Annotated in this window: 50 protein-coding genes and 2 riboswitches (1 of these 52 only partly in view); of the genes, 32 read left to right on the top strand and 18 right to left on the bottom strand. The window is 72.3% G+C overall.

Annotated elements, in window-relative coordinates:
• The 5 genes from NE235_RS25620 to NE235_RS25600 all read right to left on the bottom strand — a co-directional run.
• On the bottom strand, nt 1–662 hold the 5' portion of the coding sequence (locus NE235_RS25620; RefSeq protein WP_252807334.1) for an ABC transporter permease. Its footprint begins 229 nt before the window's first position; only the first 662 of its 891 coding nucleotides appear in the window; it begins with the start codon at nt 660–662; its stop codon lies beyond the left edge, outside the window.
• On the bottom strand, nt 662–1,867 hold the full coding sequence (locus tag NE235_RS25615; RefSeq protein WP_252807331.1) for an ABC transporter substrate-binding protein: 1,206 nt from the start codon (nt 1,865–1,867) through the stop codon (nt 662–664). The genes NE235_RS25620 and NE235_RS25615 overlap by 1 nt, the downstream gene beginning before the upstream one ends.
• Before the next feature lie 89 nt (nt 1,868–1,956).
• Nucleotides 1,957–3,012: an ABC transporter ATP-binding protein gene (locus NE235_RS25610; protein WP_252807329.1), complete on the bottom strand. Its 1,056-nt coding sequence runs from the start codon at nt 3,010–3,012 to the stop codon at nt 1,957–1,959.
• A gap of 9 nt (nt 3,013–3,021) precedes the next feature.
• The gene (locus tag NE235_RS25605; protein ID WP_252807327.1) at nt 3,022–4,257 is read right to left on the bottom strand and encodes an ABC transporter substrate-binding protein; all 1,236 of its coding nucleotides are present in this window, start codon (nt 4,255–4,257) and stop codon (nt 3,022–3,024) included.
• A complete protein-coding gene (locus NE235_RS25600; protein WP_252807325.1) occupies nt 4,254–5,066 on the bottom strand; it encodes a sirohydrochlorin chelatase in 813 nt (270 codons plus the stop codon). The genes NE235_RS25605 and NE235_RS25600 overlap by 4 nt, the downstream gene beginning before the upstream one ends.
• Nucleotides 5,067–5,461: 395 nt before the next feature.
• On the opposite strand from NE235_RS25600, the gene NE235_RS25595 reads away from it, so the two are divergent.
• The 14 genes from NE235_RS25595 to NE235_RS25530 all read left to right on the top strand — a co-directional run bounded on the left by NE235_RS25595 (nt 5,462) and on the right by NE235_RS25530 (nt 22,539).
• Entirely contained in the window at nt 5,462–8,308 is a 2,847-nt protein-coding gene (locus tag NE235_RS25595) for a nitrate- and nitrite sensing domain-containing protein (protein ID WP_252807324.1), read from the top strand.
• A complete protein-coding gene (locus NE235_RS25590; protein ID WP_252807322.1) occupies nt 8,308–8,712 on the top strand; it encodes a roadblock/LC7 domain-containing protein in 405 nt (134 codons plus the stop codon). Before NE235_RS25595 ends, NE235_RS25590 begins: the two co-directional genes overlap by 1 nt.
• 84 nt (nt 8,713–8,796) lie before the next feature.
• Nucleotides 8,797–9,159 (top strand): DUF742 domain-containing protein, encoded by a 363-nt coding sequence (locus NE235_RS25585; RefSeq protein ID WP_252778214.1) that lies wholly within the window; start codon nt 8,797–8,799, stop codon nt 9,157–9,159.
• Nucleotides 9,140–9,739, top strand: a complete 600-nt coding sequence (locus NE235_RS25580) for a GTP-binding protein (RefSeq protein WP_406567637.1) — start codon at nt 9,140–9,142, stop codon at nt 9,737–9,739. Before NE235_RS25585 ends, NE235_RS25580 begins: the two co-directional genes overlap by 20 nt.
• 272 nt (nt 9,740–10,011) lie before the next feature.
• Nucleotides 10,012–10,737 (top strand): nucleotide exchange factor GrpE, encoded by a 726-nt coding sequence (locus NE235_RS25575; RefSeq protein WP_252807316.1) that lies wholly within the window; start codon nt 10,012–10,014, stop codon nt 10,735–10,737.
• Nucleotide 10,738: 1 nt separating this feature from the next.
• Nucleotides 10,739–12,358, top strand: a complete 1,620-nt coding sequence (locus NE235_RS25570) for an Hsp70 family protein (RefSeq protein WP_252807315.1) — start codon at nt 10,739–10,741, stop codon at nt 12,356–12,358.
• Nucleotides 12,358–14,892 (top strand): hypothetical protein, encoded by a 2,535-nt coding sequence (locus tag NE235_RS25565; protein ID WP_252807312.1) that lies wholly within the window; start codon nt 12,358–12,360, stop codon nt 14,890–14,892. Before NE235_RS25570 ends, NE235_RS25565 begins: the two co-directional genes overlap by 1 nt.
• Nucleotides 14,892–16,049, top strand: coding sequence for a TRAFAC clade GTPase domain-containing protein (locus NE235_RS25560; protein WP_252807311.1), 1,158 nt, complete (start codon nt 14,892–14,894; stop codon nt 16,047–16,049). Before NE235_RS25565 ends, NE235_RS25560 begins: the two co-directional genes overlap by 1 nt.
• The gene (locus tag NE235_RS37675) at nt 16,046–17,311 is read left to right on the top strand and encodes a GAP1-N2 domain-containing protein (RefSeq protein WP_289849205.1); all 1,266 of its coding nucleotides are present in this window, start codon (nt 16,046–16,048) and stop codon (nt 17,309–17,311) included. The genes NE235_RS25560 and NE235_RS37675 overlap by 4 nt, the downstream gene beginning before the upstream one ends.
• 38 nt (nt 17,312–17,349) lie before the next feature.
• Complete coding sequence (locus NE235_RS25550) at nt 17,350–18,525, top strand: hypothetical protein (RefSeq protein ID WP_252807548.1); 1,176 nt, start codon at nt 17,350–17,352, stop codon at nt 18,523–18,525.
• Nucleotides 18,526–18,529: 4 nt separating this feature from the next.
• Nucleotides 18,530–20,251, top strand: coding sequence for a TRAFAC clade GTPase domain-containing protein (locus NE235_RS25545; protein ID WP_252807309.1), 1,722 nt, complete (start codon nt 18,530–18,532; stop codon nt 20,249–20,251).
• Between the two features lie 190 nt (nt 20,252–20,441).
• Nucleotides 20,442–20,792 (top strand): hypothetical protein, encoded by a 351-nt coding sequence (locus NE235_RS25540; RefSeq protein ID WP_252807307.1) that lies wholly within the window; start codon nt 20,442–20,444, stop codon nt 20,790–20,792.
• Between the two features lie 39 nt (nt 20,793–20,831).
• The gene (locus NE235_RS25535; RefSeq protein WP_252807305.1) at nt 20,832–21,758 is read left to right on the top strand and encodes an NADP-dependent oxidoreductase; all 927 of its coding nucleotides are present in this window, start codon (nt 20,832–20,834) and stop codon (nt 21,756–21,758) included.
• Nucleotides 21,759–21,879: 121 nt separating this feature from the next.
• Nucleotides 21,880–22,539 carry an SDR family oxidoreductase gene (locus tag NE235_RS25530; RefSeq protein WP_252807303.1) on the top strand — a complete coding sequence of 220 codons (660 nt, stop codon included), beginning with the start codon at nt 21,880–21,882 and terminating at the stop codon, nt 22,537–22,539.
• A 178-nt stretch (nt 22,540–22,717) separates the two neighbouring features.
• Here NE235_RS25530 and NE235_RS25525 read toward each other — a convergent pair whose 3' ends face one another.
• On the bottom strand, nt 22,718–23,905 hold the full coding sequence (locus NE235_RS25525) for a glycoside hydrolase family 64 protein (RefSeq protein ID WP_252807533.1): 1,188 nt from the start codon (nt 23,903–23,905) through the stop codon (nt 22,718–22,720).
• Between the two features lie 280 nt (nt 23,906–24,185).
• Between NE235_RS25525 and NE235_RS25520 the strand changes: the two genes are divergently transcribed.
• From NE235_RS25520 to NE235_RS25510, 3 genes are all read left to right on the top strand, one after another.
• Nucleotides 24,186–25,577 (top strand): LVIVD repeat-containing protein, encoded by a 1,392-nt coding sequence (locus NE235_RS25520; protein ID WP_252807301.1) that lies wholly within the window; start codon nt 24,186–24,188, stop codon nt 25,575–25,577.
• 303 nt (nt 25,578–25,880) lie between these two features.
• A riboswitch (cyclic di-AMP (ydaO/yuaA leader) is annotated at nt 25,881–26,028 on the top strand.
• Complete coding sequence (locus NE235_RS25515) at nt 26,029–27,039, top strand: CHAP domain-containing protein (protein ID WP_252807299.1); 1,011 nt, start codon at nt 26,029–26,031, stop codon at nt 27,037–27,039.
• Between the two features lie 267 nt (nt 27,040–27,306).
• Nucleotides 27,307–27,487: riboswitch (cyclic di-AMP (ydaO/yuaA leader) on the top strand.
• 8 nt (nt 27,488–27,495) lie between these two features.
• On the top strand, nt 27,496–28,512 hold the full coding sequence (locus NE235_RS25510) for an NlpC/P60 family protein (RefSeq protein WP_252807298.1): 1,017 nt from the start codon (nt 27,496–27,498) through the stop codon (nt 28,510–28,512).
• A 39-nt stretch (nt 28,513–28,551) separates the two neighbouring features.
• Here the strand turns inward: NE235_RS25510 and NE235_RS25505 are convergent, their stop codons facing one another.
• Entirely contained in the window at nt 28,552–29,883 is a 1,332-nt protein-coding gene (locus NE235_RS25505; RefSeq protein ID WP_425542426.1) for a class II 3-deoxy-7-phosphoheptulonate synthase, read from the bottom strand.
• Between the two features lie 187 nt (nt 29,884–30,070).
• Between NE235_RS25505 and NE235_RS25500 the strand changes: the two genes are divergently transcribed.
• Nucleotides 30,071–31,399 carry a tetratricopeptide repeat protein gene (locus NE235_RS25500; RefSeq protein ID WP_252807293.1) on the top strand — a complete coding sequence of 443 codons (1,329 nt, stop codon included), beginning with the start codon at nt 30,071–30,073 and terminating at the stop codon, nt 31,397–31,399.
• A 289-nt stretch (nt 31,400–31,688) separates the two neighbouring features.
• On the top strand, nt 31,689–33,383 hold the full coding sequence (locus NE235_RS25495; RefSeq protein WP_252807291.1) for a substrate-binding domain-containing protein: 1,695 nt from the start codon (nt 31,689–31,691) through the stop codon (nt 33,381–33,383).
• 23 nt (nt 33,384–33,406) lie between these two features.
• On the opposite strand, the gene NE235_RS25490 is transcribed toward NE235_RS25495, so the two are convergent.
• Nucleotides 33,407–34,531 carry a DegT/DnrJ/EryC1/StrS family aminotransferase gene (locus NE235_RS25490; RefSeq protein WP_252807288.1) on the bottom strand — a complete coding sequence of 375 codons (1,125 nt, stop codon included), beginning with the start codon at nt 34,529–34,531 and terminating at the stop codon, nt 33,407–33,409.
• Nucleotides 34,532–34,640: 109 nt separating this feature from the next.
• Between NE235_RS25490 and NE235_RS25485 the strand changes: the two genes are divergently transcribed.
• Complete coding sequence (locus tag NE235_RS25485) at nt 34,641–35,396, top strand: M50 family metallopeptidase (RefSeq protein WP_406567636.1); 756 nt, start codon at nt 34,641–34,643, stop codon at nt 35,394–35,396.
• Between the two features lie 8 nt (nt 35,397–35,404).
• Here the strand turns inward: NE235_RS25485 and NE235_RS25480 are convergent, their stop codons facing one another.
• Entirely contained in the window at nt 35,405–36,097 is a 693-nt protein-coding gene (locus NE235_RS25480; RefSeq protein WP_252807284.1) for a COG4315 family predicted lipoprotein, read from the bottom strand.
• A gap of 333 nt (nt 36,098–36,430) precedes the next feature.
• The gene (locus tag NE235_RS25475; RefSeq protein WP_252807282.1) at nt 36,431–37,360 is read right to left on the bottom strand and encodes a hypothetical protein; all 930 of its coding nucleotides are present in this window, start codon (nt 37,358–37,360) and stop codon (nt 36,431–36,433) included.
• A gap of 214 nt (nt 37,361–37,574) precedes the next feature.
• Between NE235_RS25475 and NE235_RS25470 the strand changes: the two genes are divergently transcribed.
• Genes NE235_RS25470 through NE235_RS25455 form a run of 4 tightly spaced genes read left to right on the top strand, consistent with a single transcriptional unit; the run spans nt 37,575 to nt 42,843 of the window.
• Nucleotides 37,575–39,278, top strand: coding sequence for an ABC transporter substrate-binding protein (locus NE235_RS25470; protein WP_252807280.1), 1,704 nt, complete (start codon nt 37,575–37,577; stop codon nt 39,276–39,278).
• A 9-nt stretch (nt 39,279–39,287) separates the two neighbouring features.
• Entirely contained in the window at nt 39,288–40,247 is a 960-nt protein-coding gene (locus tag NE235_RS25465; protein ID WP_252807279.1) for an ABC transporter permease, read from the top strand.
• On the top strand, nt 40,244–41,233 hold the full coding sequence (locus tag NE235_RS25460; RefSeq protein ID WP_252807277.1) for an ABC transporter permease: 990 nt from the start codon (nt 40,244–40,246) through the stop codon (nt 41,231–41,233). Before NE235_RS25465 ends, NE235_RS25460 begins: the two co-directional genes overlap by 4 nt.
• Entirely contained in the window at nt 41,230–42,843 is a 1,614-nt protein-coding gene (locus NE235_RS25455; protein ID WP_252807275.1) for a dipeptide ABC transporter ATP-binding protein, read from the top strand. The genes NE235_RS25460 and NE235_RS25455 overlap by 4 nt, the downstream gene beginning before the upstream one ends.
• Before the next feature lie 144 nt (nt 42,844–42,987).
• Here NE235_RS25455 and NE235_RS25450 read toward each other — a convergent pair whose 3' ends face one another.
• Both NE235_RS25450 and NE235_RS25445 read right to left on the bottom strand, forming a co-directional pair.
• Nucleotides 42,988–43,347: a hypothetical protein gene (locus NE235_RS25450; RefSeq protein WP_252807273.1), complete on the bottom strand. Its 360-nt coding sequence runs from the start codon at nt 43,345–43,347 to the stop codon at nt 42,988–42,990.
• Nucleotides 43,348–43,629: 282 nt separating this feature from the next.
• A complete protein-coding gene (locus NE235_RS25445; protein ID WP_252807271.1) occupies nt 43,630–44,811 on the bottom strand; it encodes a homogentisate 1,2-dioxygenase in 1,182 nt (393 codons plus the stop codon).
• A gap of 173 nt (nt 44,812–44,984) precedes the next feature.
• Between NE235_RS25445 and NE235_RS25440 the strand changes: the two genes are divergently transcribed.
• The 4 genes from NE235_RS25440 (at nt 44,985) to NE235_RS25425 (ending at nt 47,666) form a co-directional block, all read left to right on the top strand.
• Nucleotides 44,985–45,398, top strand: coding sequence for a hypothetical protein (locus tag NE235_RS25440; RefSeq protein ID WP_252807269.1), 414 nt, complete (start codon nt 44,985–44,987; stop codon nt 45,396–45,398).
• A 67-nt stretch (nt 45,399–45,465) separates the two neighbouring features.
• On the top strand, nt 45,466–46,161 hold the full coding sequence (locus tag NE235_RS25435) for a maleylpyruvate isomerase family mycothiol-dependent enzyme (protein WP_252807267.1): 696 nt from the start codon (nt 45,466–45,468) through the stop codon (nt 46,159–46,161).
• 126 nt (nt 46,162–46,287) lie between these two features.
• Nucleotides 46,288–46,722, top strand: a complete 435-nt coding sequence (locus NE235_RS25430; protein ID WP_252807265.1) for a hypothetical protein — start codon at nt 46,288–46,290, stop codon at nt 46,720–46,722.
• A 209-nt stretch (nt 46,723–46,931) separates the two neighbouring features.
• The gene (locus NE235_RS25425) at nt 46,932–47,666 is read left to right on the top strand and encodes an SDR family NAD(P)-dependent oxidoreductase (RefSeq protein WP_252807263.1); all 735 of its coding nucleotides are present in this window, start codon (nt 46,932–46,934) and stop codon (nt 47,664–47,666) included.
• A gap of 80 nt (nt 47,667–47,746) precedes the next feature.
• Here NE235_RS25425 and NE235_RS25420 read toward each other — a convergent pair whose 3' ends face one another.
• From NE235_RS25420 to pdhA, 3 genes are all read right to left on the bottom strand, one after another.
• Complete coding sequence (locus tag NE235_RS25420) at nt 47,747–48,067, bottom strand: GroES family chaperonin (RefSeq protein ID WP_252807261.1); 321 nt, start codon at nt 48,065–48,067, stop codon at nt 47,747–47,749.
• A gap of 246 nt (nt 48,068–48,313) precedes the next feature.
• The gene (locus NE235_RS25415) at nt 48,314–48,547 is read right to left on the bottom strand and encodes a hypothetical protein (protein ID WP_252807259.1); all 234 of its coding nucleotides are present in this window, start codon (nt 48,545–48,547) and stop codon (nt 48,314–48,316) included.
• A 178-nt stretch (nt 48,548–48,725) separates the two neighbouring features.
• Nucleotides 48,726–49,805 carry a pyruvate dehydrogenase (acetyl-transferring) E1 component subunit alpha gene (gene pdhA, locus NE235_RS25410; RefSeq protein WP_406567635.1) on the bottom strand — a complete coding sequence of 360 codons (1,080 nt, stop codon included), beginning with the start codon at nt 49,803–49,805 and terminating at the stop codon, nt 48,726–48,728.
• Between the two features lie 211 nt (nt 49,806–50,016).
• On the opposite strand from pdhA, the gene NE235_RS25405 reads away from it, so the two are divergent.
• Together NE235_RS25405 and NE235_RS25400 are read left to right on the top strand one after the other, a co-directional pair.
• Nucleotides 50,017–51,414 carry a selenium-binding family protein gene (locus NE235_RS25405; protein ID WP_252807255.1) on the top strand — a complete coding sequence of 466 codons (1,398 nt, stop codon included), beginning with the start codon at nt 50,017–50,019 and terminating at the stop codon, nt 51,412–51,414.
• Nucleotides 51,414–52,052: a hypothetical protein gene (locus tag NE235_RS25400; protein ID WP_252807254.1), complete on the top strand. Its 639-nt coding sequence runs from the start codon at nt 51,414–51,416 to the stop codon at nt 52,050–52,052. The genes NE235_RS25405 and NE235_RS25400 overlap by 1 nt, the downstream gene beginning before the upstream one ends.
• 3 nt (nt 52,053–52,055) lie before the next feature.
• Here the strand turns inward: NE235_RS25400 and mgrA are convergent, their stop codons facing one another.
• Both mgrA and NE235_RS25390 read right to left on the bottom strand, forming a co-directional pair.
• Nucleotides 52,056–53,081, bottom strand: a complete 1,026-nt coding sequence (gene mgrA / locus NE235_RS25395; RefSeq protein ID WP_252807252.1) for an L-glyceraldehyde 3-phosphate reductase — start codon at nt 53,079–53,081, stop codon at nt 52,056–52,058.
• A gap of 100 nt (nt 53,082–53,181) precedes the next feature.
• Complete coding sequence (locus NE235_RS25390; RefSeq protein WP_252807250.1) at nt 53,182–53,967, bottom strand: DUF1963 domain-containing protein; 786 nt, start codon at nt 53,965–53,967, stop codon at nt 53,182–53,184.
• A gap of 122 nt (nt 53,968–54,089) precedes the next feature.
• Here NE235_RS25390 and NE235_RS25385 point away from each other — a divergent pair, with 122 nt between their 5' ends.
• Nucleotides 54,090–54,695: a Uma2 family endonuclease gene (locus tag NE235_RS25385; RefSeq protein WP_252807249.1), complete on the top strand. Its 606-nt coding sequence runs from the start codon at nt 54,090–54,092 to the stop codon at nt 54,693–54,695.
• Here NE235_RS25385 and NE235_RS25380 read toward each other — a convergent pair.
• Nucleotides 54,692–55,663: a LacI family DNA-binding transcriptional regulator gene (locus NE235_RS25380; RefSeq protein WP_252807248.1), complete on the bottom strand. Its 972-nt coding sequence runs from the start codon at nt 55,661–55,663 to the stop codon at nt 54,692–54,694. The two genes, NE235_RS25385 and NE235_RS25380, sit on opposite strands and share 4 nt — an antisense overlap.
• Before the next feature lie 77 nt (nt 55,664–55,740).
• On the opposite strand from NE235_RS25380, the gene NE235_RS25375 reads away from it, so the two are divergent.
• Complete coding sequence (locus NE235_RS25375; protein WP_252807247.1) at nt 55,741–56,955, top strand: MFS transporter; 1,215 nt, start codon at nt 55,741–55,743, stop codon at nt 56,953–56,955.
• Nucleotides 56,956–56,985: the final 30 nt, after the last annotated feature.

The following is a 56,985-nucleotide window of genomic DNA, read 5'->3' as shown; positions in this document are numbered from 1 at the left end:
ACGGCCACGGGCCAGATGACGGTACGGAACGTCCGGAAGGTCCGGGCGCCGAGGTCACCCGCGGCGTCCAGCAGGGAGTTCGGCAGCCGCTCCAGGCCCGCGTAGATCGGCAGGATCATGTACGGCAGCCAGAGGTAGGCCAGAGTCGTGATCGTGGCCGGCAGGCCGTACCCCGGGCCGTGGATCCCGAACGGGTCGAGGATCCAGCTCAGCACCCCGGACCCGGAGAACATGATCCGCCAGGCGTACGCCTTGACCAGGTAACTGGCCCACAGCGGCGTCAGCACCGCGATCACCAGCCAGCGCTGGGCGCGCGGTGAGGCGATCTTAGCCATGTAGAAGGCCATGGGGAAGGCGACCGCGGCGTCGATGACGGTGACCGCCGCGGCCACGCCGACGCTCCGCACGGTGATGGTCCGGTAGACGGTCTGGCTCCACAGCTCCTGGAAGTTGTCCAGGTTGAACTGCTTGACCACCTCTCCGGTGAAGTCGTCCGTCGTCCAGAAGGCCGCGGCGAACAGCGCGGCGAGGGACCCGAGGTAGGCCACCACGAGCCACAGCAGCGGCGCGGACAGCAGCGTGGCCAGGCGGAGGTACGGCCGGCGGTGAAGCAGCCCGGCGAGCCGGCGAACCGGCCCGCCGGGCGTGGCGGTGATGCTCATCAGCCCTTGATCTGCGTCCAGGCCTGCGTCCACTTGGAGTAGTCCACGCACTTCACGTTCTTACGCCCGTCGAGGCACTGCGTGATCGGCGTGTTCCAGTAGTGGACCTTCGTCCAGTACGGCGCGTCGGCGGCGTGGTAGCTGGTGCAGAAGTTCTTGTCCTCCGTCAGCGTGCAGGCCTTGCTGTTGGCCGGCGCCTCACCCCAGCTCTCGGCGATCTGCGCGTTCACCTTCGGGGAGACCACCCAGTCGAGCCACTTGTAGGCGCAGTTCGGGTGCTGCGCCTTGGCCGCGACCATCCAGGTGTCGGACCACCCGGTGGCGCCCTCCTTCGGCAGCACCGTCTGGACCGGGGTCTTCTCGCCCGTCAGCCCGTTGGCGATGACCTGCCAGGTCGTACCGAGGACGGTGTCACCGGCCTTGAACGACTGCTGGATCTTGGTGGCGTCCGACCAGTACTCGCCGACGATCTGCTTCTGCTCCTTGAGCAGGTTCACCGCGGCGTCGAACTGCTTCTGGTCCAGCGCGTACGGGTCCTTGATGCCCAGGGCGGGCTGGGTCGACATCAGGTAGAGCGCGGCGTCGGCGATGTAGATCGGCGAGTCGTACGCGGTGATGTGACCCTTGTACGGGGAGTTCGGGTCGAACACCACGCTCCAGGAGTCGGGCGCGGTGGTGACCTTGTCCGTGCGCCACATCAGCATGTTCGCGCCACGGCCGTGCGGGATGCCGTACATCTTGCCGTTCACAGAGTTCCACGGCTTGTTCTTCAGGTCCGGGAAGATGTCGGCGTAGTTCGGGACCAGGCTCGTGTTGACCGGAGCGACGGTGCCGCCGGCGATCAGCCGCAGCGACGCGTCGCCCGAGGCGGAGACCGCGTCGTACTGGCCGGTCTTCATCAGGCTGACCATCTCGTCCGACGTGCCGGCCACCTTGTTGTTCACCTTGCAGCCGGTCTGCTGCTCGAACGGGTGGACCCAGTCGAGGTCCTTGTTGTTCGAGCCGTCCTCCACATAGCCGGCCCAGGAGACCAGGTTGACCTGGCCCTCGCCCTGGCCGAGCGACGTCAGCGCGGGGATGTTCGGGGGCGTGAACCCTCCGGCACCGGTCCCGCCGTGATGGGACCCGCCGCTTTTGCCGCCGCAGCCCGCGGCGAGAAGGGACACGGCGGCCATCGCGACGAGCGCGAGGCGCGTGGCGCGCATGGGAACTCCGATCAGATGAGGGGTTATCTCGGGGAAGACCGCGGCTCACGCCGCGGCGAGACGACCGGTCGGGCGGCGACCGGCCGGCATCACGTCGGACCGGCGATGGCGAACTCGTGCTCACGACGCCACGCGAGCCTGACCCGGGCTTCGCGCAGCTTGAGCACGTCCATCGAGGAGGACTGCAGGTTCTGCTGCAGTGCCACCAACCGGCCCCCGGCGTCGAGATCGACGACGAACCGGGTGGCCGCCCCCGCGTAGACGACCTCCGCCACCGTGCCGGTGGCGGAGTGCTCGTCTTCGGGCAGCTCCGCGTCGAGGTCCGTGTCGACGCGGAGCTTCTCCGGCCGGACGCTGTACACGCCCGGCCGGCCGAGTATCGACTGGGCCGCCTCACCCTCGATGAGGTTCGAGGTGCCGACGAACCCTGCGACGAACGCCGTCGCCGGCTGCTCGTACACGTCGGCGGGCGTCCCGACCTGCTCAATCCGGCCCGCGTTGAACACCGCGACCCGGTCGGCCATGGTCAGCGCCTCCTCCTGGTCGTGCGTCACGAACAGGAAGGTGATGCCGACCTCCCGCTGGATGGCCTTCAGCTCGACCTGCATCTCCTCGCGCAGCTTCAGGTCGAGGGCGCCGAGCGGCTCGTCGAGCAGGAGGACCTTGGGGCGGTTGACGAGCGCGCGTGCCAGCGCCACGCGCTGCCGCTGCCCGCCGGACAGCTGGCCCGGCCTGCGCGTCTCGAACCCCTCGAGACGGACGGACGCCAGCGCCTCCAGCGCGCGCTCGCGGCGCTCGGCCTTCGGGACCTTCTTCACCTTGAGGCCGTACTCGACGTTCGCCAGGACGTTCATGTGGGGGAACAGCGCGTAGTCCTGGAACACGGTGTTGACGTCGCGCTCGAACGGCGGCAGCTTCGTCACCTCGCGCCCGCCGAGGCGGATCGACCCGGAGGTCGGCGTCTCAAAACCGGCGATCATGCGCAGCACCGTCGTCTTGCCCGACCCGGAGGGGCCCAGCATGGCGAAGAACTCCCCGTCGCCGATCTCCAGGTCGACACCGTCGACGGCGCTGACCTCGCCGAAGGTCTTGCGCACCGCGCGGAGTTCGACCGCCGCGGAGACGCCGGGCTCTTCGGTGTTCATCTGAGTCATCTATCCCTTGATCTGCGTCCAGAGTTCCGTCCACTTCGCGTAGTCGACGCAACTCGTTCCGCGAGAATCACCACAGTCTGCGACCGGAGTCTTCCAGAACGCAAGACGCTTGTAGAAGTCGACGTCGCCCACGCGGAACTGCGTGCAGAAGCCCTTCGCCGCGTATTTGCAGGCCTTCGGGTTGGCCGGGGCCTCACCGAACCATTGCGCGACCGCCGCCTGCACCTTGGGGGACTCGATCCAGTTCATCCACTTGTACATGCAGTTCGGGTGCTCGGCGTGTGCCGCCACCATCCAGGTGTCCGACCACCCGGTGGCGCCCTCCGTCGGGATGGTGGTCCCGATCGGCGCCTTCTCCGACTTGGCGATGTTCGCCGTCACCTGCCAGGCCGTGCCCGCGTAGTTGTCACCGGCCTTGAACGCCTCGACCTCGTCCAGGTAGTTCGACCAGTACTGGTTGACGTTCGGGCGCTGCTGCTTCAGCAGCTCGACGGCGGCGTCGAACTGCTTCTGGTTCAGCTCGTACACGTCGGTGATCTTCAGGTCCGGACGGTGCGCCTTCAGGTAGAGCGCGGCGTCGGCGATGTAGATCGGCGAGTCGTACGCGACGACGTGGTCGGCGGCGGCGCTGCCCTTGTCCCAGACGATGCTCCAGGACGGCGGCGTGCCCGGGATCTTGTCCGTGCGGTACGTGAGGTAGTTCGCGCCGTAGCCGTGCGGCGCGCCGTACATCTGGCCCTTGACCGAGTTGTACGGCTGGTTCTTCAGGTACGACGGGATGTCGCGGTAGTTCTTCAGCAGGTTGGTGTTGACCGGCGCGACCAGGCCGCCGTAGATGAGCCGCAGCGACGAGTCGCCGGAGGCCGAGACGCCGTCGTACTGCCCGGTCTTCATCAGGGCGTACATCGAGTCGGACGTGTCGGCGACCTTCGCGTTGACCTTGCAGCCGGTCCTCTTCTGGAAGGCGTGCACCCAGTCGACGTGCCTGTCGGTGGAGCCGTCCTCGGCGTACCCGGCCCAGATGACCAGGTTGAGCCGGCCCTCGGAGGCCCCGATCTCCTGCTGCACGGGCAGGCGCGGCACCGCCTGGGCCTTGCCCCCGTTGGAGTCGCCGCCGCACCCGGCCGCGGCCAGGACGAGCGCCGCGGCGCAGGCGAACCTGGTGAGGGACTTCGGCTTGAGAACGGACCTCATGGACCCGCGGGCCGTACGGCCCCGCGTTCCGGCGAACATCATGACAGCTCCTCGTCCAGCGCGACCTCATAGCGCAGGTTGACCAGGCGCACCACAGAAGAATGGGCGCCGAGCGGCTCGGCGCAGCCGAGGCCCGCGTCGCTGGCGAGCTTGGCGAGGCGCTCGAAGTCGATCTCCGGTCCGATGACGAACGGGGCGATGGCGATACGCTGCCCGCCGGACTCGCGCAGCCGCCCGACCGCGTCGGACACCGTCGGACGGCCGTCGATGGACGCGGCGACGACGGGGACGGCGAGCCGCGCGGCGAGGAGGACGGCGGTCATGTCGGCCTCCCGGACGGCCGGGTCGCCACCGACCGTGGCGACGACGACGCCGTCGACGGACGCGCCGATGCTGAACTGCCGGATCCGGTCGGCGCGCGCCAGGCCGCTGTCCGCGAGCCGCACGTGCAGTGCCTCGGCCAGCAGCGGGTGGGGGCCGAGCGGATCGGTGACGGTCGCCCGCGCGCCGGTCTCCGCGACCACCGTGTTGATGGCCTGGTACGTCTGCGAGTGCGGGCCGGTGACCAGCGGGACCACGACCGCCGCACGGCCCTCGGGCAGGCCGCGCAGGACCTCCCCCAGCACGGGCCCGGCGATGGGCGCGACCCGGATGTCGATGTCGGTACGGGACGTGCGGATGAACCCCGCGATCTCGTCGCCGACGTCCGGGACCGTTCCGGGTACCGCCAGGACGAGGACCGGTGCGTCGGGGGGAAGATCGCCGCTGCCCGGTCGGCGGTGACGCCCGCCGGGTAGCGGCGAGCGTCCACGTACGGGGAGCGTCTCCGGGGGCTGGTCGTCATGGATCACGATCGCGGATTCTAGGGGTGTCCGGCGGAGGATGCGGAGCCCTTGTCACCGAACGTCCGAAATCCAGTTCTCGGCCCGACCTGAGAAACTTGGTCCGATAAACGCGCCCCTACCTGCAGTTATTCGTCCCGAATGACACCGGGTTCACCTCCGACTACGGGAGTGTTTGATGCCCGATATTTACAGAGGCGGCCAGTTCCCGCCGTGATGTCTAGTAGAGTGCCGCGCGTTCACACGGTGTTTCCCCCGCCTCACTGAAAGTCGAGCCTGTCGCGGTGCAATCTAAGGACCGACGAGTGGGATCAGATGTCAGTCGGCGGTCGTCCCGGTCCCGGGTCGGCCGCGTGTTCGGGTCAGTCCGCTTCAAGATAGTTCTGCTGCTCATCGTCCCGTTGGTGTCACTCAGCACCTTGTGGGTGTTCGCAGCGAGCATCACCTTGGGCGACGGCCTGAACCTGCGACATGTCAACACGATCCAGGATCATCTGAACTACCCCTCCGGGGGTCTGGGCAGCGCGCTGGAGCAGGAGCGCCGGTTGTCCGTGGTCTTCCTGGCCAGCAAGTCGGCCGGCGACCGGGCGTCGATGGAGTCCGGCCGTCTCGTCACCGACCGGCAGGCCGACCTGTTCCGCCGGCTGGCCACCGACGCGGGCGCGCAGAAGGACGCCACCGCCGAGGCACGGCAGTGGACACACGAGGTCATCGTGCACCTCGACAACCTGCAGAACAAGCGCAAGTCGATCGACAGCGGCAAGGAAAGCCGCATGCAGGCGTTCAACGACTACACCGACACGATCTCCGACGTCATCGCCCTGCAGTCGTCGCTGTCGACCCTGAGCGACCCGGACGTCACCAAGGACGCCAAGAACGAGGTCGCCCTGGCCCGGGCGCGCGAGGTCCTCTCCCAGGAGGACGCGCTGCTGGCCGGCGCGCTGGCCACCGGCCGCCTGACGTTCTCCGAGCACGTGCAGTTCACCAAGCTCGTCGGCACCCAGCGCAGCCTCTACGACCAGATCGTCCCGGACCTCCGGCCCGCCGACCGCGCCTACTACCAGCGGATCATCTCGACGCCCGAGTTCACCGGTCTGCAGGCGCTGGAGGACCAGTTCACCGACAACATGCCGGAGCAGCCCCGCGCGGGCATGGCCGGCAAGGCCGCCCCGAAGCCGCTGGCCGGCATGGACGTCAAGTGGAAGATCAAGGTCAGCTCCATCCTGACGCGACTGCGCGGCCTGGAGCTGTCGTCGACGGCGAGCGCCGCCCAGCGTGCCAAGCCCGTCTCCGACGGCATCATCCGGAACGTCGCGCTGGCCGGCGCGCTCGGTCTGATCGCGGTCATCGCCTCGCTCGCCCTGTCGCTGTGGGTGGGCCGCTCGGTCGTCCGCGACCTGACCGGCCTGCGCCGCGCCGCCCTCGACCTGGCGAACGAGCGGCTGCCGAGCGTCATCCGGCGGCTGCGCCGCGGTGAGGACGTCGACGTCGCCGCCGAGGCCCCGCCGCTGTCCTTCGGCACCCAGGAGATCGACCAGGTCGGCCAGGCGTTCAACGCCGCACGGCGCACCGCGATCCAGGGCGCGGTCGAGGAGGCCGGACTGCGGCGCAGCATCAGCGAGGTCTTCCTCAACCTGGCGCGCCGCAACCAGGCGCTGCTGCACCGCCAGCTCAGCCTGCTGGACTCCATGGAACGCCGGGTCACCGAGCCGGACGAGCTGGACGACCTGTTCCGCCTCGACCACCTCGCGACCCGCATGCGCCGCCACGCGGAAGGCCTCATCATCCTGTCCGGGCAGACGCCCGGCCGTGGCTGGCGCAACCCGGTCCCGGTCGTCGACGTCGCCCGCGCCGCCGCCGCCGAGGTGGAGGACTACGCGCGGGTCACCGTGTCCGCCATGCCTCGCGTGGCCGTCGCCGGCCCCGCGGTCGCCGACCTCATCCACCTGCTCGCCGAGCTCATCGAGAACGCGACGCTGTTCTCCCCGCCCGACACCACCGTCCAGGTCACCGGCCAGCTCGTGGCGCACGGCTTCGCGTTCGAGGTGGAGGACCGCGGCCTGAGCATGGACCAGGCGACCATCGAGCGCGCCAACGAGCGGCTGACGAACCCGCCGGACTTCGACCTGTCCAACAGCGCCCAGCTCGGCCTGTTCGTCGTCGGCCGGCTGGCCCAGCGGCACCGCGTACAGGTCACGCTCCGCACCTCGCCGTACGGCGGTACGACCGCGATCGTCCTGCTGCCCGACGCGATCGTCTCCCGCGGAGACGAACGGCCCGAGCTGGAGGCCGGCCCGCCCGCGACGACACGGCGCGGCGAGGAGGCGCTGGTCCCGATCGGCGCCATCGGCGCGCCGACCGGCCCGAACCCCACGGACACCGGCCCGATCGGGGGTCCGATCACCGGGCCCATCCAGGCGATCCGGGGCGACCGGCCGCCGCTTCCCCAGCGTCGCGGTGACACCGGTGCGCAGGCCGCCTACACCACCGGCCCGTACGACGCGAAGCCGTACGGCACCGCCCCCCGCGGCTCCGACGCCCGGTCGCAGGACTCCGGCGGCGCGGACACGGGAGCCGGCACGGGATCGTTCCCGGTCCCGGGCTCCGACACCGGATCGTTCCCGGCCACCGGCTACGGGACGGGCGCGTACTCCGCGGGCCTCGGCGGTTACGACGCCGTCCCCACCGCGTACGGCGAGGGGCCGCAGGAGACGGACGACTACAAGGCGGGGAGCACGACCGGCTTCTCGTCCGGCACGAGCGGGTACTCCCCGAGTCCGCCGTCGTACGAGGACGGTGCCGGATCGGGCGGCGCGCGGAGCGACCGGCCGGCGTCCGGCGGCGAGACCGGCGAGAACCGGCCGCCGCTGCCGTCCCGCCGCGGCGGGACGTCCGAGGAGCGGCCGCCGCTCCCGGGCCGACACGGCGGAGCGCCGTCCCCGGGCCGTTCGCTGTTCGAACCGTCCGAGGAGCCCGCGGACACCGCCGTTCCCGACACCACCGCGTCGGCCGGTTTCACGAGCACCGGTTCCACGGCCTCCGGGACCAGGCCGGCACTGCCGCGCCGGGTCCGGCAGGCGAACCTGGCCCCCCAGCTTCGCGAAGAGGCCGAGCCTGTGGACAATGCGACCAGCAATGAGCGTTCGCCGGAGGAGCTCCGCACGATGCTGAGCTCGATTCAGAAGGGATGGCTGCGCGGCCGCTCGGACGCCGAGCAGACCGCCACCCATCACGAAGAGGAGGACATCTGATGTCAGCGGGTTCTGCGGGGGAACTCAACTGGCTGCTGGACAGCCTCGTCACCCGTGTCGCCCAGGTGCGGCAGGCGGTGGTGCTCTCCAGTGACGGCCTGCTGGTCGGCTCGTCCGCCGGCCTGACCCGGGAGGACGCCGAGCACCTGTCGGCGGTCGCGGCGAGCTTCCAGAGCCTCGCGCGCAGCGCCGGACGCCAGTTCGGCGGAGGCGGCGTACGCCAGACGATCGTCGAGATGGACCACGCGTTCCTGTTCGTCACGGCGGCGGGCTCGGGCGCCTGCCTCGCGGTGCTGGCGGGATCGGACGCGGACGTCGGTATGATCGCCTACGAGATGGCGATGCTGGTCAAGCGCGTCGGCCAGCACATGTCGACCCTGCCTCGCTCAGCCGTGGAATCGTGAGGCCGGATGATCGTGCGAGGACAACACAACGGGCACCCGGCGATGTCGCCCTCTCCACGACGGCCCACGAGGCGGGACGGCTGAATGAGCGAATGGCTCGACGACGAGGCCGGGCCGGTGGTCCGGCCGTACGCGCTCACGCGAGGCCGGACCAGGGCCTCGCGAGAGGGCTTCGACCTGATCGCGATCATCGCGACGGCGGCGACGTCGACGTTCGCTCCGCCGAACGCCGGCCCGGAGCACGTCGCCATCCTTGACCTGTGCGTGCGCCCGCTCTCGGTGGCGGAGATCTCGGCGAAGCTGAAACTCCCCCTGGGCGTCGTCCGGGTCCTGCTGGGGGATCTGCTCGACCTCGGGCTGATCGTCGTACGCCGTCCTGAAACAGAGAACCGTCTTCCCAACGAACGGGTTTTGAAGGAAGTGCTCAATGGACTCCAGGCGCTCTGACCCCTCACGGGGCGCTGCCGCCATGCCGCTCGCCGTGAAGATCCTCGTCGCGGGCGGATTCGGCGTGGGAAAGACGACCCTGGTGGGCGCCGTCAGCGAGATCAAGCCGCTGCGGACCGAGGAACAGCTGACGGACCGCAGCGTCGGCATCGACGACACCTCCGGCGTGGAGCGCAAGACCACGACGACCGTGGCGATGGACTTCGGCCGCATCACCATCCGCGACGGTCTCGTCCTGTACCTGTTCGGCACACCCGGCCAGGACCGGTTCTGGTTCATGTGGGACGAGCTGGCCCTCGGCGCCCTCGGCGCCGTCGTCCTCGCCGACTCCTTTCCCTCCATCGACTACTTCGAGCGGCGGCGGCTGCCGTTCATCGTGGGCGTCAACTGCTTCGACGGCGCGATCCAGTACGACACCGAGGAGATCCGCGCCGCGCTCGACCTGGACCCCAGGGTCCCGATCATCCTGTGCGACGTACGCCGGCGCGAGTCCGGCAAGCAGGTCCTGATCGCCCTCGTCGAGCACGTCCTGTCGGTGATGGCCGAGCGCCAGCGCCAGGCCGGCGCGGTCATCCACTAGTGCGGTGCGGAGCGCCCCGCGTGCTCCGGGCCAGGGACGGCGGCTTCCCGAGCGCGTCGCGTGGAACACGCCCAATTTGAAGCGATAGTTCGCCTATCGGCCGCGATATCACTCTCTGTGGCTAACGCCAGGTCCGAGGGGGAATGCCGGGCCGGTGAGCGCGGAAAAGTGACGGGCGGCGACATCGAACTGCCCAGAAGGGTGGTGCCCGCTTCCGGTGATGGGGACAATGGGCTGACGTCCCTGCTCACTCAGAGTTATGGTGCGAGACCATGCCCGTTGACCCCGAGCCCCCCAGCGGCGGGAGCGGCTCCCCGCCGCCCGGCGATCCCGGCCGGGCCGCCGGGCTGCCGCATGAGCCTCCCGCCGCGGAGGCCGGCGCACCGTCCTCCGCCCCCCGGCCCTCCCGCGCGCCCCGCTCCCGGCGCACCGGGCGCGCGCCGGCGACGCGGGCGTCCTCGGCCGGCGAGCCGGCTGCGGACGGGCCCGGACGGCGCGGCACGGTGTCACTCGAGGAGATCCGGTCGCTGCTGACCGGCCTCACCGAGGCCGTCGGCAGGGAGCACGAGCGGGCGGCGCACCGGGAGCGCGTCATCGACCGGCTGCACGAGGACAACCAGCGGCTGCGCCACGGCGAGCTGCAGGCCACGTTCGAGCCGGTGCGCGCGGCGTTGTACCGCCTCTACGACCTGGTGCGGCGGGAGGCCGAGCGGGAGACGGCCGACCCCGCCCACACACCGGTGCTGCTCGCGGCGATCGCCGACGAGCTGGCCGAGATCCTCGCCCGCACCGGCGTCGAGCGGATGCCCGTCGAGACCGGTGAGCCGTTCGACCCGGCGCGGCACCGCCCCTCGGGCACCGAGGACGTGGCGGACGCGGACCTCGACGGCACGGTGGCCCGGGTACAGCGGGCCGGCTTCGTCCGTGGTGACCGGATCGTACGACGCGCCGAGGTGATCATCGCCCGGGTGGCGGCCGAACCCGTCGGAGGAGAATGAGATGGCTGTCTACGGTATCGACCTGGGCACGACGCACTCGTGCATCGCGCGCGTCGACGACGTCGGCCGGCCGGCCGTGCTGCGCAACATGGAGGGCACCGACACGACGCCGTCGGTCGTCTACTTCGAGTCCGCCGACAACGTCGTCGTCGGCGCGCCGGCGAAGGACACCGCGGTACTGTTCCCCGACCTGGTGGTCAGCCTGATCAAGCGGGACATGGGCCACGAGGTGCCGCGTGAGCTGCACGAGCGGGACTACTCCCCCGAGGAGATCTCCGCGTTCGTCCTGCGCAAGCTGGTGGCCGACGCCACGGCGACGACGGGCGAGGAGGTCCGCGACGTCGTGATCACGGTGCCGGCCTACTTCGGGGCCGCCGAGCGGGACGCCACCCGCAAGGCGGGCCACATCGCCGGGCTGAACGTCATCGACATCATTTCCGAGCCGATCGCCGCCGCCATCACGTACGGCGTGCTCAACCCCGCGACGGCGGACGGCGGCGGGGACGACGGCGACGAGTCCGCCGACCGCACGATCCTCGTGTACGACCTCGGCGGCGGTACCTTCGACACCACGGTCATCACCCTGCGCGGCGGCGACATCTCCGTCGTCTGCACCGACGGCGACCACGAGCTCGGCGGCGCCGACTGGGACGCCCGGGTCGTCGAGTACCTCGCCGAGCGGTTCGCCGAGGAGCACCCCGACGTCGGTGATCCCCTCGACGACAAGCACACCGAGCAGCAGCTGCGGCACGACGCGGAGGAGGCCAAGAAGGCCCTGTCGCTGCGCACCCGGCATGTCGTCCGCGTCATGCACGAGGGCCGGGTGGCGACGGTCGAGCTGACCAGGGACACGTTCGAGGAGATCACCAAGGACCTGCTCGACCGCACCATCGAGATCACCGGCCGGACGCTCGCCACCGCGGCCGGGAAGGGCGTGGCCGACTACGACGACCTCGTGCTCGTCGGCGGCTCCACGAAGATGCCCGCCGTGCAGCGGCGGCTGGCCGGCGAGCTGGCCCTGAGCCCCCGGCTGCAGGACCCGGACCTGGCGGTCGCCAAGGGCGCCGCGCTGTACGCCTTCGAGGAGACCTACCGGCAGCTCCTGGCCAAGGGCGAGACGGACAAGGCCCTGGACCTGGCGACCCGGGCCGGCCTGTCCGAGAGCGACCAGGAGCGGATGGCCGCCCGGCAGATCACGACCGTGGCCTCCCGCGCCTTCGGGGTCATCGCGCTGGACCCGGACACCGAGCAGGAGCACGTCGTCCACCTCGTGCACGCCAACGACGCGCTCCCCCGCGGCAAGACCCGCGAGTTCGGCACCGTCGATGAGGACCAGACGATCGTGAAGATCATCGTGGTCGAGCAGGCGGGCAGCGCGGAGTCGACCGAGGTCGCCCACAACACGCCCATCGCCGACGGCGAGCTGAAGATCCCGCCCGGCAAACCCGCGGGCTGGCCCATCGAGGTCACCTTCGCCCTCGACACCTCCGGGCTGCTGCACGTCACGGCCGTGGAGAAGGAGACCGCCGAGGAGCTGAAGCTCGAGGTGCGCGTCGGCGGGATGTCCGAGGAAGAGGTGCACCAGTCGCGCACCGACCTGGCCCACATACGCGTCGACTAGTGGTCTTTGACGAACGGCGCTATGTCCGGGAGGTGCTGGAGCCCGCCAGGGCGGCCGGGGACCAGCCGCCCGACGACCTGCGCCTGCGCTACGCCCTGCCGGACCCCCTCGTCCCCCGCGAGCTGGCCGAGCACGTCAAGCAGGTGCGCACCTGCTGGCGCAAGGCGCGGGGCCGGCTGCGGTTCCGGCGGCTGATCGACCGACTGGAGGGCGAGCACCTGAGGCTCGCGCCGCTGTTCGAGCGGGCGGCGGCGGGCGACCCGGCGCCGCTGCGCGCCGAGATCGCCGCGGCGGGCGACCGTGCCGCGCGCCGCCGCGCCGAACTGCGGGACCGGCTGCTCGACGCCGCCGGGGACCTGCGCATGCTGTCGCCCGCCGACCTGCGGGAGATCGGTGGTGAGGCCGCGGACGTCGCCCGCGCCACCGGCATCGAGGTCCGGGACCCGGACCCGCTGCCGGCCGCGCCGCCCTACGCCGGGTACGCCCGGGCCCGCGACGCGCTGGACGCCCTCGGCGCGCGGCACCTGCGCGAGTTCCTGACCGGCGAGCCGCACGCCGGTCATGTCCTCGGCGAGATCCCCGACCTGCGGCCCGCGGCGCAGCGGGTCGGCGAGCAGTGGAGCCGGCGGCCGCACGACGGCAACCGCACGAACGCCGACACGGTCCTGGTCGCGGTGCGGCAGGTCGGCACCCGGCTGGCGGAGCTCGTCCGCTACGACGTGGTGGCGCGGCTGCGCGAGCGGCACCAGCAGCGGGCCTCGGAGGGCGCGCTGCTGCGGTACGCCGTCGACGACCTCGGCGTGGACCGCGACGACGCGCGCCGCCTGGTCTTCGCGATCCGCCGGGAGACCGCCCCGGAGGGCGGCCTGACCGCGCGGCTGCGCGACCTCATCGACGCCGGCGAGGTGCAGGCGGCCGCCGAGCTGGCCGAGGTGGCGGGCCAGGCGGGCGAGCCGGCCGGTGACGCGCGGGTCCTCGCGGACGAGGCGCGGCGCCGGGTGGCGGCGGCGACGGCGCTGCGCCAGGAGGCGGCGTCCCTCCTGCTGACCGACCCTGACGGGGCATGGCTGCGGCTTGCCGACGCGCTCCGGCTGGTCGGCGACCTGCCGGGCGCGGCCGAGTTGCAGGCCGGGCTGCCGCCGCAGGCACCCGGGCGGCTCGAGGCGGCCGTCGACGGCGCCGCGGTCGCGTTGTCCTGGTCGCCGTCGCCGTCCCGGGTCGGTGAGATCGGGTACGTCGTGCTGCGCTGCCTGGGGCGGGTTCCTCGGCATCCCGGTGACGGGGAGCGGCTCGCGGCCGAGGCCGCCCACGCCCGTGACGGCGCGCCCCCGCTGAACGCCCCCGTCTACTACGCGGTGTTCGCCGTACGCGGCTCGGCGGCGTCGGCGCCGGCGGTCGCCGGGCCGGTCCTCGTGCGGCCGGAGCCGGCGGACGTCGTCGTGACCGCCGCGGACCGCGTGGTCGCGGGCCGCTGGTCCTGCCCGCCCGAGGCGGTCCGCGTCGTCGTGACCCGGGACGGCACGCCCGTCCCGGCTGCGCGCACCGGCTTCCGCGACGAGACCGGCCGCAACGGGACGACGAACCACGACCGCATCGCCGCCGCGTACCTCGGCGCCGACGGCCGGGAGACCGTCACGGCCGGCGTGCACGCCGCGGCGACGCCCGCCGCCCGCCCCGCTCCCGTGACCGGGCTCGGCGTCGAGCCCGACCCCGCCGGGCGGCTCGTCGTCACCTTCGACCCGCCCGCCGAGGGCGAGGTGGAGCTCGTCGCGATGGACGCGCCGCCGCCCTGGCCGCCGGGCACGACGCTGCCGCTGGAGGACGTCCGGCGCATCGGCCGGCTCCTGCGCGCGGCGCCCGCCCCGGGCGGCCTCACGGTGCGGACCGGTCCCGGGGTGCTGCTGGCCGTGTCCGTCGCCGGGGACCTCGCCACGATCGGCGCCCACCGCGAGCACGTGAGCCTGACGCCGCCGCGCGAGCTGATCGCCGAGCGGCGCGGCGAGGTGATCGTCCTGGGCTTCGACTGGCCGCCGGACGTCACCGAGGTCGAGGTGGCCTGGCGGCCGGCCACCGGTGCCGAGCGCCGCCTGCCGGTCGGCCGGGCGGGCTACGACGCTCACGGCGGCGTCCGTCTCCCGGCTCCCCCGGACGAGACGGTCAAGATCGAGGTCGCCGCGGCGGGGACGGCGCAGGGACGGCGGGTCACCGGCTCCCCCGTGACCACCGTCGTGCCGGGCCGCACCACCGTCGGCTACGAGGTGCGGCGGCCCCGCCTGCGCGGCCCGCTCACCGTCACCCTGTCCGCCGCCGTGCCCGTACGCCTGCGGCGGCTCGTCCTCGTCACCCGCCCGGGTCCCATGCCGCAGCGGCCCGGCGACGGCCGGACCGTGATGACGTGGGACGACGTGGAGGTGCCCGCGCGCCTGGAGGTCGCGCTGCCGCGCCTGCCCCGGCCGTTCTGGGTGCGCTGCTTCGCCGAAGACGACACAATCGAGCTGCGCGACCCTCCGGTCCGCCACCTGAAAGTGGGCTGATGCCGTCGATCACCTGCCCCTACTGTTTCGCGACGGTGGAGCGCGAGCGGATCGCGTTCCGGTGTGCGGGCAGTCCCGGACGCGGTCCCGGCTGCACGCCGCGGCTCGACGAGCGGCTGGCCGCCTACACCGGGTCCGCGGCTGCCGCGTCGCTGCCTCCCGTCTTCGGCCCGCCGGAGCCGCCGGCGCGGCTGCGGATCGGCCGGGCTCCGGCCCGCCGTGCCGTCTGCCCCGAATGCGGGCAGACCACGGCACGCCGCGCGTGCCCGGAGTGCCACAACCCGCTGCCCGCGGCGTACTGCGAGACGCCCGGGAAGATCGTCGCCCTGGTCGGCGCGAAGAACTCCGGCAAGAGCACCTACATCGCGGTGCTGCTGCACGAGCTGTCGCACCGGATCGGCGCGGAGCTCGGCACCTCGCTCGTGGCGTGCGACGACCGCACGATCGAGCGGTACAAGCGCGACTTCCACCGGCCGCTGTTCGGGGAGCGGCGGCTGCTGCCCGCGACCGCCAGCGCCGTGACGACGCCACGCGACCCGCTGGTGTACCTCCTCACCCGGACCCGGCGCCGCCGCCTGCGGCAGCGGGACATGTCCCTGACGCTGGTGCTGTTCGACACGGCGGGCGAGGACCTGCGCAGCCGTGACGTCACCGACCTGCATCTGCGCTACCTCGCGGCGGCCGACGCCATCATCTTCCTCGTCGACCCCGTCGAGCTGAAGACCGGGAACGGCGATCCGGACGGTGACCCGGTCAACGTCATCGCCCGGGTCACCGAGCTGCTGCGCGCGGGCCGGGACGTCCCGCACGGCAGGCGGCTGCCGGTCCCCGCCGCCGTGGCCCTCACCAAGATCGACGCGTTGCCGCTCGACGGAGCGCTGCGGCGTCACCCCGAGCGGTCCGACGTCCTCGACCTGGACGACCGGGAGGCCGTGCACGAGCAGGTACGCGCGCTGCTGCACGACTGGCAGGCCGGCGAGCTCGACCGCTACCTCGGGCACGAGTACGCCGAGTACGGCCTGTTCGGGGTGTCCGCCCTCGGCGGCGTCCCCCGCGACGGCGCGGTCGGTACGGGCGGCATCCGCCCGTACCGCGTCGAAGACCCGCTGCTGTGGCTGCTGTACCGGTTCGGGATGCTCGACGAGGCCCGCGGATGATCTGGCGGCTGACCTACACCTCTGCCGAGCGCGGCCCGACGGGCCGGTCGGGCTTCCAGTTCGTCGGCATGACGCCGGGCACGCCGTCCGGCGTCGTCGGCGCGGTGACCCCCTACATGGCGTACCGGCCTCCACCGGGGGCCCCGTCCGCGCCCGGCCCCGACGAGCTGGTGGGCTTCCCGACCGCGCTGACCTACGGTCGCGCGGACGGGTACACCGTGCTGGCCCACTGCCGTTACACCGGCCGCGACTACTCGGGCCGGTACGGCAACTTCCTCGGACAGGCGGTCGTGGCCACGCCGGAGGAGATGGAGGGCCTGCGGCCCATCGAGTTCTGGGATTCCCCTCTGTGGGACTCCCCCCTGCAGGATCCTCCTCTGGGCGACTCTCCCGGCTCGGACGGCCCGGCGCCGGAGGACGCGGCGCCGGCCGTCCTGGCACCCGGCACGGCGTTCGACCCGGACTCGCTCCTCGATCGGCTCGGCGGCGACCGCGCGCACGACCGGCTCGCCGCGATCCTCGACGCCGTGGCCACGGTGGTGGACGCCGGGCACGGCCGGGTGGTCCTCGTCGCCGAGGACACCGAGGCCGTAGCCCGGTGGATCGCCGCGGTGTCGTACTCGCTGCCCGCCGAGCTCGCGGCCGACCTGTCGTTCACGACCTACGCCGCCGACCTGGAGACGGCTCCGCACGTCATCGTCGGCACGGTCCCGTCCGCCTGCCCGGAAGGCGGTTTCCGCCTCGACGAGCCCTTCTCCCCGAACGGCGCGCGGCCGGGCCGGTTCGCGCGGGTGATCACGGACTGCTGGCGGACCGGCGACCTGGACGGCATCGACGCCGTCGGTGAACTGATCTCGGAGACGCCGGCCCCCGTGCGGGACCCGGGCGGCCCTGGCCGGCCGGCGGGCGGCGAGGTCCCCGCGCCGGAGGACACGGCGGCACGAAGTTCCCGGTCCCCGGGCCGGCCGCCGGACGGTGGCGTCTCCGCGCCCGGGACCGCGGCGGCACGAAATCCCGGTCCCCCGGACCAGGTGGCGGCCGGCGGCGTTCCCGCACCCGAGACCGCGGCCGCGCGGCACCCCGGTCCCCCGCACCTGCCGCCGGCCGGCGGCGTCGCCGCGCCGGAGGACGCGGCACGGGACGCCCGCCGTCCCGGCCGGGCGGCGGGGGCTCCGCGCTCGACGGCGCGGCGGCGCTGCTCGCGCTGTGCCGGGGGGACACGTCCGTCTCCCCAGGGGAGCAGTCGGTCTGCGCCAGGCTGATCCGCGCCCGCGGGGTCCCCGGCTGGGTCTGGCCGTCGTTGCGGCCCACCCTGTCCGCCGTCGGCTTCGACCTGGCGTCGGCACTGGCGGACGCCATCCCGGAGGCCGCCGAGCGCTGCGTGCGCCTCGCCCTGACCGACCCGGACGTACGGCCGAGGCTGCCCCGGATACGGCTGCGCGACGGGCTGCCGGAGGACTTCCGTGCGGCGATGACCGAGGCGCCGGACCTGCGGACGCTCGCCGGGCTCGTCGAGCTGGCGGTCCGGGTGGGCGGCGCGGTCGACGCCGAGTGCGTGGCCGCCGCGGCGGCCGCCTGCGCGCGGCGGGGCGACGGTGACGTGGCCGCGGCGGTCGAGGCGACTCCGCCGCTCTGGCGGAAGGCCCTGGTCCATGGGCTGGTGTCCGGGCTGGAGGCGAGCCCCCCGGCGGTCCGGCGGGCGATGCTGACGCCCGAGGCGTGTGCCGCGCTCGGTGATCAGGACTGGACGCTCGCCCCGCGCACCGGGGGCCTGGTGCTGTCCGCGCGCGCCGACCGCCTCACGGCCACCGCCGCGCTGGTCGAGCTCGAACCCCACGGCCTGCCCGACATCGAGGACCTGCTCGGCGCGCTGTGGGCCGAGGCGCCCACGGTGCCGGAGTGCCGATGGCTGGTCGAGCGGCTGGGCCCGGTGATGCGGCGGTTCGCCGTCCTGCGCGCCCTGCCGCGCAGGGTGTTCGACGGTGTGCCGCTGGACGCGGCGGAGGGCCTGCGGCTCGCGCGGCTGATCCACGACCGGCTGCCCACGCTGGCCGGCGCCGCCCGTACGGTCCTGACCTTCGAACGGGCGCTGCGGGCCGGTTCCGAGGAGGACGTGGCCCGGTTCCTCGCCACGCTGCGGCGGGGAGAGCCGCTGCACGAACGCGCGCTGGCCGGTGTCGCCCGGGTCTTCGCCGGCCGCTCGCCCGCGGCGCGGGCCCGCGTGCTCGCCGCGGCGCCGGACGGCGTACGCGACGGCCTGCTGGGACCGTGGCTGGCCGCCGGCCTGGACCGGCGCGGCCGCGTGGACCTGGCCGAGGTCGGGGCCCGTCTCGCGGAGGCCGGCGTGACCGTCGCGGCGCTCGACGCGTGGGCGGACGGGCTGGGAAGGTTCGCCCGGCGGCAGGTCGAGTCGGCGCTCACCGACCGCGACCCGCGGCTGGCCGCGGCGTGGCGGCGCGCCCGCCGGGGGGCGTGACGCGGTGCCCGTCGTCTACGCCCTCCTGTTCTTCCTCTGGGTCGGCCTGGTCTGGGTCGAGTTCGTGTTCGTCGTCCCGTTCGCCGTGCCCGTCGCCCTGATCGTGGCCACGGGCGCCGGAATCGGCCGGTTCTTCGTCGTCGCGTGGCGGACCCTGACGGCCGCCGGGCTGGACGGGCCGTCCAGCGTGCCACGCCCGGCCGTCGACGCGCCCGACCCGGCCTACCCGCAGTACCTCCTCGACCAGGTCTGGCGGGACGCCCGGACGCTGACGCTCCGCACGATCCCCTGGTGCCTGGCGGAGGCGCGCCGGACCGTCACCACGCTGACGGCGCGGCTGCTCCGCCTCCCGCAGGGGCTCGCCCTGTTCCCGATCTGGCTGGCGCTGTGCGCCGGGATCCTGCTGGCCGCGCTGCCGCTGACCGTCGCCGCCCTGGCCTTCGCCGTGGTGACCGTGGCGGTGGCCGGTGCCGGCCTGGTCGCCTGGTCCGTCTGCGTCCTGATGCTCGGGACCGTCGAACGGCTCTGGACGGCCTACCGCAGGATCCTGCTGGCCTGCCCGCATCCGGGCTGCTACGAGCGGCTGGCACTGCCCGCGTACGCCTGCCCCAACTGCGACGCGCGGCACCTCCGCCTGGTGCCCAACCGGCTGGGCGCGTTCCGGCACGTCTGCCGCTGCGGTGCCCGCTTGCCCACGACGATCCTGCTCGGCCGGTTCCGGCTCAGCGCGTACTGCCCGCACTGCGGACGCCCGCTGCCCGCGCGGATCGGCCGGGCGCGGGTCGAGCCACTGCCGTTCGTCGGCGGGCCCGCGGCCGGCAAGACCACGCTGATGTTCCTGGCCGTACGGGCCTTGCGCACCGGCGCGGCCGCGTCCGGTGGGCGGGCGGAGTTCGTCGAGGCCCGGGACGCCCGTGCGTACGCGGACGCGCTGGCCGAGCTCGACGCCGGCGGGCGCCTCGCCAAGACCGGTCCCGAACTGCCCGCCGCCACGATGCTGGACGTGACCCTGCCCGCGGGTCACCGGATCCTCTACCTGTTCGACCCGGCCGGGGAGCTGCACACCGGCGCGACCCGGGTCGAGCGGTTGCGCTACCTCGACCACGGCGAGGCGCTGCTGTTCGTCATCGACCCGTTCGCCCTGCCGGAACTGCGCCACGCGCTGTCCCGGGAGGAACGACTGCTCGTGGAGGAGACGGCGACCTCGGAGGAGGATCCCGCCGACACGCTGCAGCGGCTCCTGGCCGATCTGCGCTCCCGCGACGACCAGGGCCGGCACCGGCGTATCGCCGTGGTCGTCACCAAGGCCGACGTCCTGCGCAGGACGTCGGTCGGCCGGGGCGTCGATGAGGACGTGCGCGGCTGGCTGGAGGGCGTCGGTCTCGGCAACACGATCCGTACGCTCGAGCGCACCGCGGGGCACGTGCGGTACCTCGCCTCCGGCCTCGACACTCCGTCGGCCGCGCTCGCCGGCCTGTTCGGCTGGGTCGCCGGCCTGCCGCTCGACGGGCCGGGGCGAGACCCGGCGGAGTCCCCGGGCCGGGAGACGGACGACCGGGCCGGCACGACGGAACGACGCGTTCCGTGGCGCGCCGCGGGACGGCCCGAACGGCTCGTACCCCTCGGGTATCGGCTGGGCCGCGGCGTCCTTCTCACGGCGTTGACCGTGCTGGCGCCGACGGCGCTCCTCCTGCTGGGACTCACCGGCTACGCCCGGTTCCGCTGAGCGGCGACGACACAGCGCGGCAGGGCACCGGAACGGGAGGACGCCACGACGGCGACCAGGCCACCGTGACGGCGGAGGCGGTGAGAGGGGCCGGGCGGGCCGGCGGACTGAGGAGCGCCCTTGCCGTCGTTGTCGCCGCCCCAAGTGGTGCATATCGGGCTTCGATGTCGCTCATGACGGCAGGCAGTCAATGACGGCGGCGAAGAGACGGGACTCCCATAACGTCGCCGCCCGCCCCACCTCCCGGCCGCCTCGCCATCGCCCGCCCCGGTTCGCCTCGGCCCTCTCGCCTCGCACCGCCCGGCTCGGGTCGGGCGGCGAGGTTCGTACGGGCGCGCCGCCGTACGGGACTTTGGACTGGCGGCTCCTCATCCGCCCGTCGAGCGGCTTCCTCATGGTGACCCGTGCGGTCGTGGTCCGGCCCGGCCGGAAGATTCCCCGGATGGCGCCGGGCGCCGCCCGGTACCTGCAGATGTGGCGCACGGCGGGCTGGACCGACGCTCCCCCGGAGCAGCCGCTTCCCGGCGCGGTCCGGCGATAGTCGAGGTGTGAGCGAGCGGGCGCTGGTAAGGCTGGGTGTGTGAAAGCGATAACGATGCAGCGATACGGCGGCCCGGACGTACTCGAGCTCACCGACGCGCCGGAGCCGAAGGTCGGACCGGACTTCGTGCTGGTGCGCGTGAAGGCGGCCGGGGTGAACCCGGTGGACTGGAAGATCCGGGAGGGGAACCTCGACGGTCTGTTCGCCACGGACTTCCCCGTCATCCCCGGCTGGGATGTCGCGGGGGTGGTCGAGCGGGTCGGCCCGGCCGTCAGCGAGTTCTCTCCCGGGGACGAGGTCATCGGTTATGTCCGGGAGGACCACGTCGGCCGTGGGACGTACGCCGAACTGGTCGCGGCGCCGGTGCGGACGCTCGGCCGCAAGCCGAAGAGGCTGTCCTGGGCGCAGGCCGCCGGGCTTCCGCTGGCCGGGCTGACCGCGTACCAGGCGCTCACGAAGGCCCTGGCCGTCACCCCCGACGACACCGTGCTCATCCACAACGCGTCGGGCGGTGTCGGCTCGTTCGCCGTGCAGATCGCGCGGGCCAAGGGCGCACGCGTCATCGGCACCGCGGGCCCGCACAACCATGACTACCTGCGCGAACTCGGCGCCGAACCGGTGGCGTACGGGCCCGGCCTCGCGGATGAGGTGCGCCGCCTGGCGCCGAACGGGGTGAGCGCCGCCCTCGACCTCGTGGGCGGTGAGGCCATCGACGTCACGCCGGAGCTGCTGACCGACAAGGGACGCTGGGCGTCGATCGTCGATCCGTCCGTCCGGGACCGCGGGGGGCGGTACGTCTTCGTCCGGCCGGATCCGACCGACCTCGCCGCGCTCGCGGGGCTGGCCGACGACGGGCGGCTGAACGTCACCGTCGCCAGGACCTTTCCGCTCGGTGAGGCGGCCGAGGCGCAGCGGCTGAGCGCCGAAGGGCACACGCGCGGGAAGATCGTGCTGGAGATCGGGTGAGGCCGGCCGGCGGCCTCGGGGACCTCGGGGACCTCGGGGGCGGCCGGCCTGCGGGGAGCACCGGGTGCGGCGTCCGCCCTCACAGAGGAAGATCGTTCGACCTCGGCACGTTGAGGAGCGCATGAGAATCGTGATCGCCGGAGGGCACGGCAAGATCGCCCTCCTTCTCGAAGAGTTGCTGGCGGCGCGTGGTGACGGCGTCGTCGGGCTGATCCGCAACCCGGACCACGCCGCCGACGTCGCGGCCACCGGCGCCGCCCCGGTCGTGTGCGACCTGGAGTCCGCGCGCCTGGAGGACGTCGCGGTGCACCTGGACCAGGCCGACGCGGTGGTGTTCGCGGCGGGCGCGGGGCCGGGCAGCGGCGCCGCCCGCAAGGACACGGTCGACCGCGCCGCGTCGGTGCTGCTTGCCGACGCGGCCGAACGGGCCGGGGTCCGCAGGTTCGTGCAGATCTCCTCGATGGGCGCCGGCAGGCCGCCGGAGCCCGGTGGCGACGAGGTCTGGGCCGCCTACATCGAGGCCAAGACGGCCGCGGAGGAGGATCTGCGCGGGCGCGACCTGGACTGGACGGTCCTGCGGCCGGGACGGCTGACCGATGACCCGGCGACCGGCCGGGTGACCCTGGAGGAGTCCGTGCCGCGAGGCGCCGTGACCCGCGCCGACGTCGCGCGGGTGATCGCCGCGCTGCTCGACACTCCCGGCACCGCCGGGCGGACCCTCGAACTCGTCGGCGGTGACACGCCGGTCGAGGACGCCGTCCGCGCCCACGCCCGCTCCTGAGGCCGCCGCCCGCTCCGGCCGGGTCGACCGCTCGGCCGGGGAGTGTCCGTCAGGTTCCCGCGCGCCGCAGGAGCAGCGCCCGCATGGCCTCTCTCCTGGAGTGCGGCCGCGTCGATGCCGTCGCCCTCCCGGAACCCTAGGTCCCTCAGTGACCGGTTCCGGCCATCGGAGCGCCGGCTCAGAAGGGCGTCAGCGTCACCGTCACCGACGTGGGCGCGCCGTCCTGGATGTAGGAGGCGTGGCCGGCCACGTCGTCGAAGGCGAAGCCGTACGCGGCGCCGTCCGCGGCGGCCTCGTGCATCGCCCTGGCGTAGTGGTTGGTCACGCCCTCCCGGTAGTACCGCGCGGGATCCGTGACCGGCTGGCTCGCATGCGAGAGGAGCGTCGAGCGGTTGAAGGCGGCACCGAGGATCGCGGCGACCGGCCCGGTGACGCCGTCGTTCGGCGCCGCGAGCGCACCGTCGCAGAACAGGACGTCGCGGGTCGACGGCCGCGCGACGGACGCGGGGGCCCGCGTGCCGCCGCTGAAGGACAGGTGTTCGCCGGTGACCCTTCCGGTGTAGGTGCCGGCGTCCGTCCGTACCGTCAGCGGCGTCCCCCGGTACCTGTCCCACACCGCGTCGATGTAGGAGTCGTAGTAGTCGGCCGGGAACAGCCCCGCCTCGATGCCGTGCCCGGGTGCGATCACCCGCAGCCGGTCCCCGACGACCAGCCGGGCGAAGTCCGGGTGCGCCGACACCGCCGCGAAGATCCGGTCACGGCCTCCGTCGACGAGAGTGCCGGTGGTCTGGGTACGGGTGCCGGCGAGCCGGATGGCCAGCGGGATGCTGAACATGTCGACCGCCGTCGTGTTGCAGAACATGCCGGCGTCGTTGTGGGTGAACTCGATCCAGTCGTGCAGGATCCGGTGGTTCGGGTCCGTGGCGACCCAGCCCGCCGGGTACTGCAGGGCCGGTCTGCCGTTCCCGTCGGTTACGACCTTCAGCCGCAGCCGGTCGCCGATCGAGAAGTAGACCCGGCCGGACATCTTCGGCAGGGCCACGGCCGCGTCGCCGGAGTCGCGGAACGGGATCGCGTAGTCGGTGAACCCGTCCGGCCCGTTGTCCGACGCCGCGCACGGGACGAACACGCCGTCCGCCGTCACGTGCCCCTGGGCGCCGGTCGCCGGGTCGACGCCGAGGACGTACATGTAGACCGGTTCGGCGGCGTGCCGGCCGGTCCGGTTCACCGCGGTGAGCGGCAGGCCGCCCGCGGTCGCCGCCGTGCTCCGGGCCCGCGACGACGGGGCGCATCCCGTCGTCCCGCCGCCGAGCGCGAGCGCGCCCAGGGCGGCCGTCGACGCCAGGAACGACCTTCTGCCGATCATCCTGCTGTTCACGTGTTCCCTTCCTCCTCATCCGACCGCGTCAGGCGTCCAGCGAAGCGGCCGGGGAACCGCCGCGCGAGGGGCTTAAGGCCCGCTTCAGGTTCGCTTCAAGAACGTTTAGGGAGGTGACGGACCGCCCGCGCCGCGCGGAGGACCGGGGCGGCGGCCCGGCGAGAATTGATCGCCGGTGCGGCGCCGCCGGGCCCTTGATCCGGTGGGCGGCGCTCTATAGCGTCCCGGGCGGATCATGCTCCTTCGCCACCCGGATAGAGGAGATGACGTGAGAACCCTCCGCACCCTGTCCCTGTCCGTTCTGGCCGCGGCCACCGCCGCGGTCACGATGGCCGGTCCCGCCCTCGCGTGCCCACCCGGCGACGACGACGCGGCCCACGCCACCGAGACCCACACCACCGGGGCCGCCGTCCAGCGGGACGTCGCCACCCGCCAGATCCGTTCCGTCCCGCTGCCCCCGTCCTCCGCCGTCAAGGGTGTGCGCCTGGCGGCCGCCCTTCCCGACGCCAAGGGCGCGATCTCCCTCGGCTTCCTGACGTACGGGCGCCGCACGGTGATGTACGTCTCGGGGACCTTCGGCCTCAAGACGTACGACGTGACCGACCCGGCCGCGCCGAAGGCCCTGGGCACGCTGTCCATGCCGGGCATGTGGGAGACGGAGGACACCGAGGCCGACCCGCGGCGCAAGCTCGTCTTCCTGGCCCGCGACCCGCGCGCCTTCAACGGCAACACGCACACCGGCGAGTCCGGGATCTACGTCGTGAGCCTGGCCGACCCCGCCAAACCGGTACAACTCGCGTACGAGAAGGTCCCCGCCGGGCATACGACGAGTTGCGTCGACGACTGCCGTTATCTGTGGACCGGCGGCCCGGCGCGGGCCGACTGGATGCCCGCCGACTGGGGCGGCCGCCCGGTCTGGGTGACCGACGTACGGGACCCGCGCCACCCGCGGACGTTCCCGCAGCCGATCGAGCTCGCCCGCAACGACGGGAAGACCGACTACGTCCACGACATCCAGGTCGACGCGGCCGGGGTGACCTGGGCCTCCGGCGCAGGCGGCGTGCGCGGCTACTGGACGCATGGGCGTCGCTGGGACCCCGTCCGGCGCGTGACGCGCGTGGCGCGGGCGTGGGACCCGGTGCCGTACGCGGGCGGCGGTGTCAGCGAGGTCGCGGCGCCCTCGAAGTTCCTGCACAACTCGTTCCGGCCGGTCGGCTCCACCGCCGGTGAGGCGCCGGGCCACGGGGACCTGGTCTACGTCACCGAGGAGGCCTTCAACCCCGGCTGCGCCGATGACGGCCGGCTGGTGATCGCCTCGCTGCGGGGTTCGTACGGCGGGGAGGGCTGGCGTTCGACGCCTGACCGGCCGTTCCGCCTGCGTGCGGTCGGCACGTGGAGCGTCGCCGGCCAGGAGGGCAGCCGGACGGACACCGACGACTGTTCGGCCCACTACTTCGACGTGCGGCACGGGATCCTGGCGCAGTCGTTCTACACGCAGGGGACCCGGCTCCTCGACGTTCGCGACCCGGCCCATCCGCGGCAGATCGCCTATTACCGGCCGGCGGACGCCATGTCGTGGGCGCCGTACTGGCACGCCGGATACGTGTTCGTCGCGGACAACAACCGCGGCGTCGACGTCCTGCGGCCCGAGGTGCGCTGAGCGAACGCCGCGGCGTTCGCCGCGAACCGCGAAGAACCCATCGAGTGCCGTGTTCGTCACTTTTCGGGCGGCGGACACGGCACTCGATTCCCCCGCCGGAAACCGCCTCCGCCCTCGTCTCGCGTGCTTCGCCGCACGTGAGAGTGCCTTTTCGGGCGTTACCCGGCTGGACGCGACCACATCCGGCTACGCTCGGTGAGCGCACGGTGTCAGACTTTCGTTTCCGAACGCGTTGCCGTTGTTGTGAAAGTTCGGCTAGATTGCGCCGAGATCGGGCTGTGACCAACCTCCAACCAGGGGGTTGCAGGCCGACCGCCGAATCCCGGCGGCGCAGCCAGCGTCGCGGGAGCCGGGGACCCATCAGTCCCTCGGGGTGAATCCGTCACGCACGGTAGGGCTACCTCTGGCCCGAACCCGTCAGCTAACCCGGTAGGCGGCAAAAGGGGAGCGAATGGATCCGGTAGGCAAGAAACTGCTCGACGTCGCCAAAAGTCAGCTCGGCTATCACGAGAAGGCCAGCGGCTACACCAAGTTCGGCGACTGGTACGGCAAGCACGTCGACAAGGACCCCGTCTACAAGACGTCGGCCTGGTGCGACATGTTCATCGCGTGGGCCGCCGACAAGGCCGGTGTCGAAGACTGGACCGGCCAGTTCGCCTACACCCCCGACCACGCCAAGTGGTTCAAGAAGCAGGACGCCTGGGGGCACCACGCCGAGCCCGGCGCGATCGTGTTCTTCTCCTGGTCGGGCGGCAAGAGCATCGGCGACATCGAGCACGTCGGCATCGTCGAGCGGGTCGACGGCCACACGCTGCACACGATCGAGGCCAACCACAACAACGCGCTGACGCGCGCCACCCGGGACATCAGCCAGGTGGTCGGGTTCGGCTATCCCTCGAAGGTCAAGGTCAAGGCGGCGCCCGTACAGGCGGCGCAGACGGCCCAGACCGACCAGAACTACGCCCCGAAGCACGCCGCGCCCCCGCCCGCCGTCAAGGAGATCGGCAAGGACGTCCAGGCGCAGGTCGACGCGCACACGACCGCGGCCCACGACCCCGCCGCCCCGTCGTCCCCCATGCCGGACCAGCAGGCCGCCCTGACCGGGCTGCTCGCCGTCGTGCTGTTCGGAACGGTGGCCCTGGCCGTCGGCAAGTCGAAGGTCAAGGTGCCCGTCCCGGCGCCGAGCGTCCGGGTCCGCAAGCGCGGCAAGCACCACCGCACGCCGGTCGAGCTGCCCGCCGAGGTCAGCGTGGCCGACCTGGACGCCGCCGACGCCAGCACCACGCTCATGCCGGTCCTGTCCGCCGAGGCCGCCGCGAAGGCCGAGGACCAGGAGTTCTGGGGCAAGATCTCGGAGCTGGAGGAGGACGTCGAGCTGGCGTTCTGGAACACCCTCCACGCCGCCGTGTCCCAGAACGGCGCGATCGAGACCGAGGTCGTGTCCGAGTCCGTCCTGTCCTGATACGGCATCCCTGAGCCGCGGCCCCGAGCCGCGCGCGCCGCGATCCGCACGGTCCCCGTCTCCTCCCACCCGGAGGCAGGCGGGGACCGTCGCGTCCAGGGCCCAGGTGTGCGGTCCGGGCAGCAGACCTAGGCGCAAAGGACCAGCCGCACATCACCCGGAGTGACCATCCTGCGATCCCCCGGGCCATCTCCGCATGTTCTCGTTGGACGCCCCGTCACGATCCGTTAATCTCCAGCGAGTCGTCACCGGCCGAGAGACGGCCGGACCGCCGAATCGCCCGTCGCGCCGTGGCGCGCCGGGGAACCGGGGACCCACTCGCGGTGGCAGGGGGCGTTCCCTCGCCTTCGCGCCGGGGTGAATCCGCGTCCGTCTCAGACGGCCCGCGGTAGGGCTTCCTTCTCGTCCGAACCCGTCAGCCAACCCGGTAGGCGGCCTGAAAAGAGGAGCCTCTGGATGGATCGATCCCGCGCCGCGGACAGCCGCGACCCTCTTCATCCCGGGAAGGACACGGCGCGCCGTACGGCGGTCGTGACCTTCGCCCTCGTCATCGCCGGGCTCGCGCCGCCCGCACTGGCCGACGCGACCCGCCCCGCTCCCCGCATGGACGCGCTCCGGCAGCGCGCCGGCCAGTTGAGCGACCGGCTCGAGCAGCTCACCGAGCAGTACAACGGCCTCAAGGTACGCCTGGAGCAGGCCCAGCGGGCCGCCGTCATCGCCGGCCAGACCTCCGCGCGTGCCGCCGAAGCGCTAAAGGCCATCCAGCGCAAGGTCGGCCGGTTCGCCGCCATCCGCTACATGAACGGCACGGCCGACGGTACGCCGGCGCTGCTCGCGTCCTCGGACCCGCGCGCGCTGCTGGACCGGGCCACGACCCTGCACTACTTCACGCAGCAGGACGACACCGAGATCCGGCAGCTCACCCGGGCGATCCAGAACGCCGAGTGGACCGGCCAGGACGCCCGTGAGCGCGCCGCGGAGGCGGCCCTCCTCAAGAGCCGGCTCGCCCGCCAGAGCGCCACCATCCGCGCCGCGCTGGAGAAGGTGCGCAGGCCGCTCCTGCGGGACGCCGTCGAGCGCGCCGGCCGGGGCGAGAAGGTGCCCGAGATCCCCGGCGGCCCCGGCAAGGCGGTCGGCGCCGTCCGTGCCGCGCTGAGCCAGCTCGGCGTGCCGTACGTCTGGGGCGGCGCGGCACCGGGCCGGGGCTTCGACTGCTCGGGCCTCACGATGTGGGCCTACCGGCAGGTCGGCGTCAACCTGCCGCACTACGGCGGCGACCAGTGGAACGCCGGCGTGCACGTCTCACGGGACCAGCTGGAACCGGGCGACCTCGTCTTCTTCTACTCCGACATCCACCACATGGGGATGTACATCGGCGACGGGAAGTTCGTGCACGCGCCGCACACCGGCGACCACGTCCGGGTCGCGGACCTGTCGACCCGCCCCTTCGCCGGCGCGGTCCGCGTGGTCTGAGACGACCACGCGGCCCCGCTCGGCGACGCGAGCCGGGAATCACTTCCCGACGCGGTACATCTCCGCCACCATGAACGCCAGGTCCAGGGCCTGACCGCGGTTGAGGCGGGGGTCGCAGGCTGTTTCGTACCGCTGGTGCAGGTCGTCCTCGACGATGTCGTGGCCCCCGCCGACGCACTCGGTGACGTCGTCGCCGGTGAACTCGATGTGCACGCCGCCCGGGTGGGTGCCGAGCGCCCGGTGCACCTCGAAGAAGCCGGCGACCTCGTCCAGCACGTCGTCGAACCGGCGCGTCTTGTACCCGCTCTCCGCCTCGAAGGTGTTGCCGTGCATCGGGTCGCAGATCCACGCGACCTGCGCGCCGCTCGCGGTGACCTTCTCCACCAGGGCGGGAAGGTGCTCGCGGATCCGCTTGGCGCCCATCCGGGTGACGAGGGTGAGCCGGCCGGGCTCGCGTTCGGGGTCCAGCCGCTCGATGAGGGCGAGGGCCTCCTCGGCGGTCGTGGTCGGCCCGAGCTTGACCCCGATGGGGTTGCGGATGTGGCGCATGAACTCCACGTGCGCGCCGTCGAGTTGCCGGGTGCGCTCACCGATCCACAGGTAGTGGCCGGACACGTCGTACGGCAGGCCGGACCGCGAGTCGATCCGGGTCAGGGCCCGTTCGTAGTCCAGGAGGAGCGCCTCGTGGCTGGAGTACACCTCGACCCGGTGGAACTCCTCGGGGTCCGCTCCGGCGGCGTGCATGAACGCCAGCGCCCGGTCGATCTCCCCGGCCAGCCGTTCGTACCGCCGGCCCGCTGGGCTCTCGGCGACGAAGTCGTGGTTCCAGGCGTGCACCTGCCGCAGGTCGGCGTAGCCGCCCTGGGTGAAGGCACGGGTGAGGTTCAGCGTGACGGCGGCCGCGTGGTAGGCGCGCAGGAGCCGCTCCGGGTCCGGCACGCGGCTCTCCGGCGTGAAGTCGAACCCGTTGACCATGTCGCCCCGGTAGGCGGGCAGCTCGACGCCGTCGCGCACCTCGAACGGCTTGGACCGCGGCTTGGCGAACTGCCCCGCCATCCGGCCGATCTTGACGACCGGGACGCTCCCCGCGTAGGTGAGGACGACGGCCATCTGCAGCAGGGTCTTCAGCTTGTTGCGCACGTCATCGGCCGTCGCGCCGGAGAACGTCTCGGCGCAGTCGCCGCCCTGCAGGACGAACGCCTCACCGCGCGCCACGGCGGCGAGGTGGGCCTTGAGCTGGTCGCACTCGCCGGCGAACACCAGAGGCGGGAGTTCGGACAGCTGCGCGGCGACGTCTTGGAGCCGGGCCGGGTCGGGCCAGTCGGGCTGCTGAGCGGCCGGAAGGTCACGCCAGGAATCGAGGAGGTCCACGAGACTCAAGGGTATCGACCGTGCCACAAGCCCGGGTCATGCAACCTGCGAAATCCCTCCTCTTCCCGCGATCCGCCCATCCTGGAGCGGTGAACCGGCGGTGCACGGGTCCCGCGTCGGCCGCGCCGAAACTCTGAGATGATGGGCCGACTCCCGCAGATCGCCGACGACGCATGAGGTTCTGACAATGAGCACGAACAGCCGCGCCTATGACATCTGGCTCCGCAAGCCCGAGGAGGCCCAGCAGCTCCTCGAGGCCAAGCGGTCCGATCTCGACGGTGACGGTCTGTCCCTGCTGTCCTGGCTGGTCCTCACCAACGAGCGCGACGACAGGAAGGCCGAGCAGATCGCCCACCAGGCGATCGCGGCCGGTGGTGACACGCGGTTCGCCACGGCGGCGCTCGCCGAAGCGTACAAGTGGCGCGGCGACTACGGCCGGGCCGCCCAGATCGTCCGGCAGGCCCGCGAGAAGTACCCGACGATCCCGTGGTACGCCCTGACGCTCGCCGACGTGCTCAAGGACGGCGGATGGGTCGACGACGCCGAGGCGATCCTCGAGTCGGTCGTCAACGACTCCCAGCTGCGCCGGCACGCGCTCAAGCGCCTGTCGAAGTGGGCGGTGGACCGGGGCGACAAGCCGCGCGCCCTGAAGTACCAGACCGAGCTGATCGCGCTGGCCCCGGACTACCTGGTGTACGCCTCGGACTACACGCTCCTCGCCGCGCTCCGGCTGGAGGCCGGCGACCCGGCGGGCGCCCGCGACATCCTCCAGCGTGGTGCGGCGATCTACCCGCGCAACAAGCCGATCAAGGAGATGCTGCACCAGCACTTCGGTGAGCTCGCGCCGGAGAAGGCGCCGAACATCCCGCCGGTCGACGAGCGCGCGGTCGGCGCCCGCCGCATCCCGATCAAGACCAGGATGATCACGCTGCGCTCCGGCATCCTCCCGGTGATCCAGGAGGCGACGCAGGGCATGCTGCAGCCGGACGACATCCTCGCCCTGTCGGAGAGCCCGGCGTCGGCCGGTCAGGGGCGCATGATCCCGCTGGAGCTCATCACCCCGGAGGGCATGGCCAAGCAGCTCAGCAAGTTCGTCGGGAAGATCGGGCCGCTGCACAGCCCGGCCGGCATGCAGGGCGCGATCCTCGAGGCGGGGCGCGCCAAGGTCCTCCTCGGCGCGGCCGCAGGCGCGGCGGGCAAGCTGGTCGGCAAGCGCGGCTGGTTCTACCGCGTCGCCGGCCCCGGCGCGGCCATGATCGACGACGTGGCGGCGGCGCTCCCGCCGCACGACCACCACCTGCTGTTCGGCCCCGGCCGGCCGGACAAGCTGTCGGAGGACCTGTCCGCGGCGCTCGGCTGCCACGTCTGCGTCGTCGACGCGAACCACCTCACCGGCGCGTGGGTCGTCGGGGCATCGAAGGGCGTCGACCGCAAGTGGGTGGAGAAGGTCCTGTCCGACAACCCGGCGGGCAACGAGGACGAGCAGACCCCGATCGTGCTCATCCGCAAGATCTGAGGTCCGCGAGATCTGAGGTCAGCGGATCACGAGGCGCCCATCCGGTCCCCCGGGTGGGCGCCTTCTCCGTTCCCGGCCGGATCCGTTCCCGCCCATGGCCGCCCCGCACATGGCCGCCCGGGCGGGGCCGGTATGGGCGTAGGCGGGCCGGCGTGGGGATGGACCGCCGGCGGCCCGGAGGCGGCGTGCCTGTGAAAGGCCGGTGAATTGAGCCGCCGCCGGGCGGAGTCCTCCCCCGGTCGCTCTAGAGTCGTGGAACCGCTCACACGGGGAGGGGCTCACGGGCGGCATGCTCACCATGATCCAGGCGATCGCCGAACTCATCGCGCAACGTCAGGAGAACGTTCTCCTGGGGATCCTCATCGTCCTGCTCGTCAGCAGTCCCCTGGCCGACCGCTACCTCGTCCGGCGCCGCCGGATCACCTATCGGGTGCTCTACAACTCGAAGATCGGTCTCAGTCCGGTGGCGCTGCACGACGTGGACGACCGCTCGACGGTCACGGATCCGCGGCTGCGGGAGTACGCGCGGACCTTCGACCGGCTCAGCATCGTCATCATCCGCGTGCGCAACACCGGTGGTTACGACATCGAGCCGTCCGACTTCACCAGGCCGCTCTCGTTCACCTTCAAGGGCCGCGTCATCTGGAACGCGCGCGTGTCCGACGCCAGCACCGACCGGCTCCATGACGCGGTGCGGGACCACCTGGAGTTCTTCACCGCCACTCCCGGAAGCGTCGTTCCGGGCGACGGCGGGCCCGATGTGCGGACGCTCCGCAGGTTACTGGCCGACCGCCTGACGGGCCTGGTCAAGAGCCCGGTCGCCGGGCCGCCCGAGGACGTCCGGCAGTGGAACGGCGTCCGGCTGACCGGCCTGTCGCTGGAACGTCGGCAGCGTTTCAAGCTCGTCGTCGTACTCCGCGAGCAGGGCGATCCCGCCGATGGCGCCATCAGCAAGAAGATCGAGGCGGGCGGCGCCCTGACCAGCGGCTGGGTGAAGGACGAGAAACGTCAGCGGAGGCTGGGCTGGCCCGTGGCGGCGATCGCCGCGGGGGTCGTGCTCGCCCTGGCCCTGACCGGGAACGTGGTCGCCAACTACTACCAGCGGAGGTCGGACCCGGCGCTCCACTGCACGAGCGGCCACCTCCGTCTCGAGGGGTCCAGCGCCTTCTCCGACCCGCTCCGGGAGATCGCCCGGCAGTACCGCAGAGCCTGTCCCTCGGCGACGATCGACCTGCAGCTCGCGGGGAGCCGGGCCGGCATGCACGACCTGTCCGCGATCGGCGGCGAGGATCCCGGCGGTCTCGCGGTGCTCAACGACGGGCCGGACACCACCCGCCCGGCGATCGCGCTGAAGAGTCATCCGGTGGCGGTGGTGGTCTACAGCGTGATCCTCTCGGACGCCACCGGGGTCACGAACCTCAGCCTGGCGCAGCTCCGGGACATCTACCGCGGCCGGTACCACCGGTGGAGCGAGCTCGGCGGCGACGACGTCCCGATCCGAATCGTCGGCCGGGACGGCGAGTCCGGCAGCCGCCAGGTCTTCCAGAACAGGCTCCTCGGGCGGTCGGAGGGCGCGGCGTCCTCGACCGAGTGCCGGGAGAGCAGCCCGCCACTGCACGCGCCGACGATCCGGTGTGAGCTGCGCACCACGGGCGAGCTCATCGACAAGGTCGCCCAGACGCCGGGCGCGATCGGCTACGCGGACGCTCCCGCGGCGAAGGCCGCGGCGGCCCGGCTGCAGAAGTTCCACGTGGTGACGCTGGACGGCCGGCTCCCGGACGCCACCAGCATCGCGCAGGGCTACCCGTTCTGGACCGTGGAGTACCTCTACACGGCCGGCGCCCCGGGCGGGTCCTCGCTGCTGCGGAACTTCATCGCCTTCCTGGGCAGCGCCGACGCGCGCGCCGAGCTCGGCATCCGGGGCTACCCGCCCTGCATCGACCGGAACGGCGACCGGAACCCGCTCTGCACCCAGACGCCCTGACGCCCTGGCTCCCTGACGGCCTGCTATCGGTGCGCGGCCATGATGGCCTCGCGGGCGGCCTTGGCGACCTGCTCCATGTGCCACTCCGACAGGCCCTGGTGGACCGGCAGGGCGAGCATCTCGTGGCGCAGCGGCTCAAGCTCGGCGAACCGCCGGCGGTCCAGGAGCGGGTGCGGCACGGGCCAGATCTCGATCGAGCGCACGCCGCGCTTCTGCAGCTCGGCGATGGTCCGGTCGCGCTGCGGTACGCGCACGGGGTAGTAGAGGGGCGCCACGCCGTCGGGCAGGCCGCGGAAGCGCGGGGGGACCACGTCGGGCAGGGCGTTCAGCAGGATCGCGTAGTTACGGCGGCGGTGCCTGCGGATCGCCTCGCCGTCGGCGCCGTGGACGGCCCACTCGGTCATCCGGGACGACTTGGAGGCGGCGACCTCCAGGTCGGCGACCTCGAGGTTCCACTCGCCGATCACGACCTCGGTGAGCGTGCCCTCCTCGACCGCCTGCTCGGCCTTGCTGACCTTGCGGAAGACCTTCGTCGCGGGAGCCCGCAGCACGCCCGCCCGCGACTGGGCGGCCCAGCCCATGCTCTGCGACGCCATCGACCGGGCCATGCGCTTCCACGGCGGCCGCCCCTGGGCCTCGATGTGACCGTCCCGGATGAGCACGGCGCCACCGTCCGGCACGCCCAGGGACTTACGCGGGCAGAAGATCGCCGCGGCGCCGCGCGAGCCGATGGCGGCTCCGCCGTCGTAGGAGAACAGCGCGTGGGCGGCGTCCTCGATCACCAGCGTGCCCGGCGGCAGCGGCGGCATCGGGAAGCCGTAGTAGGAGATGAGGTAGGTCGCGTGGCACTGCCGCGACACGCGGAACAGGTCCTCGTGGTCCACCTCGAGCGTGGGGAGCACCCGGTAGAACACGACCTCGATGCCGGCCAGCCGGGCGGCCTCGACCTCCGAGCCGCAATGGTAGGCGGGCATGGCCAGCCGGTGTCCCGGCCCGAGGCCGAGGGCCTTCAGCGCCAGCCAGATCGCGCCACGCCCGAGGTGGGTCAGCGTCAGCCCGTCCGAGTTGAACGGGAACTGCAGAGACCGCCGGGTGACCAGGGTCGCCGGCTCCAAGGGGGGATAAACGCTCATCAACGGGTCGCTCATAGGCTCCCTACCCTACTGTCCGCTCCCAAGAGAGATGCGGGTTCGCCGGTGGTCGAAACTTCACCGCGGCGGGACACGTCGTACCTCGTACGGGACGGTGAGCTGGCCGATGAGGAGAGGTGAGGCGTTGCACACGTCAACGATCGGCGGTGTCTGGCACGAGGTCGTCGGCACGCAGCCGCACCCGTCGTGGTGGCTGGTCGGCGTCACGGGCGTGGTGGCCCTCGTGGCGGTCTCCGTCCGCTCGGTGTGGCATCCGCTGCGCAACGTCGTCACCATCGCCCATGAGGGCGGGCACGCGTTCGCGGCGCTGGTCACCGGACGGCAGTTGCAGGGCATCCGCCTGCACTCCGACACGTCGGGTGTGACGGTGTCGCGCGGCCGGCCGTACGGGCCCGGGATGATCGTCACCGCGTCCGCCGGATACGTGACGCCGCCGTTGCTGGGCCTGGGCGCGGCGGGGCTCCTGGCCGCCGGGCACATCACGGCCCTGCTGTGGGCGAGCATCGTCCTGCTCGCCGCGATCCTCGTCATGGTCCGCAACGCGTACGGCGTGGTGTCGGTGGTCACGACCGGCGCGGTGATCTTCGCCGTGTCGTGGTACGGCTCGGCCACCGTGCAGGCGGCGTTCGCCTACGCGTTCACGTGGTTCCTCCTGCTGGCGGGGGCGCGGCCCGTGGTGGAGCTGCAGAGCAAGCGCTCCAGGGGCCGCGCACCCGACTCCGACGCCGACCAACTGGCCCGCCTGACCGGCATGCCCGGCCTGCTGTGGGTGTTCGGCTTCGGCGTGGTCGCCGTCGCCGCACTGCTGGCCGGCGGGTCCTGGCTGCTGCCGGACACGATGCCGCGGCTGCCGGGCTGGTGATCGGTGACTCAGTGCTTCGTGATCGGAGCCCCCGTGTCGGCACCGACGACGTACCACGGCGCGCCGTTCGAGGTGACGCCCTGGCCCTTCATGTCGCCGGGCGACGTGTCCTTCGCGTAGTAGTACAGCGGCCAGCCGTTGTAGACGATCTGCTTGGTCCCGTCGGACCGGGTCGTCGTCGACAGCATGGACGACTTCACACCGGGTCCGGCGCTCGGTGAACCACCAGGCGAACCACCGGGTGACCCACCAGGCGACGCGCCGGGCGAGCCGCCGGGCGACGCGCCGGGTGACCCACCGGGTGAGGCGGCGCCGCCGCCGGCGGTGAACGGCGGCCATTCCTTCGCACAGGCGCCCTCACAGGCGGACTTGCCGCCCTGGCCCTTGTCCTTCTCGAAGGCGTAGAGCGTCCGGCCCGTGCCATCGACCAGGATCGTGCCCAGACTCGTCTTCTTGGCGTTGAGCACCCCCATGCCGGCGGCCGGCATCGACTCGGACGGCGCCGGCGACGCGGGCGCGGACGCCCCCGGTGACTCGGATTCCGACGGGGAGACCCCGGGAGGCGAGGCCTGTGGGCTGGAAGGCTGGGCGTACGGTCCCCCGCCGCCCTGCGATTCCGGCGTGGTCTTGCTGCCCTCGCCGCAGGCCGAGCCGAGCAGGCCCAGGGCCAGCACTCCGGCGGCAATGACTCCGTTCCGCATTTCCGTTCCTTTCCCCCGATGACGTGGGCGGGCACGTACGGACGTCAGCCCTGATTCGCCGTCATCCCCCGCGTCCGCGAGCCGGGAGCGTCTCTCCCGAGGCCGCCCATGTGCCCCGGCAATTCGGTTACCCATCGCGGCGGCCCGTGAAGTTGAATCGGCCGACTTCTTTAACGGGCGAGGCGGATGTTTGACCGGGTATGCCGAGACTGGACGCGAACATGACGCGGTCCGGGAAGACCTCTTCGCCGCCGGTGCGGGATCATCCGGCGGCGCTCCGGGGGCCGCGGACCCCGCTCGGCGGAGGGCCGTCCCGCCTCCGATCGCGCCGGGTCAGCCCTTCAGGGTGTCCAGGCCCCGGCGGAGGAAGCCGAGCGCGGTGGCGCGCTGGTCGCCGGCGGTCAGGAGTGCGGCGTACGGCAGGGACGCGCCGCCGAACGCGTCGTCGTTCCAGTACGCGCCCTTCCTCTTGGCCCAGGGCGCTACGTAGAGGTACGGCTCGGGGTGCTGGGCGTCGCCCGGCGACGCGCCGAACGCGGCCCGCCGGCCGGTGGCCTCGTCCCCCAGGTCCACGGCGGCGTCGAAGTGTTCCGGCCACAGCTGCACCCGGCCCGGGCCGAGCGCGCGGGCGTCGAAGCGCAGTTGTTCCAGCACCGACCAGGCGAAGCCGTACCACGCGCCGAGCGCCTCGGCGGCGGGCGGGCTGACGGTGAGGGGCAGCGCGGGGTCGGCCGGGGTCCGCGGGAAGTAGGCGTCGGGCGGCATCCCCAGCGGGACACCGGCCAGGCGGGCGGCGTCCGCGAGGGTCTCCGGGGAGGCGACGGCGTCGCCGACGACCAGCCGGCCGTTCTCGACGCGGAGCTGCCGGTCGTCGCCGAAGTAGGGCGTGCCGAAGCCGCCGCGGGTGAACCGCAGGCCGATCCTGCCGTTGGCGGCGTGCCGGGCGGCCGCGACGACGTGCTCGGCGAGGGCGTGCAGGGTCCTGCGGGTCGCGGCGAAGTCCCGGGGCAGCGGAGCGAGGCGGCGCCAGGCACCCAGCCAGCGGTCCGCGCAGAACCCGGCCAGTTCGGGGCGCTCCCGCGCCAGGTCGTCCCAGGAGCGGCCGAGCCCGCAGAGGGGGGTCACGAGCTTGGCGCCGTACGGGCCGGCGAGGGGATCGTCGGCGTACCACGGGGGTGTCGTCACGGCGGGCGGAGACGGCTCCAGCACCCGGACGTCGTACTCGCCGCCCAGCAGGTCCCAGGCCTCCCACCGTGGATTCATCGTCCTCCGTTCGGGTGCCGCGCCGCGGGGCCCGCGAGGTGCGGCCGGGTTCGGGGACCCCTAGTCGACCATGGAACCGGCCGCGGGGGAACACCGGATGGCGCGCTTCTCGGCCGTTGTTTATTTTTCCTACTAGGAAAGTATATATTTCTGCCTGGCCCGCGCCGATGGCGGGCCGCACCGTCGTTCCCTCCCCCGAATGAGAACACCGCCGATGATGCGTAGAGTCTCCATCCTGCTCACCGCCGCCACCGTCCTGGCCGCCGCGACGGCCTGCTCGGGCGGCGGTCCGGCCTCCTCCTCGCCCGGAACGGCGTTCGATCCGCAGAGCTGCCAGGGCGGGACGCTCTACATCCTCGACCAGACCTCGGCGACCGACGAGCACTTCGACCCGGCACGGATCTACACCTCCGGAGGCGGCGCCGTCCCGTCCCTCGTCTTCCGGACCCTGACCACGCGCAAGCGCGTGCCCGGTCAGGCCGGCACGACCGTCGCCCCGGACCTCGCCACCGACACCGGGACGCCGAGCGACGACGCCAGAACCTGGACCTACCACCTTCGCGACGGCCTGAAGTTCGAGGACGGCACGCCCATCACCTCGAAGGACGTCAAGTGGGGCGTGGAGCGGTCGTTCGCGCCGGAGCTGCCGGGCGGCATCCCGTACCTGCGCGACTGGCTGGTCGGCGGCGCCGACTACAAGGGGCCGTACAAGGGTGAGGAGCTGGACTCGATCCAGACCCCCGACGACAAGACGATCGTCTTCAAGCTGCGCAAGCCCGAAGGCGACTTCCCGTACGTCGCGACGGCCACGCAGTTCACCCCGGTACCGAAGGCCAAGGACGGCGGCACCGCGTACGAGAGGCACCCGGTCTCCAGCGGCCCGTACAAGGTACAGACCCACGTGCAGGACAAGAGCCTGACGCTCGTCCGCAACCCCAACTGGTCGCGCGCGGTCGACGACCAGCGGCTGGCCTGCCCCGACCGGATCGAGGCGACGTACGGCCTCAGCGCGGCCGTCATCAACCAGCGGCTCAGCACCAGTGCGGGCAAGGACGCCGACGCGATCACCACCGACACCGACCTCAGCCCGGCGGAGCTGGCCCGCATCTCCACCGACCCGAACCTGAAGAAGCGCACCGTGCGCGGCCGGTTCGGCTACACGAACTTCATCGCCTTCAACACGAAGGTCAAGCCGTTCGACGACGTCCGCGTGCGGCAGGCGATCTCCTACGCGGTCGACCGGCAGGCGGCGGTCAACGCCGTCGGCGGCAGCTCGCTCGCCACGCCGGCCACGACGTTCCTGCCCGACCAGGCCGCGTTCGGCTACCAGCCGTACGACGCCTTCCCGGCCGGCCCGACCGGGAACCCGGCCAAGGCGAAGGAGCTGCTGGCCCAGGCGGGGCTGCCGAACCTGACGATCACGCTCGCGCACCGCAACAACGACGCGAACCAGGACGGCCCGGCGGTCGCCACGGCCGTGCAGGAGGCCCTCAAGCAGGCGGGCGTCACCGTGCGGCTGAAGGCCTACGACCAGGCGAGCTACCGGTCGGCGCAGACGAAGCCGTCCGACGAGCCGGGCGTCTTCCTGTCCGGCTGGGGCGCGGACTGGCCGACCGGCGGCCCCTTCCTGGCCCCGATCTTCGACGGACGGCAGATCCTGAAGGACGGCGGCAACTACAACTTCGCCCAGTACGACGACCCGAAGGTCAACGCCGAGTTCGACGCGATCAACAAGATCTCCGACCCGCTGCAGGCGCGGCCCCGCTGGGGGGCGCTGGACGCCGAGCTCGGCCGGCAGGCGCTCACGGTGCCGCTGTTCCACCCGATCTACCTGCGGCTGTACGGCAAGAACGTCAAGAACACCTACCTCGACGAGTGGCGCGGCTCGTACGACGTGGCCATGGTCTCGGTGAAGTGAGCCGGTGACGTGAGTGAAGTCCTCGCGGAGGTCCGCGACCCGGGCGCCGCCGTCTCCGGGTCGCCGGCCCGCGCCCGCCAGGTGCTGCGCCGCCTGCGGTCCGACCGGCCCGCGATGGCCGGCCTGATCGTCACGGGCGTGCTCGTCCTGGCCGCCGTCCTCGCGCCGCTGCTGACCGCGCTGGAAGGGCAGGACACGACGACGTTCCACACGCAGCTGCTGGACTCCGCGCGCGGCGGCGTGCCGCGCGGCGCGCTGGGCGGGGCCGGCGCCGACCACTGGCTGGGCGTCGAGCCGACCACCGGGCGCGACCTGTTCGCGCGTGCCCTGTACGGGGCGCGGATCTCCTTCGCCGTCGCCTTCGGCACGCTCGTCGTGCAGCTGCTGCTCGGCGTGGCGGTCGGGCTGGCCGCGGGATTCGGCGGCCGGTGGGCCGACGCCACGCTGGGCCGGCTCATCGACCTGGCCATCTCGTTCCCGCAGCTGATGTTCGCGATCGCACTGCTGGCGATCGTGCCGCAGTCGTTCCCCCGGCCGGTGCTGCTGATGCTGGTCATCGGGCTGTTCAACTGGGGTGGCACGGCCCGGCTCACCCGGGGGCAGGTGCTGTCCCTCAAGAGCAGGGACTACGTCGCCGCGGCCCGGCTGTCGGGGGCGTCGCCGGGCAGGATCGCGCTGCGCGAGATCCTGCCCGGCGCGCTGCCGCAGGTCCTCACCTACGCGGCGATCCTGCTGCCGGGGAACATGGTGTCCGAGGCGGGGCTGTCCTTCCTCGGCGTGGGCGTGCATCCGCCGGCCTCCTCCTGGGGGCAGATGCTGTCGACCGCCACCACCTGGTTCCGCGCGGACCCGATGTACGTGCTCGTGCCGGGCCTGTCGCTGCTGACCGCCGTCCTGGCGTTCACGCTGCTGGCGGACGGCCTGCGCGCCGCTCTGGATCCCAAGGCGTCCCTGCGAGGCCGCCGGTGACCCGCTACCTGCTCCGCCGCCTCGGCAGCCTGCTCGTGCTGCTGGTCGTGATGACGGCCGTCGTCTACGGCATCTTCTACGCCATCCCCGCCGACCCGGCGGTGCTCGTCTGCGGGAAGGGCTGCGACGGCGGTCAGCTCGCCTCCATCCACCACAAGCTCGGCCTCGACCAGCCGATCACGACCCAGTACTGGCACTTCCTGGAGGGCCTGGTGGCCGGCCGGGACTACAGCTCGGGGCCGGACGTCAGCCACTGCGCCGCGCCGTGCCTGGGCTACTCGTTCCAGACGGACCTGCCGGTGCTCTCCCTGATCGCCCAGCGGCTGCCGGTGTCACTGTCGCTCACGGCCGGCGCGCTCGTCCTGTGGACCGTCACCGGCGTCGCCCTCGGCCTGGTGTCGGCGCTGCGGGAGCGGCGGCTCACCGACCGCCTCATCACCGTCTTCGTCCTCGGCGGCCTCGGCACCCCGGTGTTCGTGAGCGGCCTGCTGCTGCTCATGGTGTTCTGCGGGTGGCTGCGGTGGCTGGACTTCCCGGTGTACGTCCCGCTGACCGAGGATCCGGCGGGCTGGGCGCGCAACCTCGTCCTGCCGTGGCTGACACTGACGATCCTGCAGTCCGCGATCTTCACGCGGCTGACGCACACGGGCATGCTGGAGACCCTGTCGGAGGACCACATCCGGACCGTCCGCGCCTACGGCCTGCCCGAGCGCCGCGTCATCGGGCGGCACGCGCTGCGCGGCGCCCTCACCCCGCTGATCTCGATCAACGCCGTCGAGTTCGGCGCGGTGCTGGTGAACGCGATGCTCACCGAGACGCTGTTCGGGCTCCCTGGCATCGGGCAGCTGATCGTCCAGTCGTCGAACAACGTCGACCTGCCGGTGGTGGCCGGCCTGACGCTGACGGCCGGCCTGGCCGTCGTCCTGGCCAACACCGCCGCCGACCTGCTGTACGCGGCGGTCGACCGGAGGGTGGTCCTCACGTGAGCGTCGTCCTGTCGGTGCGGGATCTGAGTGTCGAGTACTCCACCGGCGAAGGCGCGTTCCGTGCCGTCGACGGGGTCTCGTTCGACCTGGCCGCCGGTGCGGCGCTCGGCGTGGTCGGAGAGTCCGGGTCCGGCAAGAGCACGACGGCGCTCGCGCTCCTGGGCCTGCACCGGACCACGGGCGCGCGGGTCACCGGCCGGATCCTCCTCGGCGGCCCGGACGGGGTGGAGGTCAACGGACTCGACGGCGAAGGGGTCCGCCGGGTACGGGGCCGGCGCATCGCGATGATCTTCCAGGATCCGATGACGGCGCTCGACCCCTACTACCGGATCGGAGACCAGATCGCCGAGGTCCACCGCGCTCACTCGGGCGCCGATCGCCGGGCCGCGTGGGCGCGGGCGGTGGAGGTGCTCGACCGGGTCGGCATCCCGGACGCGGCGCGGCGGGCCCGGGCGCGCCCGCACGAGTTCTCCGGCGGCATGCGGCAGCGGGCCCTCATCGCCATGGCGCTGGCCTGCGAACCGGAGGTGCTGGTCGCCGACGAGCCGACCAGTGCCCTCGACGTCACCGTGCAGGCGCAGATCCTGGACCTGCTCGACGAGCTCCGCGCCGACACCGGGATGGCGCTGCTCCTCGTCACGCACGACCTCGGCGTGGTGTCGCGGTCGGCCGACGAGGTCCTCGTCATGCACCGGGGCCGGGTCGTCGAGCAGGGACCGGTACGCGAGGTGCTGCGCGCTCCGGCGCGGCCGTACACCCGGGCGCTCCTCGACGCGGTGCCCCGCCTCGACGCTCCGCGGCACGCCCGCCGCGACGCCCGGCGCGACCCCGGGGAGCCCCTGCTGACCGTGACGGGCCTCACGCGGGAGTTCCGGCGGCCCGGACGCGGCCTGCGACGCGAGACGACGCGCGCCGTGGACGCCGTCTCACTCGACGTACGGCGCGGCGAGACCCTCGGTGTCGTCGGGGAGAGCGGCAGCGGCAAGACCACGCTCGTACGGATGATGGTGGGGCTGCTGCCCCCGACGTCGGGACGGATCGTGTTCGACGGTGAGACGGTCACCGGGCTGCCGGAGAAGCGGCTGCGCCAGGTCCGGCGCGAGATGCAGATGGTCTTCCAGGATCCGGTGTCCTCGCTGAACCCGCGGCGGACCGTCGGCGACGCCATCGCCGACCCGCTGCGGGTCCGCGGCGTGCCCGACGGCGAGGCGCGGAGAACGGCGCGGGAGCTGATGGAGCGCGTCGGCCTGGAACCGGCGCGTCATGACCGCTACCCGCATGAGTTCTCCGGCGGGCAGTGCCAGCGCGTGGGCATCGCCCGGGCGCTGGCGTTGCGGCCCAGGCTGCTGGTCTGCGACGAGGCGGTCTCCGCGCTCGACGTCTCGACGCAGGCGCAGATTCTCGACCTGCTGGGCGACGTGCAGGAGGACTACGGCCTGACAATCGTCTTCGTGTCCCACGACCTCGCGGTGATCCGCCAGGTGAGCGACCGGGTCGCGGTGCTGCGCGGGGGCGCACTCGTGGAGCTCGCCGAGGTGGAGGAACTGTACGCCGCCCCCGCGCACGAGTACACCCGTTCCCTGCTCGCGGCGGTGCCCGCCCTGGCCTGACGGACCGGGTCCGGTGAGGCGTGGCGGGCGGGAACGCGGACGCCGGCCGCCCGAGGATTCGAGCGGCCGGCGCCGTGGGGTCACGCGGATGTGCGGGTCACGCGGGTCCACCGGCCTCGTCCCGGGCGGTGGACCGCGGCCGGGTCAGTACGCGCAGATCGCGTAGACGCTGATTCCGACCGTGCTGTAGCCGGGCTGCCGGCCCAGGGCGATCCAGCCGCGGCCGTCGGAGGTCGGGAAGCTGCCGACAAGGATGGCCCCGTTGCCCCGGGCCTCGCCGCCGCCGCCGATGACGTGTTTGCCGGCCGGGCAGTAGACGGTGCGCCGCTGGAAGGCGGGGACGTTCGCGTTGGGCAGGACGACGACCTGGTAGCCGCTGGTCGCCGCCTGGTGGGCGGCCGGCGGTGCGGGCGGCTCGCCCTTGTCGGCGTGGGCGGCCAGACCGGTCGCCACGACCGCGGCGAGAGCCATCGTTCCCGTTCCGAGCGCGTACATCTTTCGCATGCAGATCTCCGTTTTGAGGTAGCAGGAACTGCGTTGCACGGACCTTTTCGACCGCCTTTATCGGCGGCCTTTCGGATCCATCGCCACTACTACCCGGACGACCTTTGATCACACTCGGTCATTCCCGATTACCGTGCGCGACCCGGCGAGACGTCGCATTCCTGGGGAGATGTTGGAAATGAAAGATGGGCGACGCCGACCGGAGATGCCGAAAAGGCCGTCAATGGCCGATTCGAGCCACGGCAGCCTCGACATCTCCGGCGTTCCTCCCGGAGACGAGGGTCAGCGAGCCCAGCTCCAGGCGTAATCGGACGCTTCGACGGAGAACGCCTCTCCCCCGATATTCAACGGCCGGAACGTATCGATCATCACAGCCGTTTCCGTGGTGGTCTTGAGGCCCTTCCCGACCGCCTCGATGACGCCTTCCACGGCGCCGGGCGCCGGGCCGTGGGTGAATCCGGAGGGATGCAGGCTTATCGACCCGATGTCTATCCCCGAGCCGCGGCGCGCCGTGTAATCGCCGGCGACGTAGAACATCACCTCGTCGGAGTCGACGTTGTGATGGTTGTACGGAATCGGGATCGCCGCCTCGTCGAAGTCGAGCGGCCGGGGGCAGAAGGAGCAGATGACGAAGTTCGGGCCCTCGAACGTCTGGTGCACCGGCGGCGGCGCGTGGGTGCGCTTCACGATCGGCTCGAAGTCGGCGATGTTGAACGCGAACGGGTAGAGGAACCCGTCCCAGCCGACGACGTCGAGCGGATGGTTCCGGTAGGTCAGCCGGGACAGGCCCGCGCGGGTGCGGACGAGCACGGGCACGTCCTCCCCCTCCAAGACCAGCGGCTCGGCGGGGCCGCGCAGATCGCGCTCACTGTAGGGCGCGTGCTCCAGCAACTGGCCGTACTGCGACAGGTAGCGTTTCGGCGGCCGGATGTGCCCGGAGGCCTCGAAGACGATGAGGCGCAGCGGCTCGGCCGGATCGGTGCGGACGAACCGGTGGATGGTCCCGGTCGGGATCACGACATAGTCGCCCGGGCCGGCGTCCAGCGGTCCGTACGCCGACTCGAGGCGCGCGCGGCCGGCCTCCACGTACACGCACTCGTCGCCGACCGAGTTGCGGTACAGCTCGCCGTCCGTGTCGGCGGCGACGTACGAGATGCGGACGTCCTCGTTGGCGAGCAGCAGCCGCCGTCCGAGCACCGGGTCTCCCCCGGCCGTCAGCTCGTGCATCTTGAAGTGGCGCGGCAGCAGCGGATGGTTGGGCGACGTGCGGGTGGCGTGCGCCGGCAGGTCCACGCCCTCGCTCTTGACGATCGCCGTGGGCGGGTTCACGTGATAGAGCAGCGAGGAGTTGGTTGAGAACCCCTCCTCCCCCATCAGTTCCTCGGCGTACAGCCCGCCGTCCGGCCTGCGGAACTGAATGTGCCGTTTGCGGGGGATCTCCCCGACGGCGCGGTAATAGGGCATCTCCACTCCGGATCTCGGAAAAGCGTCGATCACCTTCACTGCCGACTGTAGGCCGTGCGCCCCGGCGACCGCCAGAAGCCCCGGCGCCGGCCGGAGCCCGGCGGTACGGCCGTGGTCACCGGGAGGCCCGCCAGCGGCTAAGGTTTTCTCCCGTCGCTCAATAAGGAGGAAGAATGCGCGGAGGCGTACGCCTTCCGGCTGTGATCGTCGCGCTCGGGCTGCTGGCGGGCTGCAGCGACCCGGCCGGCGCGGCGCGGCGCGAACAGGGCGCCGCCCGGAAGAGGTCTCCGTCCGCGCGGGCCACCGCGTCGCACTCGCCCGCCAAGCGGCACGCCAAGACGGGAGCCTGGTGGCAGGCCGCCGGCACGACGAAGACCACGGCGGGCCTGCGGGTGCAGACCGGCGCCGCGCACGCCGGACAGGTGAAGGTGATCGTGACCGACGTCTCCGGTCGCACCAGCCGCAGGTTCACCGCCTCGACGACGCCTCAGTCCGTCAAGGTCGGGCAGTTCACCCTCACCGGGGTCAAGGTCAGCAGGTCGGCCAAGCTCGCGCGGTACGGCGTCGGCTTCCACTACCGCTTCTGAACCGGCATTCCCCGCGGCATCGCGCCGGACCGGCATGGCCCGGCGTCCCTGGGGCAGGAGGACGGGCGTGACGACACTCGATGATCTCGACCCGTTCGCCATCTTCGACGGCGAGGCCGAGCGCCTCGACCGCTTCTTCAGCGGCCTGAAGGACGACGACTGGACGCGGCCGTCCCGATGCGAGGGATGGACGGTCCGCGACGTCCTCGCCCATCTCGCCGGTGAGGAGGACTACAACCACGCCTGCCTCGACGACGACCTCGACGGGCTGTGGTCCCGCCTGGAGAAGAAGGGCGTCTCCGGCCTCGCGGGCTTCAACGACTGGTGCGTGCGCACGCGCCGGGCCATGCCCGTGGAGGAGGTGCTCGATGAGTGGCGCACGCGGAGCGGCGACACCCGCCGGCGGATGCGCGACCTCGGCCGCGACGCGCGGCTGCCCACGATGGCGGGGCCGTACCCGGTCGGCCTCCAGGCGTTCCACTACGCCTCCGAGTACGCCACGCACGGCGATGACGTCGGCGTGCCGGTCGACGACGCGCGGGAGCGCACGGCCTGGCGCGTCGTCGTCGGCCGGTTCGCGCTGGCGGAGAAGGGCGCCCCGGTGGAGGTCGCCGAGGACGACGACGGCGACCTGGTGGTGCGGACGCCGCAGGCGCTGGGCCGGCTGACCCCGGCGGAGTTCGTCGAGGCCACCGTGGGACGCCTGCCCGGCGGCCATCCGCTCGACACCGGCCTCCGCGACGCCCTGCGCTGCCTGGCTTGACAGGTCTCGACGGCACCACGAATAGGTCTCGGGTCCTGCTCTCCGGTTGAGTCCGCAGACTCTGTGTCGCGGCCCTTCGCGTCCCTAGGGTGATCTCGTCGCACAAGATCACCCCAAGGGAGAAACATGCGGAGACTCTCCATGGCCCTCGCCGGCGCCGTCGCGGTGGCCGGTCTGGCATTCACCGGCGGTACGGCGAGCGCGAGCACGGTGCACACGGCGAGCGCGGGCACGGTGCACACGGAGAGCGCCTGGCCGTGCGGCTCCAAGTTCTGCGCCTACGTGAAGGGCAAGGGACTGAAGGTCGACACCGTCACCGTCTGGAGCAAGACCAAGGCGTCGAAGGGTACGAAGGTCTCCGGCTGGGCCTACATCGAGGTGGCCGCGCCCAAGCACAAGTTCTACATCCTCTGGGCGAAGAAGAAGTTCAAGAACGTGCCGTCGATCGAGCTGATCGTCAAGAAGAAGTTCCCCAACAAGACGCGCCTCTGCGCCGGCGTCGCGCCGACGAAGGCGTACGTGAACCACGCGGGCGCCGCCTGCGCCACGGTGCACAAGTGATCTGCGGCCGCGCCTGATCCGTACACCGGCGGCCGAGCCGTCCGTCGGCGCGGTGATCGTCGAATGGTTCGTGCTCACGGAGGCCGTCCCCTTTCTTCCCAGGGGGCGGCCTTCGTGCCATGTCGCCGCGGTGACCGACGCGGGCGGGTGTGCCGGTGGCCGTGACCGCGGCAAGATCGGTCCGGATCGGCGGCGGATAACCTGAGGTCATGCCCACTGCCCTCATCACCGGCGCCACCGCGGGAATCGGCGCGGCGTTCGCCCGGCGGCTCGCCGCGGACGGCTTCCGCCTGATCCTGCTCGCCCGTGACGCGGAGCGGCTGGCCCGCGCGGCCGAGGACTGCGGCAACGCCGAGGTCGTCGTGGCCGACCTGGCCACGGACGACGGTCTCGCCAAGGGCGAGGAGGCCGCCCGCCACGCCGACCTCGTCGTCAACAACGCCGGGTTCGGGCAAAAGGGGCGTTTCCTGCAGGTCCCTCTCGAGGACGAACTGGCGATGCTGCGGGTGCACTGCGAGGCGGTGCTGCGGCTGACGCACGCGGCCCTGCCCGGCATGCGGGAACGCGGGCGCGGCGGTGTCATCAACGTCGCCTCCGTGGCGGCGTTCTTCTCACGCGGCACGTACGGAGCGTCGAAGGCGTGGGTGGTGGGGTTCAGCCAGGGCGTGGCCGCGGACGTCCCGGGCGTCCACGTCATGGCGCTGTGCCCCGGTTTCGTGCGCACCGAGTTCCACGACCGGGCGGAGATGAACGTCTCGGGCATCCCTAAGCCGTTCTGGCTGGACGCCGACCGGGTCGTCGCGGACGCGCTACGCGACTTCCGGAAGGGCGTCACCGTCAGCGTGCCCGGCGTGCAGTACAAGGCCCTGGTCGGCCTCGGCAAGCTGATCCCGCGAAATCTCGCGGGCCGTCTCTCCTCGCGCACCGGCCGCAGGTACGACTGAACCGGCCGCAGTCCCGGGGTCCACACCTGCCGCCGTGAGCCGGGCCCCGGCGCGCCACGGCGTGCCCAGGGACGCGAACGTCAGAGGTAGAGGCCGGTGCCGTACTCGGGGCGCTCGTTCGCGACGGCGTGCAGGTCGCGCTCGCGCATCACGAGGTACTGCTCGCCCTGCACCTCGACCTGGTACTGGTCCTCGTCGTGGTACAGCACCATGTCGCCGACCTTGACGGTGCGCACGTTGTGACCGACTCCGCAGACCTCGCCCCACACCAGCCGGTTGGACTGCTCGGCGGTCGCCGGGATCACGATGCCTCCGCTGCTGCGGCGTTCTCCCGACTCCTTCTCGGGGCGCACCATGACGCGGTCGTGCAGCATCTGTATCTCGAACTTCGGGTCGGCCACAGTCGGGATTCTACCGAGATGGCAGCCTGTGCTACGGACCGGCCGTGGACACGGTCTCCGGTGGGCTTCGCCGGCATGGCCGAACACCCGCCCGAGGTGTGCCGGGCGTGGAGCGGATCACCGGCAGGCCGGCCCGCGCGTTCGCCCGGTGGGCGGCGGCTCACGCCGCAGGCTTCCACTGAGCGATCACCTCGCGTCGGCGGATCAACGCGGCGGGCCTCCGCCGGGCGATCCGCCGCCGGATGGTCAGGCCTGGCCGGCGGCGAGCCGTTCGAGCAGGGCGATCGCCGCCTGGCGTACGTCGGCCGGGACGACGCCGCCGAGGACGGTCCGGGCCTGCTCGACGTCACGGGTGGTCGCGCAGGTGACGGCGACGGACCCGGCGGCGGCCTTCTCCAGCGATCCGGCCGGCGCTCGGTCGGCCAGGTCCCGCGCGTGCTCGGCGAGATCCAGGTTGTCTTTGGTACTCGGGCTGCTCAACGCTTCTCCTTGGAGTGGCGGCGGTGCGGGCCGTCGTCGGCACGGTCACCACCGCGGATGCCGAGACGCAAAAAATCGTAGACGAACGGTCCGCACGGCCCGGCGTCCCCCCTCCCCCGGCCGGTCGACCGGCCGGCGGCGCGCCCGCCACGTGCGGCGTTCGGTCCCATCATTCCCGTCAGTCGGCGAACGTGTCGAGATAGGCGTGGAAGGCCGCGCGTTCTTCGGCCAGTTGCGCGTGCGCGCCGGCGTACACGTGATCGAACATCTCCCGCGGGTCCGGGTCGGGCAGCGCCCGGCAATCGGCGCGAACGCGCGCGCCGAGCTCGTCGGCCTCGGTCTCGAGTGCCGCGAAGAAGTCCTCACCGGCCAGATCGTTCTTGGTGAGGTAGGCGCGGAGCCGTTCGATCGGGTCCTTCCGCCGCCACTCCTCGAGTTCCGCGTCGGCCCGGTAGCGCTTCGGGTCGTCGGAGCTCGTGTGCGCGCTCATCCGGTAGGTGTCGGCCTCGATGAGGGTCGGCCCCTCGCCGGCCCGCGCCCGCTCCAGCGCCGTACGGGCCACGGCCAGGCAGGCGAACACGTCGTTGCCGTCGACCCGCACGCCGGGGAAACCGAAGCCCGCGGCGCGGCGGTAGATGGGCACCCGGGCCTGCGTCTCCGCCGGCGCGGAGATCGCCCAGTGGTTGTTCTGGCAGAGGAAGACGACGGGCGCGTTCTGGGTGGCCGCCCACACGAACGCCTCGTTCACGTCGCCCTGGCTGGTCGCGCCGTCGCCGAAGCAGGCCAGCACCGCCTCCTCCGCCCCGTCGCGCTGCACGCCCATGGCGTAGCCGACGGCGTGCAGCGTCTGAGCGCCGATGACCAGCGTGTATCCGGCCATCCGGAACTTCTCGGCGTCCCAGCCGCTGAAGGAGGTGCACCGCCAGAGTTCCAGGAGGTCGGAGAAGGGCACCCCCCGGGAGTACACGATGCCGTGCTCTCGGTAGCTGGGGAAGACGAAGTCCTCCGGCCGGAGGGCGCGGGCGGTGCCGATCTGCGCCGCCTCCTGTCCGAGGAGCGGCGCCCACAGGCCCAGCTCGCCCTGCCGCTGCAGCGCCATCGCCTCGACGTCGAGCCGCCGCACGAGCGTCATGTCGCGGAACAGGGCCCGGGCCTCCTCCGCGCTGATCTCGAAGGGATATCCGGGGTGGTCGATCCGCTCCCCCTCCGGGGTGAGCAGCTGCACGAGGTCGGTCACACGAGTTGATTTTGCCAGCATCGGGGGCGGTGTCTCGTCACCCGGGTGACCTGGAGCCTCCTGAACCCCGTTCGGCTCAGTGGTGCGGGAGGACCACGCCGGACGGTGCCGAGGTCACAGCGATTCCGGACGGACCATAATCCCCATTGATCCGATAGGGAACTTGGGGCAGGATGAATCCGTGAGAGCGCCTGTACGTTGGGTGACGACCCCGCGCCGCAAGGAGCGTGACATGGCTCTGTGGAGACCGGATCCGACCTTCTATCCGTCCCCCCGGGAAGCGGTCGACGCTCCGCCCGAGACGCTGGCCTACACCGCCGCGTTCGACCGATCGGCCCAGCGGCCCGACGCGATCGCCGTCGTCGACGTCGACCCGGACTCCACCTCGTACGGCTCCGTGGTCGGCTGGACGGACCTGCCGAACACCGGCGACGAGCTGCACCACTTCGGGTGGAACGCCTGCAGCAGCGCCCTGTGCCCCAACGCTCCGCACCCCCACGTCGAGCGGCGATACCTCGTCGTGCCGGGCCTGCGCTCCTCCCGGATCCACGTCCTGGACGTCAAGGACGATCCCCTCAAACCGTCGATCGTCAAGGTCATCGAGCCGGAGGAGCTGGCCGAACGCGCCGGCTACTCCCGGCCGCACACGGTGCACTGCGGCCCCGACGGGCTGTACGTCTCCGCGCTGGGCGGTGCGAATGGACAGGACGGTCCTGGGGGCATCGCGGTGCTCGACCACGACTCGTTCGAGGTCGTGGGGGCCTGGGAGGCCGACCGGGGGCCGCAGCACCTCGCGTACGACTTCTGGTGGCACCTCACGCAGGACGTCATGGTCACCTCGGAGTGGGGCACGCCCTCGATGATCGAGGACGGCGTGAACGCCGAGCTACTGCTCGGCCGCGAGTACGGCCACGCCCTGCACTTCTGGGACCTGCGCAAACGCCGTCATGTCCAGACGGTCGACCTCGGCGACGAGCACCAGATGGTCCTGGAACTGCGGCCCGCGCACGACCCGACCAGGACGTACGGCTTCGCGGGCGTCGTCGTCAGCGTCGAGGACCTGTCCGCCTCGGTGTGGGTCTGGTACCGCGAGGACGGCGAGTTCAAGGCCCGCAAGGTCATCACGATTCCTGCCGAGCCCGCGGATTCCAGCGCTCTGCCGCCGGTGATCGCGCCGTTCGGCGCGGTGCCGCCGCTCGTCACCGACATCGACCTGTCGGTGGACGATCGGCACCTGTACGTCTCCTGCTGGGGCACCGGCGAGCTCAAGCGCTACGACGTGTCCGACCCGTTCAACCCGGTCGAGGCTGGTTCGGTGCGGATCGGCGGGATCGTGCGCCGCACCCCGCACCCGGCGGCGCCCGGCCTGCCGCTCGCCGGCGGCCCGCAGATGGTCGAGGTCAGCCGCGACGGCCGGCGCGTCTACGTCACGAACTCCCTGTACGGGCCCTGGGACGACCAGTTCTACCCGGACGGCGTCGGCGCGTGGGCCGCCAAGATCGACTCAGGTGACGATTTCACCATCGACGAGAGGTTCTTCCCGCACGGCGACGACTTCCGCGGGCTGCGCCCGCACCAGACCCGTCTCCAGGGCGGTGACGCGTCCTCCGACTCGTACTGCTACCCGTGATGAACGACGGTTCGCTCGTGGCCTTGGTCGCCCTCGGCGCCTTCCATGGGCTGAACCCCGGCATGGGCTGGCTGTTCGCCGTGGCCCGGGGCCTGCAGGAGCGGTCCCGGGCCCTGGTCCTGCAGTCCCTGCCGGCGATCGCGGCCGGTCACGCCGCGTCGGTGTTCGTGATCGCGGCCGTGGTCACGGTGACCGGGTCGGTGCTGACCTCCCGGATCGTGTCGATCGGCGGCGGCGCCGTGCTGGTCGGGTTCGGCCTGTGGCGGCTGCTGTCCCGCCGCCATTTCCGCTGGGTGGGCATGCGGCTGACGCTCTGGCAGCTCGCCTGCTGGTCGTTCCTCATGTCGTCGGCGCACGGGGCCGGCCTCATGCTGCTGCCCGTGCTGACCCACGGCGCGGTGACCGCGCCCGGCCACGCCCACGGGATGACGCCGGGCGCGGGCAGCGCGGTGACGGCGGCGGTGTTCGTGACGGGCGTGCACACGCTCGCCATGTTCATCGTCGCCGGCACGATCGCCGTGCTCGTGTACGAGGTCGTCGGCCTGGCCGTACTGCGCCGCGCCTGGTTCAACCTGGACCGGCTGTGGGCGGCCGCGCTCATCGGCGCGGGCGCGGCCACCCTGCTCATCGCCGTGTGACGATCAGTGGGCGCTGGAGGCGGCCCACAGGTTGATGCCGGCCTCGACCGCGTCGGCGTCGATCGCGGCGAGCTCCTCGTCGCTGAAGTCGAGGTTCTTCAGCGCGCCGAGGCTGTCCTCCAGCTGCGCCACGCTGCTCGCCCCGATCAGGGCCGAGGTGACCCGCGGGTCGCGCAGCGTCCAGGCGATGGCCATCTGGGCCAGCGTCTGGCCGCGTTCCCCGGCCATCTCGTTGAGCGTGCGGACGTGCGCGAGGGTCTCCCCGGTGAGCAGATCCCGGGACAGCGACTTGTCCTGGCTGGCCCGCGAGCCCTCGGGGATGCCGCCCAGGTACTTGTCGGTCAGCATGCCCTGCGCCAGCGGCGAGAACGCGATGCAGCCGACGCCCTCCTGCTCGAGGGTGTCGAGCAGGCCGCCCTCGATCCAGCGGTTCAGCATGGAGTACGACGGCTGGTGGATCAGCAGCGGGGTGCCCATCTCGCGCAGGATCGCGGCGGCCTCGGCGGTGCGCTCCGGCGAGTACGACGAGATCCCGGCGTACAGCGCCTTGCCCGACCGTACGGCGTGGTCCAGCGCGCCCATCGTCTCCTCGAGGGGCGTCTCCGGGTCGAACCGGTGGCTGTAGAAGATGTCGACGTAGTCCACGCCCATCCGGGCGAGCGACTGGTCCAGGCTGGCGAGCAGGTACTTCCGCGACCCCCACTCACCGTAAGGACCCGGCCACATGTCGTAACCGGCCTTCGTCGACAGGATCAACTCGTCGCGGTACGGCCGGAAGTCCTCCCTGAAGATCCGCCCGAAGTTGGTCTCCGCGCTGCCGTAAGGAGGCCCATAGTTGTTCGCGAGATCGAAGTGGGTGACGCCCAGGTCGAACGCGCGGCGCAGGATCGCCCGCTGTGTCTCCAGCGGCTTGTCGTCTCCGAAGTTGTGCCACAGCCCCAGGGAGACGGCGGGCAGCTTCAGCCCGCTGCGCCCCGTCCGGCGGTAGGGGATCTGGTCATATCTGTTCTCGGCGGCCTGGTAACTCATGGTTGGCAAGTCTGCACCCCCGGCTCGGCCCGCCGAACACCGAGTCCGGCGAAACCGCAGCTCCGAGGGCTGCCGCCCGCGCGGGACCCGCCCGGCGGGGTCAGCAGCACTGCCCCTCCGCGACCACCCGGGTGAAGTCGCCCGCGCGCAGGGCGTCCTCCGGAATCGTGTAGTACAGCACCCCGGCGTCGCCGAACGTCCAGCGGTCGAAACCGTCGATCTGCAGCAGGTGCACGTGGCCTTCGGCCTGCAGCGGGCCCTGGAGCAGGGACGGCCAGCCGAACGCCCGGTGCAGCCCATCGCCGTAGCGCTCGGTCCAGGCGCCGCAGACCTCGCCCACCTCCAGGCAGGGAGGAAGGTCACGGTCCGGGCCGAAGTCGAGGCCGTCGACGGCCGGGTCCCACTGGTCGGGGAGGGTCGGGATCGGCGACGCCCGGAGCGGCGTGGCGGCGAAGGAGCGGGCCCCGGCCGGCGCCGCCACCGACTCGGCGCGCGCCGGGTCGGCCGGGATCACCCGCCAGACCCGGGCGTCCTCGAACAAGTCGATGTGCCGGTAGTCGTCGTAGTCGAGATCCGGGTCCAGGTAGAAGAAGTTCAGCAGGCCGGGGCGGCAGGGCAGCCGGTCGCCGAGCCACCCGGCGAGCGGATCGGTGTCGAGGACGGCCAGCAGGCTGAGCGGGATGCCGTCGCACTCCGGCCAGGGCGTGCCCGGCTCCAGCAGGGCCGGGCCCCCGAGACGGCAGCGCCCGGTGGCGAGGTGCCCGTCGTCCACCGGATCGAGCATGAGCCCTGGCAGCGCCATCGCCGCCAGCTGCGGGCCGGCCGCCCCCGGAACGTGCTCGGCGCACAGCGCCTCGATCTCGGCGAGTGACTCGCGGAAGTCCATCCGCCGATTGAAGCAGCGACGACCGACATCCCCTGCCGCCGAGGGCAGAATGAGGTGACGACGAGAGTTCGGTTACGGAAAAGATTCGAATGAGCACGCATCGCGATGGGGATCGACCTAGCATGCACGACGTGACCAGCGCACTGGAGTACTGGCCGTCCCCTCCCCCGTGGGGATGGACCGCCGATGACATGGACCACTTGCCCCCCGAGGGTCCGAACGGCGAACCCGACTTCTTCCAGCATGTCGAGCTCATCGATGGAGCCCTCGTCTTCATGTCCCCCCAGAAACGCTTCCACGACTATGTGATTCACGGGCTCAGGGTGAGTCTCAGCGCACAGGTGCCGCCTCATCTGTTCACTCTCAGCGAGATGGACGTCAAGCTGGGGCATCGAATGCGGCCCTGTCCGGACGTGCTCGTGATCGACGCCGCCGCCGCGGACGACCTCGACCGGACGTTCTACACGCCGGACGAGGTGCATCTCGTCGTCGAGGTGGTCTCTCCCGAGTCGGAGGAGCGGGACCGGAAGCTGAAGCCGGCGCGGTACGCGGAGGCCGGCATCGCGCACTTCTGGCGGGTGGAGGACGACGGCGGCCGTCCGGTCGTCTACGTGTACGAACTGGACCCGGCGACCAGGACGTACGCCGTGACGGGCATCCACCACGGCAAGCTCAGCGTGCCCGTGCCGTTCCCGATCGACATCGACCTGGACGACCTGCCGCGTTAGGGCGACGCGGGCGGGGCGGTGGACCGGCGGACGATGAGCTCGCCGGGCAGGGAGACGCCGGGCGGGCGGCGGCCGCCGAGGAGTTCGAGCAGGGCTGTCATGGCCGCCGCGCCCAGGTGTTCGGCGGGCAGCCGGATGGTCGTGAGCTCCGGTTCGAGGGCGGTGGCGAGCAGGACGTCGTCGAAGCCGGTGACGGACAGGTCGCCGGGGATGTCCAGGCCGAGCGCGCGGGCCGCCTTGTACGCGCCCGCGGCGATCACGTCGTCGTCGCAGACGAGGGCCGACGGGCGGCCCGGCCGGTCCAGCAGCGCGAGGGCGGCCTGCCGGGCGGCCGCGACGTCGATCGCGGCCGTCCGGCGGACGAGAGACCCGGGGAACGCGTCGGCGAGCGCCTCGCCGCGCACGCGGAAGGTCCAGGCGTCGACGGCGGCGGCCACGTGACCGATCCGGCGGTGGCCGAGCGCGGCCAGGTGACCGGCGATGGCACGCATGCCCCCGGCGACGTCGAAGTTGATGGTCGGCGCCGGAGCGGCCGGATCGCTGTCCATGAGGACGACGGGCAGGTCGCCGAAGTCGGTGACGCCGCCGACGATGGACGAGGCGAGAACGCCCTCGATGGCCTGGGTGTCGACCTGGCTGCGCGCCGGTCCGGCGTCGTCGGGCCAGGGATGGACGATGAGGCCGAAGCCGCGGTCGGCGGCGACCTCGGCGGCGCCCGCGTAGATCGGGCCGAAGACCGGGCCGGTGAGCGTGGGGACGACCAGGAGCACCGTGCGGGTCCGGCCGAGCCGGAGGTTGCGGGCGGCGAGGTTCGGGCGGTAGCCGAGGCGCCGCGCGGCCTCGTGCACCGCCTGCCGCGTCTCGGGCTTGACCCTGCCCTCGGCCTTCCCGGCCAGCACGATCGAGACCGTGGACTGGGAGACCCCGGCGACCCGGGCGACGTCCCGGCTGGTCGGTCTCTTGGACACGACAAAAGATTAGACCTGCGCATCGATGAGTGATACGTATGACCGGAGACTTCTGTAATACGTATGACAAGGATCAGATGCGCGCCTACCTCGACGTCCTGCGTAAACCGCACGCCGCTCGGCTGCTCGGCGGCACGCTCCTCGGCCGGCTGCCGAACGGCATGGCCGCGCTGGCGATCGTGCTGTTCGTCCGCGGGCACGGCGGCGGATACACCCTCGCCGGGGTGCTGTCGGCGGTGAACGGCCTCGCGACGGCGGCGGGACAGCCGGTGCTCGGACGCGCGATGGACCGCTACGGCCAGCCCCGCATCCTGGCGTCCGCGGCGACGGCCGCGGCGGCGGGGTTCGCGCTGCTCGCGGCCGTCGGCGGACGGTCGCCGGTCGCCGCGACGGCCGCGGTGATCCTGGCCGGGTTCGCGACGCCGCCCCTCGAAGCGGGACTGCGGGCGCTCTGGCCCTCCGTCCTGAACGGGCCCGCGGAGGTCCACGCCGCGTACGCCCTGGACGCGGCCGCCCAGGAACTGCTGTTCACGCTGGGTCCCCTGCTCGTGGTCGCCGCCGCGGTCGTCTCCACGGAGACGGCGCTGATCCTCACCGGCGCCCTCGGCATCGCCGGCACGCTCGTGGTCACGACGTCCCCGCCCTCACGCGAGTGGCGCGGTGAGCAGGGCGGCGGGCACTGGGCCGGCCCGCTGCGCTCCCCCGGGATACGCGTTCTGATCATCTCTCTGACCTGCGTGGGCGTGTCGCTCGGCGTGTTCAGCGTGGCGGTGGTCGCGTACGCCGACGCGCGCCACCTCTCGTACGCCTCGGGCCTGCTGCTGGCGCTCATGTCCGCGGGCGCGCTGACCGGCGGGATCGCGTACGGCCTGCGGCCCCGCACCGGACCCGCGCACCGGCGCCTGGTGCTGCTGATGGCGGGTCTCGCGGCCGGTTACGTCCCGCTGACGTGGGCGCCGGGCTTCCCGGTGATGCCGGTGCTGGCGATGGCCAGCGGGCTGTTCCTCGCGCCGGTGCTGGCGTGCAGTTTCACGCTGGTCGACGACCTGGCGCCGCGCGGCACGGTGACAGAGGCGTTCGCCTGGCTGGTGACGGCCTTCGGGGTCGGCAGTTCGGCGGGCGCGGCCCTCGCCGGCCTGGCGGGCGACGCGGGCGGCGTCCACGCGGCCTTCGCGGTGGCCGGCGCGGGCGGCGTCCTGGCCTTCCTCGTCATCCTCCTCGCGGGCCCGATCGGCGGCCCGGCAGCCGTGGCGGCCCGCGAGCCGGATGCCGCGGACTCGGTGAGCCGTTGACCGCGACCGAAATCCCTGGCGTGGGGGGCG

Source organism: Actinoallomurus spadix (assembly GCF_024055725.1).
Taxonomy (GTDB): domain Bacteria; phylum Actinomycetota; class Actinomycetes; order Streptosporangiales; family Streptosporangiaceae; genus Actinoallomurus; species Actinoallomurus spadix.
This window is presented reverse-complemented; position numbering and strand designations above follow the sequence as displayed.

Excerpts from the sequence above, each read along its gene's own strand:
- NE235_RS25615 (WP_252807331.1), bottom strand. The coding sequence starts at position 1,867 with ATGCGCGCCACGCGCCTCGCGCTCGTCGCGATGGCCGCCGTGTCCCTT.
- NE235_RS25610 (WP_252807329.1), bottom strand. The coding sequence starts at position 3,012 with ATGAACACCGAAGAGCCCGGCGTCTCCGCGGCGGTCGAACTCCGCGCG.
- NE235_RS25605 (WP_252807327.1), bottom strand. The coding sequence starts at position 4,257 with ATGATGTTCGCCGGAACGCGGGGCCGTACGGCCCGCGGGTCCATGAGG.
- NE235_RS25590 (WP_252807322.1), top strand. The coding sequence starts at position 8,308 with ATGTCAGCGGGTTCTGCGGGGGAACTCAACTGGCTGCTGGACAGCCTC.
- NE235_RS25585 (WP_252778214.1), top strand. The coding sequence starts at position 8,797 with ATGAGCGAATGGCTCGACGACGAGGCCGGGCCGGTGGTCCGGCCGTAC.
- NE235_RS25580 (WP_406567637.1), top strand. The coding sequence starts at position 9,140 with ATGGACTCCAGGCGCTCTGACCCCTCACGGGGCGCTGCCGCCATGCCG.
- NE235_RS25575 (WP_252807316.1), top strand. The coding sequence starts at position 10,012 with ATGCCCGTTGACCCCGAGCCCCCCAGCGGCGGGAGCGGCTCCCCGCCG.
- NE235_RS25570 (WP_252807315.1), top strand. The coding sequence starts at position 10,739 with ATGGCTGTCTACGGTATCGACCTGGGCACGACGCACTCGTGCATCGCG.
- NE235_RS25560 (WP_252807311.1), top strand. The coding sequence starts at position 14,892 with ATGCCGTCGATCACCTGCCCCTACTGTTTCGCGACGGTGGAGCGCGAG.
- NE235_RS37675 (WP_289849205.1), top strand. The coding sequence starts at position 16,046 with ATGATCTGGCGGCTGACCTACACCTCTGCCGAGCGCGGCCCGACGGGC.
- NE235_RS25540 (WP_252807307.1), top strand. The coding sequence starts at position 20,442 with ATGACGGCGGCGAAGAGACGGGACTCCCATAACGTCGCCGCCCGCCCC.
- NE235_RS25530 (WP_252807303.1), top strand. The coding sequence starts at position 21,880 with ATGAGAATCGTGATCGCCGGAGGGCACGGCAAGATCGCCCTCCTTCTC.
- NE235_RS25525 (WP_252807533.1), bottom strand. The coding sequence starts at position 23,905 with ATGATCGGCAGAAGGTCGTTCCTGGCGTCGACGGCCGCCCTGGGCGCG.
- NE235_RS25515 (WP_252807299.1), top strand. The coding sequence starts at position 26,029 with ATGGATCCGGTAGGCAAGAAACTGCTCGACGTCGCCAAAAGTCAGCTC.
- NE235_RS25510 (WP_252807298.1), top strand. The coding sequence starts at position 27,496 with ATGGATCGATCCCGCGCCGCGGACAGCCGCGACCCTCTTCATCCCGGG.
- NE235_RS25500 (WP_252807293.1), top strand. The coding sequence starts at position 30,071 with ATGAGCACGAACAGCCGCGCCTATGACATCTGGCTCCGCAAGCCCGAG.
- NE235_RS25495 (WP_252807291.1), top strand. The coding sequence starts at position 31,689 with ATGCTCACCATGATCCAGGCGATCGCCGAACTCATCGCGCAACGTCAG.
- NE235_RS25490 (WP_252807288.1), bottom strand. The coding sequence starts at position 34,531 with ATGAGCGACCCGTTGATGAGCGTTTATCCCCCCTTGGAGCCGGCGACC.
- NE235_RS25485 (WP_406567636.1), top strand. The coding sequence starts at position 34,641 with ATGAGGAGAGGTGAGGCGTTGCACACGTCAACGATCGGCGGTGTCTGG.
- NE235_RS25480 (WP_252807284.1), bottom strand. The coding sequence starts at position 36,097 with ATGCGGAACGGAGTCATTGCCGCCGGAGTGCTGGCCCTGGGCCTGCTC.
- NE235_RS25475 (WP_252807282.1), bottom strand. The coding sequence starts at position 37,360 with ATGAATCCACGGTGGGAGGCCTGGGACCTGCTGGGCGGCGAGTACGAC.
- NE235_RS25470 (WP_252807280.1), top strand. The coding sequence starts at position 37,575 with ATGATGCGTAGAGTCTCCATCCTGCTCACCGCCGCCACCGTCCTGGCC.
- NE235_RS25450 (WP_252807273.1), bottom strand. The coding sequence starts at position 43,347 with ATGCGAAAGATGTACGCGCTCGGAACGGGAACGATGGCTCTCGCCGCG.
- NE235_RS25445 (WP_252807271.1), bottom strand. The coding sequence starts at position 44,811 with ATGCCCTATTACCGCGCCGTCGGGGAGATCCCCCGCAAACGGCACATT.
- NE235_RS25440 (WP_252807269.1), top strand. The coding sequence starts at position 44,985 with ATGCGCGGAGGCGTACGCCTTCCGGCTGTGATCGTCGCGCTCGGGCTG.
- NE235_RS25430 (WP_252807265.1), top strand. The coding sequence starts at position 46,288 with ATGCGGAGACTCTCCATGGCCCTCGCCGGCGCCGTCGCGGTGGCCGGT.
- NE235_RS25425 (WP_252807263.1), top strand. The coding sequence starts at position 46,932 with ATGCCCACTGCCCTCATCACCGGCGCCACCGCGGGAATCGGCGCGGCG.
- pdhA (WP_406567635.1), bottom strand. The coding sequence starts at position 49,805 with ATGCTGGCAAAATCAACTCGTGTGACCGACCTCGTGCAGCTGCTCACC.
- NE235_RS25405 (WP_252807255.1), top strand. The coding sequence starts at position 50,017 with ATGGCTCTGTGGAGACCGGATCCGACCTTCTATCCGTCCCCCCGGGAA.
- NE235_RS25400 (WP_252807254.1), top strand. The coding sequence starts at position 51,414 with ATGAACGACGGTTCGCTCGTGGCCTTGGTCGCCCTCGGCGCCTTCCAT.
- mgrA (WP_252807252.1), bottom strand. The coding sequence starts at position 53,081 with ATGAGTTACCAGGCCGCCGAGAACAGATATGACCAGATCCCCTACCGC.
- NE235_RS25390 (WP_252807250.1), bottom strand. The coding sequence starts at position 53,967 with ATGGACTTCCGCGAGTCACTCGCCGAGATCGAGGCGCTGTGCGCCGAG.
- NE235_RS25385 (WP_252807249.1), top strand. The coding sequence starts at position 54,090 with ATGCACGACGTGACCAGCGCACTGGAGTACTGGCCGTCCCCTCCCCCG.
- NE235_RS25375 (WP_252807247.1), top strand. The coding sequence starts at position 55,741 with ATGCGCGCCTACCTCGACGTCCTGCGTAAACCGCACGCCGCTCGGCTG.